This is a genomic window from Variovorax brevis, from assembly GCF_030317105.1.
GTDB classification, from domain to species: domain Bacteria; phylum Pseudomonadota; class Gammaproteobacteria; order Burkholderiales; family Burkholderiaceae_C; genus Variovorax; species Variovorax brevis.
Genome location: NZ_JASZYG010000002.1, coordinates 453525 through 510053, shown reverse-complemented (window position 1 = coordinate 510053; position 56529 = coordinate 453525). Strand labels below are relative to the sequence as shown.

Annotated in this window: 52 protein-coding genes and 4 tRNA genes (2 of these 56 running past the window's edge); 28 read left to right on the top strand and 28 right to left on the bottom strand. The window is 65.0% G+C overall.

Features of this window, described 5'->3' with window-relative positions; all coding sequences use genetic code 11:
• The 4 genes from QTI66_RS07045 to QTI66_RS07030 all read right to left on the bottom strand — a co-directional run.
• Window positions 1–109, bottom strand: the 5' end (the start) of a protein-coding gene (locus QTI66_RS07045; protein WP_286558449.1) for a TetR/AcrR family transcriptional regulator. 524 nt of this gene lie to the left of the window's left edge; 109 of the gene's 633 nt are visible here — the first part of the coding sequence; it begins with the start codon at window positions 107–109; the stop codon falls past the left edge of the window.
• Window positions 110–138: 29 nt separating this feature from the next.
• Entirely contained in the window at window positions 139–654 is a 516-nt protein-coding gene (locus QTI66_RS07040; RefSeq protein WP_286558448.1) for a poly granule associated family protein, read from the bottom strand.
• A gap of 52 nt (window positions 655–706) precedes the next feature.
• Window positions 707–1246, bottom strand: a complete 540-nt coding sequence (locus QTI66_RS07035; RefSeq protein ID WP_286558447.1) for a hypothetical protein — start codon at window positions 1244–1246, stop codon at window positions 707–709.
• 128 nt (window positions 1247–1374) lie between these two features.
• Window positions 1375–2322 carry an AEC family transporter gene (locus tag QTI66_RS07030; RefSeq protein WP_286558446.1) on the bottom strand — a complete coding sequence of 316 codons (948 nt, stop codon included), beginning with the start codon at window positions 2320–2322 and terminating at the stop codon, window positions 1375–1377.
• 78 nt (window positions 2323–2400) lie between these two features.
• Here QTI66_RS07030 and QTI66_RS07025 point away from each other — a divergent pair, with 78 nt between their 5' ends.
• From QTI66_RS07025 to QTI66_RS06990, 8 genes are all read left to right on the top strand, one after another.
• The gene (locus tag QTI66_RS07025) at window positions 2401–3075 is read left to right on the top strand and encodes a TetR/AcrR family transcriptional regulator (protein WP_286558445.1); all 675 of its coding nucleotides are present in this window, start codon (window positions 2401–2403) and stop codon (window positions 3073–3075) included.
• Window positions 3072–4253: an efflux RND transporter periplasmic adaptor subunit gene (locus tag QTI66_RS07020; protein WP_286558444.1), complete on the top strand. Its 1182-nt coding sequence runs from the start codon at window positions 3072–3074 to the stop codon at window positions 4251–4253. The genes QTI66_RS07025 and QTI66_RS07020 overlap by 4 nt, the downstream gene beginning before the upstream one ends.
• Window positions 4254–4266: 13 nt before the next feature.
• Window positions 4267–7464, top strand: coding sequence for an efflux RND transporter permease subunit (locus QTI66_RS07015; RefSeq protein WP_286558443.1), 3198 nt, complete (start codon window positions 4267–4269; stop codon window positions 7462–7464).
• A gap of 25 nt (window positions 7465–7489) precedes the next feature.
• On the top strand, window positions 7490–8167 hold the full coding sequence (locus QTI66_RS07010) for a protein-L-isoaspartate O-methyltransferase family protein (RefSeq protein WP_286558441.1): 678 nt from the start codon (window positions 7490–7492) through the stop codon (window positions 8165–8167).
• Window positions 8168–8177: 10 nt separating this feature from the next.
• A complete protein-coding gene (locus QTI66_RS07005; RefSeq protein ID WP_286558440.1) occupies window positions 8178–8516 on the top strand; it encodes a rhodanese-like domain-containing protein in 339 nt (112 codons plus the stop codon).
• Between the two features lie 26 nt (window positions 8517–8542).
• A complete protein-coding gene (locus QTI66_RS07000) occupies window positions 8543–10021 on the top strand; it encodes a TolC family outer membrane protein (RefSeq protein ID WP_286558438.1) in 1479 nt (492 codons plus the stop codon).
• Between the two features lie 141 nt (window positions 10022–10162).
• Complete coding sequence (locus tag QTI66_RS06995; protein WP_286558436.1) at window positions 10163–12076, top strand: YhgE/Pip domain-containing protein; 1914 nt, start codon at window positions 10163–10165, stop codon at window positions 12074–12076.
• Window positions 12077–12129: 53 nt separating this feature from the next.
• On the top strand, window positions 12130–12423 hold the full coding sequence (locus QTI66_RS06990) for a Dabb family protein (protein WP_286558435.1): 294 nt from the start codon (window positions 12130–12132) through the stop codon (window positions 12421–12423).
• A 6-nt stretch (window positions 12424–12429) separates the two neighbouring features.
• Here the strand turns inward: QTI66_RS06990 and QTI66_RS06985 are convergent, their stop codons facing one another.
• Window positions 12430–13749: a 3-deoxy-D-manno-octulosonic acid transferase gene (locus tag QTI66_RS06985; protein WP_286558433.1), complete on the bottom strand. Its 1320-nt coding sequence runs from the start codon at window positions 13747–13749 to the stop codon at window positions 12430–12432.
• 5 nt (window positions 13750–13754) lie between these two features.
• Complete coding sequence (locus tag QTI66_RS06980) at window positions 13755–15137, bottom strand: phosphomannomutase/phosphoglucomutase (RefSeq protein WP_286558432.1); 1383 nt, start codon at window positions 15135–15137, stop codon at window positions 13755–13757.
• Between the two features lie 111 nt (window positions 15138–15248).
• Between QTI66_RS06980 and QTI66_RS06975 the strand changes: the two genes are divergently transcribed.
• The 3 genes from QTI66_RS06975 to QTI66_RS06965 are packed head-to-tail and all read left to right on the top strand — an operon-like array spanning window position 15249 to window position 18289.
• Window positions 15249–16802, top strand: a complete 1554-nt coding sequence (locus QTI66_RS06975; protein WP_286558430.1) for an AlkA N-terminal domain-containing protein — start codon at window positions 15249–15251, stop codon at window positions 16800–16802.
• A 15-nt stretch (window positions 16803–16817) separates the two neighbouring features.
• Entirely contained in the window at window positions 16818–17315 is a 498-nt protein-coding gene (locus QTI66_RS06970) for a methylated-DNA--[protein]-cysteine S-methyltransferase (protein ID WP_286558429.1), read from the top strand.
• Entirely contained in the window at window positions 17312–18289 is a 978-nt protein-coding gene (locus QTI66_RS06965) for a DMT family transporter (RefSeq protein ID WP_444814957.1), read from the top strand. Before QTI66_RS06970 ends, QTI66_RS06965 begins: the two co-directional genes overlap by 4 nt.
• Here the strand turns inward: QTI66_RS06965 and QTI66_RS06960 are convergent.
• Window positions 18282–18938, bottom strand: a complete 657-nt coding sequence (locus QTI66_RS06960; protein WP_286558428.1) for a DUF1345 domain-containing protein — start codon at window positions 18936–18938, stop codon at window positions 18282–18284. The two genes, QTI66_RS06965 and QTI66_RS06960, sit on opposite strands and share 8 nt — an antisense overlap.
• 88 nt (window positions 18939–19026) lie before the next feature.
• Here QTI66_RS06960 and QTI66_RS06955 point away from each other — a divergent pair, with 88 nt between their 5' ends.
• Both QTI66_RS06955 and QTI66_RS06950 read left to right on the top strand, forming a co-directional pair.
• Complete coding sequence (locus QTI66_RS06955) at window positions 19027–19749, top strand: c-type cytochrome (RefSeq protein ID WP_444814956.1); 723 nt, start codon at window positions 19027–19029, stop codon at window positions 19747–19749.
• A gap of 11 nt (window positions 19750–19760) precedes the next feature.
• Window positions 19761–21035 (top strand): c-type cytochrome, encoded by a 1275-nt coding sequence (locus QTI66_RS06950; protein ID WP_286558427.1) that lies wholly within the window; start codon window positions 19761–19763, stop codon window positions 21033–21035.
• A gap of 13 nt (window positions 21036–21048) precedes the next feature.
• On the opposite strand, the gene QTI66_RS06945 is transcribed toward QTI66_RS06950, so the two are convergent.
• The 10 genes from QTI66_RS06945 to folC all read right to left on the bottom strand — a co-directional run bounded on the left by QTI66_RS06945 (window position 21049) and on the right by folC (window position 29415).
• Window positions 21049–21975 carry a cupin gene (locus QTI66_RS06945; protein WP_286558426.1) on the bottom strand — a complete coding sequence of 309 codons (927 nt, stop codon included), beginning with the start codon at window positions 21973–21975 and terminating at the stop codon, window positions 21049–21051.
• A 163-nt stretch (window positions 21976–22138) separates the two neighbouring features.
• Window positions 22139–22215, bottom strand: a tRNA-Asp gene (locus QTI66_RS06940).
• Between the two features lie 73 nt (window positions 22216–22288).
• Window positions 22289–22364, bottom strand: a tRNA-Glu gene (locus QTI66_RS06935).
• A gap of 50 nt (window positions 22365–22414) precedes the next feature.
• Window positions 22415–22490 (bottom strand) — tRNA-Ala (locus tag QTI66_RS06930).
• Between the two features lie 34 nt (window positions 22491–22524).
• The gene (gltX, locus tag QTI66_RS06925; RefSeq protein WP_286558424.1) at window positions 22525–23913 is read right to left on the bottom strand and encodes a glutamate--tRNA ligase; all 1389 of its coding nucleotides are present in this window, start codon (window positions 23911–23913) and stop codon (window positions 22525–22527) included.
• Complete coding sequence (locus QTI66_RS06920; RefSeq protein WP_286558422.1) at window positions 23910–25124, bottom strand: O-succinylhomoserine sulfhydrylase; 1215 nt, start codon at window positions 25122–25124, stop codon at window positions 23910–23912. The genes gltX and QTI66_RS06920 overlap by 4 nt, the downstream gene beginning before the upstream one ends.
• Before the next feature lies 1 nt (window position 25125).
• Entirely contained in the window at window positions 25126–26655 is a 1530-nt protein-coding gene (purF, locus tag QTI66_RS06915) for an amidophosphoribosyltransferase (protein ID WP_286558420.1), read from the bottom strand.
• Between the two features lie 12 nt (window positions 26656–26667).
• A complete protein-coding gene (locus tag QTI66_RS06910) occupies window positions 26668–27153 on the bottom strand; it encodes a CvpA family protein (RefSeq protein WP_286558418.1) in 486 nt (161 codons plus the stop codon).
• A 15-nt stretch (window positions 27154–27168) separates the two neighbouring features.
• Complete coding sequence (locus QTI66_RS06905; protein ID WP_286558416.1) at window positions 27169–28050, bottom strand: SPOR domain-containing protein; 882 nt, start codon at window positions 28048–28050, stop codon at window positions 27169–27171.
• A gap of 57 nt (window positions 28051–28107) precedes the next feature.
• Window positions 28108–29415: a bifunctional tetrahydrofolate synthase/dihydrofolate synthase gene (folC, locus tag QTI66_RS06900; RefSeq protein ID WP_286559038.1), complete on the bottom strand. Its 1308-nt coding sequence runs from the start codon at window positions 29413–29415 to the stop codon at window positions 28108–28110.
• A gap of 35 nt (window positions 29416–29450) precedes the next feature.
• Here folC and QTI66_RS06895 point away from each other — a divergent pair, with 35 nt between their 5' ends.
• From QTI66_RS06895 to ppnP, 3 genes are all read left to right on the top strand, one after another.
• Window positions 29451–29807: an ArsC family reductase gene (locus QTI66_RS06895; RefSeq protein ID WP_286558414.1), complete on the top strand. Its 357-nt coding sequence runs from the start codon at window positions 29451–29453 to the stop codon at window positions 29805–29807.
• A 74-nt stretch (window positions 29808–29881) separates the two neighbouring features.
• Window positions 29882–30463, top strand: coding sequence for a hypothetical protein (locus QTI66_RS06890; RefSeq protein ID WP_286558412.1), 582 nt, complete (start codon window positions 29882–29884; stop codon window positions 30461–30463).
• Window positions 30464–30514: 51 nt separating this feature from the next.
• Entirely contained in the window at window positions 30515–30844 is a 330-nt protein-coding gene (gene ppnP, locus QTI66_RS06885) for a pyrimidine/purine nucleoside phosphorylase (RefSeq protein ID WP_286558411.1), read from the top strand.
• 55 nt (window positions 30845–30899) lie between these two features.
• Here ppnP and QTI66_RS06880 read toward each other — a convergent pair whose 3' ends face one another.
• Complete coding sequence (locus QTI66_RS06880; protein ID WP_286558409.1) at window positions 30900–31697, bottom strand: glycine-rich domain-containing protein; 798 nt, start codon at window positions 31695–31697, stop codon at window positions 30900–30902.
• 8 nt (window positions 31698–31705) lie between these two features.
• The gene (murB, locus tag QTI66_RS06875; protein ID WP_286558408.1) at window positions 31706–32758 is read right to left on the bottom strand and encodes a UDP-N-acetylmuramate dehydrogenase; all 1053 of its coding nucleotides are present in this window, start codon (window positions 32756–32758) and stop codon (window positions 31706–31708) included.
• 48 nt (window positions 32759–32806) lie between these two features.
• Here murB and QTI66_RS06870 point away from each other — a divergent pair, with 48 nt between their 5' ends.
• Both QTI66_RS06870 and QTI66_RS06865 read left to right on the top strand, forming a co-directional pair.
• Window positions 32807–33292, top strand: coding sequence for a YajQ family cyclic di-GMP-binding protein (locus QTI66_RS06870; RefSeq protein WP_286558406.1), 486 nt, complete (start codon window positions 32807–32809; stop codon window positions 33290–33292).
• A 9-nt stretch (window positions 33293–33301) separates the two neighbouring features.
• Window positions 33302–33952 (top strand): retropepsin-like aspartic protease family protein, encoded by a 651-nt coding sequence (locus tag QTI66_RS06865; protein ID WP_286558405.1) that lies wholly within the window; start codon window positions 33302–33304, stop codon window positions 33950–33952.
• 7 nt (window positions 33953–33959) lie between these two features.
• Here QTI66_RS06865 and QTI66_RS06860 read toward each other — a convergent pair whose 3' ends face one another.
• The 4 genes from QTI66_RS06860 to QTI66_RS06845 are packed head-to-tail and all read right to left on the bottom strand — an operon-like array spanning window position 33960 to window position 36558.
• Window positions 33960–34316: a RidA family protein gene (locus QTI66_RS06860; protein ID WP_286558403.1), complete on the bottom strand. Its 357-nt coding sequence runs from the start codon at window positions 34314–34316 to the stop codon at window positions 33960–33962.
• Between the two features lie 4 nt (window positions 34317–34320).
• Window positions 34321–34965, bottom strand: coding sequence for a glycerol-3-phosphate 1-O-acyltransferase PlsY (plsY, locus tag QTI66_RS06855; protein ID WP_286558401.1), 645 nt, complete (start codon window positions 34963–34965; stop codon window positions 34321–34323).
• Window positions 34966–34996: 31 nt separating this feature from the next.
• Window positions 34997–35488: an aminoacyl-tRNA deacylase gene (locus tag QTI66_RS06850; RefSeq protein ID WP_286558399.1), complete on the bottom strand. Its 492-nt coding sequence runs from the start codon at window positions 35486–35488 to the stop codon at window positions 34997–34999.
• Entirely contained in the window at window positions 35485–36558 is a 1074-nt protein-coding gene (locus QTI66_RS06845; RefSeq protein WP_286558398.1) for an aldo/keto reductase, read from the bottom strand. The genes QTI66_RS06850 and QTI66_RS06845 overlap by 4 nt, the downstream gene beginning before the upstream one ends.
• Before the next feature lie 81 nt (window positions 36559–36639).
• Between QTI66_RS06845 and QTI66_RS06840 the strand changes: the two genes are divergently transcribed.
• From QTI66_RS06840 to QTI66_RS06815, 6 genes are all read left to right on the top strand, one after another.
• Window positions 36640–37557: an alpha/beta fold hydrolase gene (locus tag QTI66_RS06840; protein ID WP_286558397.1), complete on the top strand. Its 918-nt coding sequence runs from the start codon at window positions 36640–36642 to the stop codon at window positions 37555–37557.
• Window positions 37558–37613: 56 nt separating this feature from the next.
• Window positions 37614–38120 carry a hypothetical protein gene (locus QTI66_RS06835; RefSeq protein ID WP_286558395.1) on the top strand — a complete coding sequence of 169 codons (507 nt, stop codon included), beginning with the start codon at window positions 37614–37616 and terminating at the stop codon, window positions 38118–38120.
• A 94-nt stretch (window positions 38121–38214) separates the two neighbouring features.
• Window positions 38215–39319, top strand: a protein-coding gene (gene prfB / locus QTI66_RS06830; RefSeq protein WP_286558393.1) for a peptide chain release factor 2 whose coding sequence is annotated in 2 segments (ribosomal slippage) — window positions 38215–38295 and window positions 38297–39319 — 1104 coding nt in all. Because the reading frame shifts where the segments join, the coding sequence is not laid out codon by codon here.
• A 48-nt stretch (window positions 39320–39367) separates the two neighbouring features.
• The gene (gene pepN / locus QTI66_RS06825) at window positions 39368–42031 is read left to right on the top strand and encodes an aminopeptidase N (protein WP_286558391.1); all 2664 of its coding nucleotides are present in this window, start codon (window positions 39368–39370) and stop codon (window positions 42029–42031) included.
• A 35-nt stretch (window positions 42032–42066) separates the two neighbouring features.
• The gene (locus tag QTI66_RS06820; RefSeq protein WP_286558389.1) at window positions 42067–43074 is read left to right on the top strand and encodes a class 1 fructose-bisphosphatase; all 1008 of its coding nucleotides are present in this window, start codon (window positions 42067–42069) and stop codon (window positions 43072–43074) included.
• Window positions 43075–43101: 27 nt separating this feature from the next.
• A tRNA-Thr gene (locus QTI66_RS06815) sits at window positions 43102–43177 on the top strand.
• A 308-nt stretch (window positions 43178–43485) separates the two neighbouring features.
• Here the strand turns inward: QTI66_RS06815 and QTI66_RS06810 are convergent.
• Complete coding sequence (locus tag QTI66_RS06810) at window positions 43486–44235, bottom strand: SDR family NAD(P)-dependent oxidoreductase (protein ID WP_286558386.1); 750 nt, start codon at window positions 44233–44235, stop codon at window positions 43486–43488.
• A gap of 104 nt (window positions 44236–44339) precedes the next feature.
• Window positions 44340–44858 carry an Ohr family peroxiredoxin gene (locus QTI66_RS06805; RefSeq protein ID WP_286558384.1) on the bottom strand — a complete coding sequence of 173 codons (519 nt, stop codon included), beginning with the start codon at window positions 44856–44858 and terminating at the stop codon, window positions 44340–44342.
• A gap of 177 nt (window positions 44859–45035) precedes the next feature.
• Between QTI66_RS06805 and QTI66_RS06800 the strand changes: the two genes are divergently transcribed.
• Window positions 45036–45950 (top strand): LysR family transcriptional regulator, encoded by a 915-nt coding sequence (locus QTI66_RS06800; RefSeq protein WP_286558382.1) that lies wholly within the window; start codon window positions 45036–45038, stop codon window positions 45948–45950.
• 20 nt (window positions 45951–45970) lie between these two features.
• On the opposite strand, the gene QTI66_RS06795 is transcribed toward QTI66_RS06800, so the two are convergent.
• Window positions 45971–47656 (bottom strand): SulP family inorganic anion transporter, encoded by a 1686-nt coding sequence (locus QTI66_RS06795; RefSeq protein WP_286558380.1) that lies wholly within the window; start codon window positions 47654–47656, stop codon window positions 45971–45973.
• Between the two features lie 369 nt (window positions 47657–48025).
• Between QTI66_RS06795 and QTI66_RS06790 the strand changes: the two genes are divergently transcribed.
• Window positions 48026–49567: an arylsulfatase gene (locus QTI66_RS06790; protein WP_286558378.1), complete on the top strand. Its 1542-nt coding sequence runs from the start codon at window positions 48026–48028 to the stop codon at window positions 49565–49567.
• A 118-nt stretch (window positions 49568–49685) separates the two neighbouring features.
• On the opposite strand, the gene QTI66_RS06785 is transcribed toward QTI66_RS06790, so the two are convergent.
• Entirely contained in the window at window positions 49686–52073 is a 2388-nt protein-coding gene (locus tag QTI66_RS06785; protein ID WP_286558376.1) for a DNA polymerase II, read from the bottom strand.
• A 185-nt stretch (window positions 52074–52258) separates the two neighbouring features.
• On the opposite strand from QTI66_RS06785, the gene QTI66_RS06780 reads away from it, so the two are divergent.
• Window positions 52259–54475, top strand: coding sequence for a DUF6351 family protein (locus QTI66_RS06780; protein WP_286558374.1), 2217 nt, complete (start codon window positions 52259–52261; stop codon window positions 54473–54475).
• A gap of 8 nt (window positions 54476–54483) precedes the next feature.
• On the opposite strand, the gene QTI66_RS06775 is transcribed toward QTI66_RS06780, so the two are convergent.
• Window positions 54484–55482, bottom strand: coding sequence for an AraC family transcriptional regulator (locus QTI66_RS06775; protein ID WP_286558372.1), 999 nt, complete (start codon window positions 55480–55482; stop codon window positions 54484–54486).
• A gap of 134 nt (window positions 55483–55616) precedes the next feature.
• On the opposite strand from QTI66_RS06775, the gene QTI66_RS06770 reads away from it, so the two are divergent.
• Window positions 55617–56529, top strand: the 5' portion of a protein-coding gene (locus QTI66_RS06770) for a long-chain-fatty-acid--CoA ligase (protein WP_286558370.1). It continues 644 nt past the right edge of the window; only the first 913 of its 1557 coding nucleotides appear in the window; it begins with the start codon at window positions 55617–55619; its stop codon lies off the right edge, out of view.

The following is a 56529-nucleotide window of genomic DNA, read 5'->3' as shown; positions in this document are numbered from 1 at the left end:
TCTCGAGTTCGGCGGCGATGCGGTGCGTGGAGACGGCCGCCAATCCCTGCTCATTGAACAGCGCCAGGCTGGTCAGCAGGATGCGTTCACGCGTGTTGGAACTGGCCACGGATTGCGAGGAATCGAACCGTGGAGGCCTCAGCGCTTGCGGCGGGACGCTTCGTCACGCTGCAGGAGTTCGAGCAGAAGCTTCATCTGCTCGCGAAGCTCCTCGAACTCCTTCGCGCCCGGCATGCCCAGGCGCTGCAGGGCGCTGGCCACGCGTTGGTCGAACACGTCCTCGAACTTGCGGATTCCAAAAGGCTCCAGGCCCGGAAAGCGCGGCGGCTCACCCTTTTTGCCCTGCGTGATGCCGAGCAGGCTCTCGATCACGTTGCCCTGGCGCAGCACGACGTCATCGCGCACGCTGCCCAACGCCTTCAGGCCTGCATGCAGCAGGCCCTTGTTGGCGGGTTTGGTGTCGGGTTTGGTGTCGGGCACCGCGTCCGGCAGTGCGCTGGGCACGGCGTCGGGCGCGGGGGCCTTGCGCGGCGCCTGTGCCTTTTTGGCAGCAGGCCCCTGGGCCGGCAGCGTCGCCTTGCGCGCCGCTGCCTTCTTGGCCGGAGCCGCCTTCTTCTTGTTCACGTTGTCGGTTTCATTGCGACGAGTCGCCATGCATTGCTCCAATTTGCCGTGAACGAAGAATAGCGGTTTCCCGCCCGGCGAATTACGCCGACTTCTTGGCAGCGCGGATGCGGCGAACCGGCTTGGCGGCTTCTTCAGCGACTTCGACGGCAGCGTCCGTGGCGGCAGCCAGGCGCGTTTCGATTTGCTTGGCACCAGCGGCAACCTTGTCGGCGATCTTCACCGAGATGTTGGCGATGGGCATGTTCAGTTCGTTGAACTTGCTGATGACCGAAGCGACGCGAGCCGATTCGATGGCAGCTGCCTTGGTGGCGACGGTTTCGATGCCGGTGGTGGCTGCCGTGGCAACGCGGTCCATGGCGCGCACGACGCGGCCGGTGTCGATGTCCAGGCGGCCGGCCAGGAAGCCGTTGGCCTTTTGTTCGGCTTCGATCAGGCGAGCCTTGATCGATTCGCTCACCAGGGGCAGCTTGGCGTCGGTCACGAAGGCGCTGTAACGCGTCGTCGCGGTGCTCAGCACGCGTTGCACGCCGCTGCGGTAGGCGCTGACGAGCGTCTTGGCGGCGTCGTTGTACTGGCCGACAACGTGGACTGCGGCGGTCGAGATCGTTTGGGTGGTCATTTGTTTTTTCCTTTGCGTTGAGTTGATGGGTGAATCATCTCCCGCAGGCCCCAGGCAGAAAAAGCTAGATACGTTCGAAAATTAGGGCAGATGCTCCAATTCGGGAGCTTCCCCTAAATCCGCAGCCCTCAAAGATGGCCTGCGAGAGCCATCGCCACCGTGACCGTCACGAGCGCCAGCACCGTCGACACCGCCACGCTCGCCGTGACCGCTTCTTCCGCGGTGCGATAGCGTTGGGAAAACAGGAAGACATTGGCCCCGATGGGCAAGGACGCCGCCACCACCATGATGGTGAGCGGCAAGCCGTGTACCCCCAGCGCCCAGCCGATGGCCGCGACCAGCACCGGGTGCAACAGGTTCTTGAGCAAGGCCTGAGTGAGCGCGGCGCGCCAGTGATCGCCGATGGGCGTGAAAGCCAGCGTGATGCCGACCATGACCAGCGCAATCGGGCCGAATGCGTTGCCCAGGAAGGCGATCGGCTTGTCGATCCACTCGGGCATCGTGAGGCCCGTCTGCGCGAACAGCAGGCCCGCGATGATGGGCAGCGGCACCGGATGAATGATCGCGTTGCGCAGCGCCCCGAGCACCGTCTTGAACATGGGTGGCCGCTCCTCGCCGGCAATGGCGGCGTGCTCATGCGCCACCGCCAACTCCAGCACCACGGTGGCACTGGTCAAGAGCACCAGCGAATGCAGCGAGATGAGCGTGAGCAGCACCACCATGCCTTCGCCGCCGTAGGCCAGTCCGATCAGCGGAATGCCGATCATCACGGTGTTGCTGTAGGTGTTGGCCAGTCCCAGCACGGCCGCGTTGCGGTTGAAGCCCCGAACCGCCATGGTCAAGCCAAAGAGCAGCCACGAAGCGATGAAATACGCCGCCACCGGCCTGAAGCGAAGCTGCGACACATCCACGGTGCTCATGGCGCGAAACAGCAGCGCCGGCGCCAGCAGCAGGAAGATCAGGTTCGAAAGATCCTTGACCGAGCCGGGCTTGATCCATCCCCGTTTGCCTGCAAGAAAGCCTGCCGCGATGAGCACCACCACCGGGAGCAGCGAGGAAACGACGGATTCATTCACAGGAGGCGATCATTGTGGCGGCTTGACGCTTTTGGCGTCTCTCACTACATTAATAACCAGTCAGTCAGTAAAAATACCATGCCTTCCCAATTCATCAGCGACAAGCTCTGTGCCGTGCGCGCCAAGCGCGAGCGGCGAAAGGAAGCGCGCCCGGGCGAACTGCTGGAAGCCGCGCTCGACCTGTTCGTCGAAAAAGGCTTTGCCGCCACCAAATCGGAGGAAGTCGCCGCGCGCGCCGGCGTCTCCAAGGGCACGCTGTTCCTGTACTTCCCCAGCAAGGAAGAACTGTTCAAGGCCGTCATCCGCGAAAACCTCTCGGGTCACTTCAGGGCGTGGAACGAGGAGTTCGAATCCTTCACGGGCAGCACGCCAGACATGCTGCGCTACTGCATGCGCGTCTGGTGGGAGCGCGTGGGCATGACGCGAATTTCCGGCATCACCAAGCTCATGATGAGCGAGGGCAGCAACTTTCCCGAACTGGCCGCTTTCTACCAGCAGGAGGTGGTCCGCCCCGGCCATTCGCTTCTGCGACGCATCCTGCAACGCGGCATCGACCGCGGCGAATTCGCGCCGGTCGATATCGACCACGCCATCTATACCGTGATAGCCCCCATGATTTTTCTCATGCTGTGGAAGCATTCAGCGCGCATCTGCGTGGACAACGACGTCGAACTCGACCCTGACAAGTACATCGCGCTGCAAGCCGAAACGGTGCTCAACGGATTGTGCGCAACACGCGGGGGCAAGTCATGAAGCGCTGGATCCCATGGACGGTCGCCGTGGTGGCCGTCGCCGTCGTCGCGGGCGGCGCGCTGCGTGCAGTCAAGGCGCGCAAGGCACAACAGGTCGTGGCAACGGCGCCGGCTGAAATGCCGGTCACGCTCTTGCCGGCCGATGTGCTCCGCGCTGAATCGCGCGACATGGCGCAGACCTTGCCGGTCTCGGGCACGCTGCGCGCCGTGGACTGGGCCGTCGTCAAGGCGCGTGTCGCGGGCGAGTTGAGCGGCCTCACGGTGCGCGAAGGCGACCCGGTGCGTGCGGGACAGGTCATCGCGCGCATCGACTCCGCCGAATACGAATCGCGCGTTCGCCAGGCGCAGGAACAGGCCGACTCGGCCCGCGCGCAGGCCGACGTGGCCCAGCGCAACTACGACAACAACAAGGCGCTGGTGGACCAGGGCTTCATCTCGCGTACGGCACTGGAAACCTCGCAGTCGAACCTCAACTCCGCCCGCGCGACGCACCGCGCCGCGCTGGCCGGCGTCGAAGTGGCACGCAAGGCGTTGAACGACACGGTGCTGCGCAGCCCCATCGACGGGCAGGTGGCGGCGAGGCTTGCGCAGCCGGGCGAGCGCATGGCCATCGACGGCAAGGTGATCGAGGTGGTGGACCTGAGCCACGTCGAGGTCGAGGCGACCTTGTCCGCGGCCGACTCGGTCGCGGTGCGGGTGGGCCAGCGTGCCTCGCTCGAAATCGAGGGCAGCGGCACTGCGGACCCGCAAAAGAGCCAACGCCAGGTGGGCGCCACCGTCGTGCGCGTGAACCCGAGCGCGCAGGCCGGCAGCCGCAGCGTGCTGGTCTATTTGCGGCTGGACCGCAACGAAGGCTTACGCCAGGGGCTGTTTGCGCAAGGCTCGATCGAGATCGGTCGCACCAAGGCCATCGCCCTGCCCTTGTCGGCCGTGCGTGTCGACAAGCCTGCGCCGTATGTGCAGGTCATCGTCGAAGGCCGCGTCGTTCATCGTCCGGTGCAAACGGGCCAGCGCGGCAAGGTCGATGGCCAACCTTTCGTGAGCGTCACGGGCATCGACGACGGCGCCATGGTCGTGGCGGGCACCATCGGGCAGTTGCGCGAAGGCACGCCTGTGCGGCTGGCGACGGCACCGAATGCTTCGGCTGTTGCGTCCAGCGCAACGCGTTCGACCCCCTGACCGGGCGCGCCCCATGTGGTTTACCCGCGTCAGCCTCAAGAACCCTGTCTTCGCCACGATGGTGATGCTCGCCCTGGTGGTGCTGGGCATCTTTTCGTACCAGCGACTGCAGGTCGACCAGTTTCCGAACATCGACTTTCCGGTGGTCGTGGTCATTACCGATTACCCCGGCGCGTCGCCCGAGATCGTCGAGAGCGAAGTCACCAAGAAGGTCGAGGAAGGCGTCAACTCAATCGCCGGCATCAATGCGCTCACGTCGCGCAGCTATGAAGGCCAGTCGGTCGTCATCATCGAATTCCAGCTGTATGTCGACGGGCGCAAGGCGGCCGACGACGTGCGCGAAAAGGTCGCCGCGGTGCGGCCGCTGTTCCGCGACGAGGTGAAAGACCCGCGCGTGCTGCGCTTCGATCCGGCGTCGCGGCCGGTGTGGTCGGTGGCCGTCCTGCCCGATGCGACGCAAAAAGGCGTCACCCCACCCAACGCGGTGGAGCTGACGAACTGGGCCGACCAGGTGTTCAAGAAGCGCCTGGAGAACGTGCGCGGCGTGGGCTCCGTCACCCTGGTGGGCGGCACCAAGCGCGAGATCAACATCTACCTCAACCCGCAGGCGATGGAGGCCTTCGGCATCAGCGCCGACCAGGTCGTGACGGCGGTTCGCAACGAGAATCAGGCCTTGCCCGTGGGCTCGGTGCGCTCGCTCGAACAGGAGCGCGTCGTCCAGATCGACGCGCGCATGGAGCGGCCCGAAGACTTCGGCAAGATCATCGTGGCACGCAAGGCCGGTGCGCCCATCCGTGTCGACCAGATCGCCCGCGTGAGCGACGGCGCGCAGGAAATCGACAGCCTCGCGCTCTACAACGGCCAGCGCACCCTGCTGCTGTCGGTGCAGAAGGCGCAGGACGAAAACACCATCCAGGTCGTCGACGGACTCGTCGGCGCGCTGAAGGACATCAAGGCGCAGCTGCCGCCGGGCGTCAAGCTGGAACCCATTGGCGATGCGTCCCGTGCCATTCGCGTGGCCGTGCAGAACGTGCGGCACACGCTGCTCGAAGGCGCGCTGCTGACGGTGCTCATCGTCTTCCTGTTCCTGAACTCCTGGCGCTCGACGGTCATCACCGGCCTGACGCTGCCCATCGCGCTGATCGGCACCTTCTGGTTCATGGCGATGTTCGGCTTCACCATCAACATGATCACGCTGATGGCGTTGTCGTTGTGCGTGGGCCTGCTCATCGACGACGCGATCGTGGTGCGCGAGAACATCGTGCGCCACGTGCAGATGGGCAAGTCGCCCTTTGCGGCGGCGATGGAAGGCACGCAGGAAATCGGGCTCGCGGTGCTGGCCACCACGCTGTCGATCGTGGCGGTGTTCCTGCCCATCGGCTTCATGGGCGGGATCATCGGCAAGTTCTTCCACGAGTTCGGCATCACCATCGTGGCGGCCGTGCTGATCTCGATGTTCGTGAGCTTCACGCTCGATCCGATGCTCTCCAGCATCTGGCATGACCCGGCCATCGACAAGCACGGCAAGCGCGGCCCGCCCGTGACCTTCTACGACCGGACGATCGGCCGCGTCACCGGCTGGTTCGACGATGCGACCGGGAAGCTCGCCGATGGCTACCAGGCGATCCTGCGCTGGTCGCTGGCGCACAAGGCGCTCACCCTTCTGGCGGCGCTGGGCATCTTCATTGGCAGCATCTTCATGGTGCCGCTGCTGGGCACCGAGTTCGTGCCCAAGGCCGACTATTCGGAAACCGCGCTCAACTTTTACACGCCGGTCGGCTCGTCGCTCGAAGTGACGGAAGCCAAGGCGCGTCAGGTCGAGGGGTTGCTGCGCGAGATGCCGGAGGTGCGCTACACGCTCACCACCATCAACAGTGGCGATGCGCAAGGCAAGATCTACGCGAGCATGTACGTGCGGCTGGTCGACCGCAAGGACCGCAGCCGCAGCGTGGACCAGATGTCGGCCGTGCTGCGCGAGCGCCTGAAGTCAGTGCCCGGCATCACGGTGACGCACGTCGGCCTGCGCGACTCGGTCGGCGGCAACAAGCCGGTCGAGTTCTCGCTGCAGGGCCCGGACCTGAAGGAGCTGGAACGGCTCACGGTGCTGGTCAAGGACAAGATCCAGGCGATTCCCGGGCTGGTGGACCTCGATTCCAGCCTCAAGCCCGACAAGCCGACGGTGAGCGTCGTGATGCGCCGCGATGCGGCCTCCGACCTCGGCCTGAGCGTGGCGCCGGTCGCGAATGCCCTGCGCACGCTGGTGGCAGGCACCACCGTGGGTAACTGGCGCGCGCCGGACGACCAGACCTACGACGTCAACGTGCGCCTCGCGCCCGAAGTGCGCAACTCGCCCACAGACCTTGCGCGCCTGCCATTCATCAGCACGGCGATGGGCGCCAACGCCGACGGCAGCAGCCGCATCGTGCGCTTGCAACAGGTGGCCGACGTGCGCGAGTCGACCGGGCCGAACCAGATCAACCGCCGCTCGCTGGCGCGTGAAGTCGCCATCAACGCCAACGTGGACCGGCGCTCGGCCGGCGAGGTGTCGGGCGACATCCGCAAGGTGCTCGACGGCATCGCCTTTCCGCCGGGCTACGGCTACCAGTTCAGCGGCTCGACCAAGAACATGCAGGAGTCCTTCGGCTATGCCGTGTCGGCGCTGGCGCTGGCGATCATCTTCATCTACATGATCCTGGCGAGCCAGTTCAAGAGCTTCCTGCAGCCGATGGCGCTCATGACGGCCCTGCCGCTCACGCTCATCGGCGTGGTGCTTGCGCTGCTGGGCTTTGGCTCGACGCTGTCGATGTTCTCGATCATCGGCATCGTGATGCTGATGGGCCTGGTGACCAAGAACGCCATCCTGCTGGTGGACTTTGCCATTCGCGCCCGTGAAGGCGAGGACCCGCTTCCGCGCGAGCAAGCCCTGCTGATGGCGGCCCGCGTGCGTCTTCGCCCCATCCTGATGACCACGCTGGCCATGATTTTCGGCATGGTGCCGCTGGCCTTTGCCCTGAGCGAAGGCGCGGAACAGCGGGCGCCCATGGGTCAAGCCGTGATCGGCGGCGTGATTACCTCATCCCTGCTCACTTTGGTCGTCGTTCCGGTCGTCTATTGCTACATGGACGATCTCGCACACTGGTTCAAACACCAATTTGCGAGAAAGAAAGCAAATGCAACAGTCGGGGTGCATAAAATTGAAGGTTTGCCTTGAGGCCCGTCTGTAAGGAAGCCACATCATGAACCCGACCCCTGACCTGGAGCGCCTGCGCTTCAACATGATCGAGCAGCAAATCCGTCCCTGGGACGTGCTCGACTTCGACATCCTCGACCTGCTCGCCGCCATCCGCCGCGAGGACTACGTGCCGCCGGCACACCGCGGGCTTGCCTTCTTCGACATGGAAATCCCATTGACCGACGGCTCGGTGTCCGGCCAGACCATGCTCTCGCCCAAGGTCGAGGCACGCATGCTGCAAGACCTGAAGATCCAGAAGCACGAAAACGTCCTGGAAATCGGGACAGGCTCCGGCTTCATGGCCGCACTCCTGGCCCATCGCGCCGCACAGGTGCTCAGCCTTGAAATCGACCCGGCCCTGGCCGCCACCGCGACCGCCAGCCTGCGCCGCAACGGCGTCTCGAATGTGGAAGTGCGCGTGGCAGATGGCGCCAAGCCGCTGCCCAGCGGCCCGAGCTTCGACGTGATCGTGCTCAGCGGCTCCGTGGCCAAGGTGCCGCAGGGCCTGCTCGGCTCGCTCAAGATCGGCGGCCGTCTTGCAGCCATCGTGGGCGACGAACCCATGATGCGCGCCCACTTCATCACGCGCACCAGCGAAGGCCAGTGGTCGACGGTCCAGCCCTGGGACACCGTGGCACCGCGCCTGCTGAATTTCCCCGAACCCTCGCGTTTCAACTTCTGAGCGGCCATTCATGATCGAGCAAATTCTTCCTGCCGATCTCGCCGCATGGTTCGGGCGCGACGCAACGGCCACAGCCGTCTTGCTGGACGTGCGCGAGCCCTGGGAGGTGCAGGCCGCCAGCGTGACGCCGCGCGGCTTCACGCTGCTGGCCATTCCCATGAACGAGATTCCATCGCGCATTGCCGAACTGGACACCGCCAGCCGCATCGCGTGCCTGTGCCATCACGGTGCGCGCAGCCAGCATGTCGCCAACTTCCTGGGCCAGCGCGGCTTCAGCAGTTTGGCGAACGTGGCGGGCGGCATCGACGGATGGGCGCGCCAACACGACCCCGCGGTTCCGCGCTACTGATTTCTTCACTCAGGAAAAGCTCACATATGTTGCTCAGGCCCCGGCTAGCCACCCTCACCAGCGCGTTGACCGCAACCCTCGCAGCCATCGCCCTGCCGGCACACGGCCAGAGCCTCATAGAACTTTACGACGCTGCAAGAGCCTTCGACGCGACCTACCAGGGGGCGCGCTCGCAGTACGACGCCAGCCTCGCCCGCGCCGCGCAGGCCAAGGCCGGGCTGCTGCCTTCGGTGGGCCTGTCGGGCAATGCCAACTACACGAACCAGGAAGTCCGCACGGATTTCGGGTCAGGCAGCCGCAACATTCCGCAGGAAAGTGCCGGCATCAACGCCACGCAGCCCTTGTACCGCCCGGCCAACTGGGCGACGTATGAGCAAAGCAAGCGACAGGTCGACATTGCGCAGGCGCAACTGAGCATCGCGGAGCAAGACCTCGTGGTGCGCGTGAGCCAGGCGTTTTTCGACGTGCTCGCCAGCCAGGATTCGCTGGCGCTGGTGCGTGCACAAAAGGCCGCGACGGCCGAGCAGCTGGCCGCCGCCAAGCGCAACTTCGAAGTCGGCACCACGACCATCACCGACACGCGCGAAGCACAGGCGCGCTACGACCTCGTCGTGGCGCAGGAAATCGCGGCGGAAAACGACCTGCAGGTCAAGAAGATCGCGCTCGACCAATTGGTGGGTCGGGTCAACGCCAATCCCACGCCGCTGGCCGCGCCGGTAACGCTGCCACCACTGGTGCCCGCCGACGTCAACCAGTGGGTCAAGCAGGCCGAGGACACGCATCCGGCCATTGCCCAAGCACGCCTGGGGCTGGATGTCGCAAAACTTGAAGTCGACAAGGCCCGCGCAGGCCACAAGCCAACGCTCGACGCGCAGGCTGGCTACAACGTCACGAACAATCCGCAAGGCACCTCCACCAGCACCTCGCTGGCGGGCGTGCGCGTCAACGCGGCGACGATCGGCGTGGTGTTCAACATGCCCCTGTTCGCGGGTTACGCGGTCGAGAACCGCATCAAGGAAACGCTGGCCCTGGAAGACGTGGCGCGCTCCACGCTCGACTCGACCAGCCGCAGTGTCACGCAAGCCACCCGCGCCGCTTATCTCGGCGTGGTGGCCGGTGGCAGCCAAGTCAAGGCGCTGGAAGCGGCCGAAGCCTCGAGCCAGAGCGCACTGGATGCCAACCGGTTGGGCTACCAGGTGGGCGTGCGCATCAACATCGACGTGCTGAATTCGCAGAGCCAGCTCTTCCAGACCCGACGCGATCTCTCGCAGGCGCGCTACAACGTGCTGTTGGGCAACCTCAAGCTGCGCCAAGCCAACGGTTCGCTCACCGCGAACGACCTGCAGCCCATCAACGCAACGCTGGCCCCTCCGGGCAGCAGCGGCGCCAATGCGTCGCCCGACCAGCCGTCGGCCGCGACGGTGAGCCCGATTGCGCCGCCACCGGCGCAGGTCACGCGGCCCGGCACCACGACGACGCCGCCGGTACGCCCGCCAACGCGGTAAGCGAAACGTATCGGCGCCGGCGGCATGTCCGTTTGCGCGCCGGACCGATGGGGCTGATTTGTCTGGGGTGGGTGTCATTACACCAGCGCCACAATGCAGGGCGCCCCGCTCATCCGGGGCCTGGCATCAAAGGAACAGCCTATGCGCCACGTGCTGAACTACCTCCACCGGCTCCTGCGCGGCACCGTCGCCATCGGCCGCGCCGAGCTCTCGCTGTTGCGGCGATTTCCGCGGATCGTGCTGGCCATGCTTGCCGTGGGCGTGGTGCCTGCCATCTATGCGCTGATCTATCTGACCAGCGTCTGGGATCCTGCGGGCCACACGGGCGATCTGCCGGCGGCCATCGTGAATGAGGACGAGGGCGTGACCTATCTGGGCCACAGCGCCAACGTCGGCAACGAGCTGACGCGCACGCTCCTGGAAAAGCAGGCCTTCGGTTTTCGCAAGATGCCCGACACGGAAGCCGCACGCGCCGCGGTGCGCCGGGGCCAGCTCGCTTTCGCGCTGCTCATTCCGAAAGACTTCAGCGCACAGGCCCTGCCCGGCGCCACGCGTGGCGCCGGGCAGCTCGTGGTCTACACGTCGGAGGGCAACAACTACAGCTCGGCCGGCTTCGCGCGCCGCTTCGCCGGCGAACTCGGGCACCAGGTCAACGAAATGCTCAACGAACAGCGCTGGGCGCTCGTGCTCGACATCGCGGCCGGCTCGCAGGAAAAGCTCACGCGGCTCAAGCAGGGCCTGGCGCAATTGCGCGATGGCAGCGAGGCGCTGGCGACCGGCACGGCGCAGTACCGCAATGCGGCACAAAAGCTGGCGGGCGGCTTCAAGCAGGTGGACGCGGGCATTCGTACCATGCACGCACGCTTGCCGGCTGAGGCCGACCTGCGTGCGCTGCGTGCCGGATCGCAGCAACTGGTATCGGGCCAGCAAGCGCTCGGCAGCGGCCTGGCGCAACTGGACGCGGGACTCGAACAGCTCGATGGCGGTGCCGTGCAGCTCGCCGATGGTGCTCGGCGCATGCAGAAGGAAACGGCCGGCATCCTCATCGTGGGCGAGCGCATCGCCAGCGGGGCGGGTGAGCTGGCCACCGGCGCGGACCGGCTTCGCACGGGCATCGGACAGGCACGCACCGGCCTCACGCAGGCTCGCGCCGGCAACCAGCAACTGACCAGCGGCTCGCAGGCGCTCGACGAAGGCGTGGGCAAGTTGACCGATGGCATGTCGGCGCTTGGCGAAGGCATCCGCACGATGGCGTCCCGGCTGCCCGAAGACAGGCAACTGGACGAGTTCGCGCGTGGCGGCGATCAACTCGCACAGGGCGCGCAAAAACTGGTGTCCGGGCTGCAAGTCATCGAAGCCGCCCTGCCCGCGTCGATCACCCGCGTGGAAGGCAGCGCGTCGGGGCTCGCCGGCTCGGTCGAACCCCACGTCGAGGTCGTCGCGCCCGTGATGAACAACGGCGAGGCCTTCATTCCCAACATGGTGTCGGTGGCGCTCTGGATCGGCGCGGTGATGGCCGGCTTCCTGTTCAACCAACGGATCGTGCTGCACGTGCATGGTGACTTTCCGCGCCTGTCCAAAACGCTCGGCAAGATGGCCGTGCCGGTGATCGTGGTGCTGCTGCAGGTCTCGCTGGTGCTCGCGACGCTGCTGGGCGTGCTGCACGTGCGAACGCCCAACGTCCTGGAGCTCGGCGTCACCATGGCGCTGGCGTCGATCGTGTTCCTGGCGATGCTCGCGGCGATGCTGCACGTGTTCGGTGATTTCGGCCGCATCCTGACGGTGCTGCTGCTCACGCTGCAGTTGTCCGCGGGCGGTGGCGTGCTGCCGGTGGAACTGTCCGCGGGCTTCTTCCGTGCGGTGCACGCATGGCTGCCCTTCAGCTGGGTCGTGCAGGCCTTCCGTGCGGTGCTCTTCGGTGCGTTCGACGATGGCTGGGCCCATGCCTGCCTGATCGTGATGCTGTCCGGCGCGATCGCCATCGCCTTGATGGCGATATTCGGGCGCTGGGAAAAGGTCACGCACGAGGCCTACCGCCCGACGCTCAACGTTTGATACGCCCACCGCGCGCTCTTGTGGACGCCAGGCGATTGCGTTAGCTTCGCGCCATGATCAAGCACACCGTCTTTTTCAGGCTCAAGCATCCGCACGGCTCCGATGCGGAAGCGAGATTCATCGAGCTGGCGCACACGCTCACGCGCATTCCCGGCGTGAACGACTTCGAATGCGTTCGGCAGGTCGGCAAGAAGTGCGAGTTCGATTGGGGCCTGCTGATGGCCTTCGACGACCAGGGCGCCTACGACGCTTACAACAGCCATCCGGACCATCAGGCCTTCGTGGCCGAACACTGGATGTCGGAAGTCGAGGAATTCCTGGAGATCGACTACGTGCCGTATCGATAGCGTCGGCTATCGACGCGCAAGCAAGGCCAGCACCGCCGCCGCCGTGCGCGCCGCGGCGCCCCGATTCGACGACGAGAATGCCAACGCCGCCTGCACCATGCCTTCATGGCGCACCGGGTCGGCCGCCAGTGACAGCGCCGCGACAACGGCCTGCTCCATGTCCTCGGTGCGCAGCGCCGCGCCCGCGGCCACCGAGAGCTCTGCTGCCTCTGCAAAGTTGAAGGTCGAGGGCCCCATGATCACCGGGCATCCGCACGCAGCCGCCTCGATGAGGTTTTGCCCGCCCAGCGCCTCGAAGCTGCCACCGAGCAGGGCTGCATCGGCCAGCCCGTAGTACAGCGCCATCTCGCCCAGCGAATCGCCGAGCCAGATTTCAGCGTCATCGGTGGCGGCGGCGGCGGCGCTGCGGCGTGCCACGATGAATCCGCTGGCTTCGACCAGCGCGGCGACTTCGTCGAAACGCTGCGGATGACGCGGCACGATCATCCACTGCACGTCCTGCACCGGCATGCGCACCTTCTTGCCGGCCGTGGGCGAATAGCCGACCGGCGGCGCATTGCGAAAGCGCTTGAGCACGTCGAGAAACATTTGCTCCTCGCCATCGCGCGAGCTGGCAAACACGATCACCGGCTTGGGCAGCTTCTCGCGGAAGGTGGCGGCGCGTGCGAGTTGCAGCGAATCGGGCGTGGCGTCGAACTTGAGATTGCCGAACACGCCATCGACCTTGGCGCCGGCTGACACCAAACGATGCGCGTCCGCCTCGGTCTGCGCCCATACGGCCGCGAGCGATGCATAGGTCGGCCGCGCAATCCACGCCAGCCGTTTGGCGGATGCCAGGGACTTCTCGTTCAGCCGCGCATTGGCCAGCGCCAGCGGGATGCCGCGCTCGGCGCAGGCGGCGGTGAGCACGGGCCAGATCTCCGTTTCCATCAGCACGCCGACACGCGGCCTGAAGCGGTCGAGAAAGCGCTCCACGGCGGCGGGTGTGTCCCAAGGCTGCCACACCTGCAGGTCGTTCGGACCCAGCAGCTTGGCGCCCTCCTCGCGGCCTGTGGCCGTGCCATTGGTGAGCAGCAGTCGAATGCCGGGTTGCTGGCGCCGCAGCACTTCGATGAGGATGGCCGCCGCGCGCGCCTCGCCGAGCGAGACGGCGTGGATCCACACCCAGCCGTGCCCGGCCTTGGATTCTTCGTAATGGCCAAAGCGCTCCTCGACGGCCACGGCATAGCCGGGTTCGGCGACCGCGCGGCGGCGCAGCTTGCGTCGCAGCAGGGGCTGGAGCATCCAGGTGGCCGCGCCATACAGGCGCATCAACACGGCGCGCACGGAATTCAGTGCGCAGCTTCCGCGAGCGTCGCGTCGGGTTTGACCGATTTGAGCAGCGCCAGCATGTCGTGCTGGATGCGCTCGAGCGCGGACGGCGATTGCCCTTCGAAGCGCAGCACCAGCACCGGCGTGGTGTTCGACGCGCGGATGAGACCGAAACCGTCGGGCCAATCGACGCGCAGGCCGTCGATGGACAACACCTTGGCGGGCGCAGCGAAGTTGGCCGCCTTCATGAGCTTCTCGACGACGGCATGCGGCTCGCCTTCGGCGCACGCAACGTTCAGTTCGGGCGTGGAGAAGCTGGTGGGCAAGGCGTTGAGCACGGCGCTCGCGTTGGGGCTCTTGCTCAGGATCTCGAGCAGACGGCACCCCGCGTAGGTGCCGTCGTCAAAACCGTACCAGCGCTCCTTGAAAAAGATGTGGCCGCTCATCTCGCCGCCCAGAGGCGAGGAGATTTCCTTCATCTTTGCCTTGATGAGCGAATGGCCCGTCTTGTAGATCACGGGGACGCCGCCTGCCGCTTCGATGGCGGGCGCCAGGCGCTGCGAGCACTTCACGTCGTAGATGATGCTGCCGCCCGGCACGCGCGAGAGCACGTCCTGCGCGAACAACTGCATCTGGCGATCGGGGTAGATGTTCTGACCGTCCTTGGTCACGATGCCCAGCCGGTCGCCGTCGCCGTCGAAGGCCAGGCCCAGTTCAGCATCGCCGCTTTGCAGCGCGGCAATGAGGTCCTTGAGGTTCTCGGGCTTGCTGGGGTCCGGATGGTGGTTGGGAAACTCGCCATCGACTTCGCTGAACAATTCGGTGACTTCGCAACCGAGCGCGCGGAAGATGGCAGGCGCCGACGCACCCGCAATGCCGTTGCCCGAATCGACCACGATCTTCATCGGGCGCGCGAGCTTGATGTCGCCCACGATACGCTGGATGTACTCGGGCAGCACGTCGACCTTGCGCACGCTGCCGCCGGGCGCAATGGTCGCGCTGTCGGCTTCCATCACGCGGCGCAGGCCCTGGATCTCGTCGCCATAAATGGCGCGGCCGCCCAGCACCATCTTGAAGCCGTTGTAGTCCTTGGGATTGTGGCTGCCAGTGACCTGGATGCCGCTCGTGCACAAGGTATTGGCCGCGAAGTACAGCATCGGCGTCGTCGCGGCACCGATGTCAATGACCTCGACACCGGTGGCCACCAGTCCGCGGATGAGTGCTTCGCTGATCGCGGGGCCCGAGAGGCGCCCGTCGCGGCCCACGGCCACGCTCTTTTCGCCGGCCGCGCGTGCTGCACTTCCGAATGCCTTGCCGAGCGCTTCGGCCACCGTTGTGTCGAGTGTGCTCGGCACCACGCCACGAATGTCGTAGGCCTTGAAGATGGAAGCGCTGAACTGCATGGATGCCTTTGTTTCCAAGTCGAGAAAGGAAAGTCATTGTAGGCGGGGCTTGCGCATGCCACATGTCCGGAAATGGCTAGTTTTGCCTTGCACGAGGCCTATCATTGCCCCATGTCCCACGCCGCCCCTTCTGTCGCCGAGCTCGAAAGCGATGCCTGCTATCTTGCGATGAAAGCACATGACGCGCGTTTCGACGGGACGTTTTTCACGGCGGTCACGTCCACTGGCATCTATTGCCGGCCCGTGTGCCGCGTGAAAACACCGCGCCGAGAAAATTGCCGCTTCTTTCGACATGCAGCGCAGGCGGAGGCGGAAGGCTTTCGGCCCTGCCTGCGGTGCCGGCCCGAGTTGGCGCCCCGCGCGGCGAGCTGGTCCACCGAAGATGCCTCGCGCATCCTGGCCTTGCAGGCCGCGCGTCTCATCGACGAGCCTGACGCATGGCCCCAGGACGAGGAAGGCACCGCACCGGGTGCTGCGCGCATCGCCGAACGCCTGGGCGTGAGCGACCGGCACTTGCGCCGCATTTTCGAGCACCAGTTCGGCGTGTCGCCCCTGCAATACCTGCAGACGCGCCGCCTGCTGGCCGCCAAGCAGCTCATCGCCGACACGCGATTGCCCATGACACAAGTGGCACTTGCCAGTGGATTCGCGAGCGTGCGGCGATTCAACGCGGCTTTCGTGGAGCACTACGGGCTCAATCCCAGCGAATTGCGCCGTGCGGGCGAAGTGAAAGGCGCGGCGCGGGGCGGCCAGCCCATCGAAGTGCGCATCGGCTACCGGCCGCCCTACGATCACGCAGCGATGTTCGCCTTCTTTGCACGACGCGCCTTGCGTGGCGCGGAAGTCGTCATGGAAGACGGCACGCGCTACGCCCGCACCTTGCGCGTGGCGCACGGCGGCACGCATCACGCCGGATGGCTTTCGGTTCGCATCGACGACGCGCGCAAGCAGGCCCTGCTGCAAGTGAGCGAATCGTTGGCGGGCGTGCTGCCCATCGTCATCAGCCGCGTGCGCGCCATGCTCGACCTCGATGCCGAGCCGATGGCCATCAACACGGCCTTGCATGAAAGCTTTCCGGCTGGCGACGGCGTTCGCGTGCCCGGCACGGTGGACGGCTTCGAATTGGCGGTGCGTGCCGTGCTCGGCCAGCAGATCACCGTTGCGGCCGCGCGCACGATGGGCTGCAGGCTTGTCGAGGCATTTGGAGAGGCGATCGAAACGCCTTTCGAAGGCCTGGACCGCCTGTTTCCCACGCCTTCGGCGCTCGCAGCCGTCGATGGCGATGCGCTCGGACGCCTCGGCATCGTGCGCCAACGCCAGGCCGCCCTGCACGCCCTGTCGCGCGAAGTGGATACAGGCAGGCTGGTGCTGCATGGCGGGGCCGATGTGCCGTCGACGCTGGTCGCGCTGCAAGCCCTTCCCGGCATCGGCGACTGGACGGCGCAATACATCGCCATGCGCGCACTGCGCTGGCCCGACGCATTCCCCTCGGGCGACATCGCGCTGCAAAAGGCGCTGGGCGTGACGGGCGCACGCGCTGCCGCGCAGGCTTCGCAAGCGTGGCGGCCGTGGCGTAGCTACGCGGTGCTGCGGGCCTGGCATTCGCCGACGCCGCCCGCCCATCCGACAAGCCCCGGCGCCGTTGCGACGGCTGCCCTGTCCTGACGCGAGACTCTCATCATGAAATTCAAGTCTTCTTCCATCTACACGACGCAAGTCGACACCTCGCTGGGCGGTGTGACCCTCGCGGCAACGGACCTGGGCCTGGCAGGCGTGTGGTTCGATGCGCAGCGGCACTTTCCCGACACGACCGGCTGGATTGGCGCGCCTGACCATCCTGTGCTGCGCGAAGCTGCATCGCAATTGCAGGCCTACTTCGCCGGCGAGCGCGATGGCTTCGACATGCCGCTGGACTTGTCGCACGGCACGCAGTTCCAGCAAGCGGTGTGGAACGCCCTGCTGCGCATCCCGCATGGCAACACGACCAGCTATGGCCAACTGAGTGCGCTGGTGGGCAACCCCGCCGCGGTGCGCGCCGTGGGCGCGGCTGTCGGACGCAACCCGATCAGCGTCGTCGTGCCCTGCCACCGCGTGCTCGGCGCCGATGGGTCGCTCACCGGCTATGCAGGCGGGATCGAGCGAAAAGCGCGCCTGCTGCAACTGGAGCGCGCTTCGTGAGCGAAGGCGAGTGCGTGGCCGAAGCCGCAACGGTCCCTGCGGCGGCCGTGGCACCGCCTGCGCCGGCCAAGGCGCGCAGCTGGCTACCGGACCTGCTGTTGCTGGGCGCGCTGTGGGGTGCGTCGTTTCTGTTCATGCGCATCGGCGCCGCGGAGTTCGGTGCGGTGCCCACCGCTGGCGTGCGCGTGGGCATCGCCATGGTGGCGCTGATTCCCATCATGCTCGTGCGCGGCCAAGGGCCTGACCTGGCAAGGCACTGGAAGGCCACGCTCACCGTCGGCTTCTTCAACTCCGGACTTCCCTTTGCATTGTTCGCCTTTGCGCTGCTCACCATCAACAGCGGACTGGCCGCCGTGCTGAACGCCACGGTGCCCATGTTCGGCGCACTGGTCGCATGGGCGTGGTTTCGCGAACGGCCTGATGGGTCGCGCCTGGTGGGGCTTGCGCTCGGTTTCGTGGGTGTCGCGCTGCTGGCGGGTCACAGTGCCGGCTTCAAGACCGGTGTCGACGGGCACTCGCCCCTATGGGCGGTGCTGGCTTGCCTCGGCGCTTGCCTGAGCTACGGCCTCTCCGCGAGTGCCACGCGCCGCTATCTCACGGGCGTGCCCACGCTGGCCACGGCCACGGGCAGCCAGATCGGCGCTTCACTCGCGCTGGCCTTGCCCAGCATCTGGCTGTGGCCGGCGCAGCCGCCGAGCCTGCGTGCATGGCTGGCGCTGCTATTCGTCGGCATCATGTGCACGGCGCTGGCGTACATCCTGTTCTTCCGCCTGATCGCGACTGCGGGGCCCGCGCGCGCTCTTACCGTGACCTTCATCGTGCCGGTGTTTGCCGTGATGTATGGCGCACTCTTCCTCGATGAGGAAATCACGCAGTGGATGCTGATGTGCGCGTTCATCATCGTGTGCGGCGTGGCGCTTGCCACGGGGCTCGTCAAGCTGGGGCGCAAGCGCCCGGCGGCGTCCCTCAAATGATGCTGGCGACCACGTTGATCGACAGGGCCAGCACGAGCATGTTGAACGCAAAAGAGAGCACCCCATGCACGAGCGTGATGCGCCGCATCTCGCGCGAGCACACGGACACGTCGGACACCTGCGACGTCATTCCCACCACGAAGGAGTAATAGAGAAAGTCGAAGTAGTCCGGGTCCTGATGGCCCGGAAAAGTCAGCTCCTGCTCGTCGCCGACGTTGTTCAACTCTTCCTGGTAATAGCGATGGGCGTAGTGAAAGGCGTAGATCGTGTGGATCGTGAGCCATGAACTCGCCAGCGAGACAAGTCCCAGCGCGATGTGCAGGGCACGCGCCGCGCCGCCCATCGACTTGACCTGCTGCAGCAGCATGCCGATCACGGTGACGCTCACGGCAATGACCACCAGCATGGAGACGAGGATCAGCAGGCTGGGCTGGTCCAGCGATTGCGCACGCCGCCGGGTGTCGTCCGCCTTGAAGGTCACGGCAAGCCACCACGCCAGGCCCAAGTAGACCGAGGCGCCGATGCACCAGCCGATCAGGCCGCGCGCGAGCAGGTCCACCGGCCAGGGGGCGAAGCCCGCCGCGATACCGATGACGGCCGCATAGCCAATGCGTTGCAGACCCGTGGTGGTCGAAAGATGTCGGCTCATGGGGTGGACTCTAGCGTGATGCTCCCCACGATGTGTTCGAATGCTGCATCCGCGCCGACGACAGGTGCGGGCTGCACCATCGAGCACCATGCGAACGTTGAATCAACTGCTGCGGGACTGTGGCGCCGGGCCGTTTGTACTGGCGCTCGGGGCCCTGCTCGCACCGGCGGCGATGGCCGCCAGCGTGCCGGACACCATCGAGCAGCGCGCGGCCGCATGCATTGCATGCCATGGCCGCGAAGGCTCCAGCACCAACGCGGGCTATTACCCCCGCCTCTCGGGCAAACCGGCGGGCTACCTCTTCAATCAGCTGGTGAGTTTCAGGGACGGCCGCCGCTTCAACGCCGACATGTCGTACATGGTGCGCCACCTCTCCGACGCCTACCTGCGCGAGATGGCCGAGTACTTTGCCGGCCTCGACCTGCCCTACGCACCCGTGTCCGCCGGCTCGGACGCCAGCGAAGAAGCATTGCAGCGCGGCAAGCGGCTGGCACGTGAAGGCGACGCGTCGCGCGACATTCCCGCCTGCGCGGCGTGCCACGGCAGCGCGCTCACCGGCGTGCAACCCGCGATTCCGGGCCTGCTGGGATTGCCGCGCCTCTATATTGCGTCGCAGCTGGGTTCGTGGCTGACGAATGACCGGCACGCGCTGGCGCCCGACTGCATGGCCGACGTGGGCCGCAAGCTCACCACGGCCGACATCAATGCGGTGGCCAGTTGGCTGGCCACGCAGCCCATGCCCCCGAATCCGAAGCCTGCCGCATCGTTGCCTGCGCCCCTGCCGCTGGCCTGCAGCGCGATGCCGAAGTAGCAAGGACGAACATGCTGCGCCGCATCGTTTTTCTGTTGATCGGGCTGCTGATCTTGGTCGTGCTCGCCGGCGTGGTTCTTGTGGGCCTGAACCTTCGCGGCGAAGACAAGTTGCCGCCCACCGCGACGGAGTTCAACCCGACCCCGGCGCAAATCGAACGCGGACGCTACCTCGCGCTGGCGGGCAATTGCGCGGGCTGCCACACGACGCGCGGCGGCAAACCCTATGCGGGTGGGCTGGGCATCAGCACGCCCTTCGGCACGATCTACTCCAGCAACCTCACGCCCGACGAAAAGAACGGCATCGGCGGCTGGAGCGTCGACTACTTCTGGCGCGCCATGCACAACGGCCGGTCCCGGGACGGCCACCTGCTCTACCCCGCCTTTCCGTACCCCAACTTCACCAAGGTGACGCGCGAGGACTCCGACGCCATCTACGCCTGGCTGCGCACATTGCCGAGCGACCCACGCCAGAACACACCCCATGCGCTGCGCTTTCCGTACAACACGCAACTGGCGCTGGCGGTCTGGCGCGCGTTGTCGTTCACGCCCGGTGCGTTCGAACCCGATGCTGGCCAAACGGCCGAGTGGAATCGCGGGGCCTACCTGGCGGGCGGATTGGGGCATTGCATTGCCTGTCACGGCGCACGCAATTCACTGGGCGCCACCGAGGAAACGCGCGGGCTCTCCGGCGGCCTGATTCCGATGGAGAACTGGTATGCACCTTCCCTCACCTCGCCGCGGGAGGCAGGCGTCGCCGACTGGCAAGTGGCGGACATCGTCGCCTTGCTGAAAACAGGCAGGTCGGTGCGCGGCTCGGTGATGGGGCCGATGGCCGACGTGGTGTTCGACAGCACGCAACACCTGAACGAAAGCGACCTGGCCGCGATCGCCGCTTACCTCAAGCATCTTCCGGAAACCACGGCGCAGGCCGCAGTGCCCGCGCAATCCATGCGGCGCGACAGCGTGACGATGGCGCGCGGTGCGTCGATCTTTGCCCAGCGCTGCGCCTATTGCCACGGCGACTCGGGTGAAGGTGCGCCCGGCGCCTATCCGCCGCTCGCAGGCAACCGCGCGGTGAACATGAATTCGCCCGCCAACCTGATCCAGGTCGTGCGCCACGGCGGCTTTCTTCCGGCGACCGCCGGCAATCCGCGGCCCTACGGCATGCCTCCCTTCGGCAACGTGCTGGACGACCAGGACATCGCCGCCGTGCTCACCTACGTTCGCGGATCCTGGGGCAACAACGCAGCGCCGGTCAGTGCCAGCGACACATTGCGCCGTTAGATCACCGATCAGATCAGTAGGCGCCAGGCGGCGGTGTCGCACCAATGCGGCGATAGCGCGACGCAGCGAGCAGATGGCCGATGGGCGACTTGATCGTGTCGCGCGCCGTCGATTCGCCCGGGTAGCTCGGACTCACGCCAAGGCGGCGCAGCACACGGTTGAATTGATGCACGCGGGCCGTGCGGCGCGTCACTTCGGTATAGAAATTCACGCCGAGCGACACCGAGATGCCATCGCCCGGCTTCACCCAACCCGTATTCGTCTCCGTCATGTGCGGCGAGGTGCTCGGCCAGTACACGCCATCGCCCGGCTGCACGTCGAACTGCTGGCCGCGCGCGCGGAACTCTTCCTTGAATGAGACACCCTCCTGCCCGCCGCCCGCAATGAAATCTTCAACCGCCCGTGCGGGTACGACCGTGCGATCCGTGTTCTCCCACACGTTCATCGTCTTGCGCCCGTGCAACTGGAGCCAGAAATTGTTCTCGCGATCGATGTGGAAAGGCGTCACCGACGGCGGCGCCGAAATGAAGATGAATCCAGTCACCAGGAAGATGCCAGGCTGCTCGCGCTCGATGAGCGGGCGCAGGCCATCCACGATGCTGCCAAGCAGCGCCTTGTAGGTGGGATCGGTCTGCACGTTGTAGAGCGCCAGCCACGAGCCCGGCTCTTCCATGCGCCTGAAGGTTTCCTCGATGGACAAGCCCTTCGGATGCGTCGGGTCGTGCGAAAAGGCCGAGCCTTGCGTCGTGCCCGGTCGCAGGAAACGGCATTGACCAGTCGGCATCAGCGACTTGGCGAGCGATTCGAGCGCCGGCAACTGAAACAGGGGATGTTCGTTGAAGTCATGCTTCAACTTGCTGATGCGACGCGTCGAGAAGCTGGCCGGATTGGCTGGCAAGACTTGATGCGGACGGGAGAGGTGTTCCGTTTCAGACTTCATGTGACCCTCTGATACCAATCGCAATAGATTGTGACCGGCGAAAGTAACACAAAGGCTCTAAATATCAACCCCTCCAAAAGGCAGAGGCGCCCACGAAGCTGGCCCGGAAATGAAAAAAGCCACCCGAAGGTGGCTTTTTTTGAACTGGGGAAACCCCAAATTCTGGCGGAGTGGACGGGACTCGAACCCGCGACCCCCGGCGTGACAGGCCGGTATTCTAACCAACTGAACTACCACTCCTGGTAGACAACGTTTTACTCTGTTGAACAGAGCCAAGTGTTGCCACTTGTGCCGCAATGACCGAAGTCAAATTTGGCGACCCTACGGGGATTCGAACCCCGGTAGCCACCGTGAAAGGGTGGTGTCCTAGGCCTCTAGACGATAGGGTCAAAACCTTGGACGCGCTGCGATCAGCGCACTAACCTACTCGACGCCCATTTGGTGGAGGTAAGCGGGATCGAACCGCTGACCTCTTGCATGCCATGCAAGCGCTCTCCCAGCTGAGCTATACCCCCTGTGGGTGTCGAGCCTCAAATTATAGCCTGAAAATTACGCTCTTCTCAACCTCTGCAAAACTTTCTCGCGAGAAAAAATTGCGAGCACTGCGTCGAGCGAAGGCGTCTGGGGAGTCCCCATCACCAACACGCGCACTGGCATGGCCAGGACGGGCATTTTCAGACCGTGTGCAGCGAGGACTTGCTTGATTGCTGCTGCAATCGATTGCTTGTCCCACGCGACAGACTCTAGTGTATCCGCAAGTGACGCGATTGCTGGACGAACGTCATCAAAAATGTACTGATTTCGATCGGCTTCGGTGGGTGTCACGTCTTCATAGAAAGCAGCAGCCCAGTTGCAAAGGGCAACTGTTGAGTCACAGCGGTCTTTGAACAAAGCACAGATCGCCGGCAGGCGCTCATCCGCTTCGATGCCACGCTTCTTCAGCTGCTCTGCAACGAGGGGCGCCAGCGCTTCGTCGGGCATTGCCTTGAGATGTTGCGCATTGACCCAGCGCAGCTTGGCTTCATCGAATTGCGCCGCGCTGCGACCGAGGTGGTCGAGGTTGAACCACTCGAGAAACTGGGCTCGCGAGAAGATCTCGTCGTCGCCGTGGCTCCAGCCCAGGCGCGCAAGGTAGTTGACCATCGCATCGGGCAGGAAGCCCTCGTCGCGGAACTGCGTGACGGGCTTGGCGCCGTTGCGCTTGCTCATCTTTTCGCCCTGCTCGTTCAGCACGGTGGGCAGGTGCGCGTACACCGGCGGCTCCTTGCCGAGCGCACGAAAGATGTTGATCTGGCGCGGCGTGTTGTTGACGTGGTCATCGCCACGAATGACGTGCGTGATGGCCATGTCGACGTCATCGACCACGACGCAGAAGTTGTAGGTCGGTGTGCCGTCGGGACGCGCGATCACGAGGTCGTCGAGTTCGTCGTTGCTGATCTCGATGCGGCCTTTGACCTTGTCGTCCCACGCGACGATGCCGTCTTGCGGATTGCGGAAACGCAGCACCGGCTTGACGCCTTCGGGCACGGGCGGCAACACCTTGCCGGGCTCGGGGCGCCAGGTGCCGTCGTAGCGCGGCTTTTCCTTGGCGGCCATCTGCTTTTCGCGCAGTGCGTCGAGTTCGGCCACGCTCATGTAGCAGGGATAGACCAGGCCGTCCTGCTGCATCTGCGCAAGGACTTCCTTGTAGCGGTCCATGCGCTGCATTTGATAGAACGGACCTTCGTCGTGGTCGAGGCCGAGCCAGCTCATGCCTTCGAGGATGACGTCGACGGCTGCCTGCGTTGAACGCTCGACGTCGGTGTCTTCGATGCGAAGGATGAAGTCGCCGCCCGTGGAGCGCGCAAACGCCCACGGATAGAGCGCCGAGCGGATGTTGCCCAGATGAATGAAGCCGGTAGGCGAAGGCGCGAAGCGCGTGCGTGTTTTTTGCGTCATGCGAGTGTCGAGAGGCCGCGTGACAGATCGGCCTGGATGTCTTCAAAGTAGTCGAGTCCCACCGCGAGGCGCACGAGGCCCTGGCCGATGCCGGCAGCCTGCCGCTGCGCTTCGGTGAGGCGTCCGTGCGAGGTCGTCGCGGGGTGCGAAATGATGGTCTTGGTGTCGCCCAGGTTGGTGGCGATGCTCACGACGCGCGTGCTGTCGATGACGTGGAATGCGTTGGCGCGCGCGCTGTCAGGGTCGTCGCCGCGCACGTCGAAGGACAGCACCGCACCGCCCTGCCCCGACTGCTGGCGCATCGCGAGTTCATGCTGCGGATGCGATTCGAGGCCGGGGTAGTACACGCGCGAAACCTGCGGCTGCTTTTCGAGCCAGCGCGCCACCTTGAGGGCGTTCTCCGACTGCGCATCCACGCGCAGGCTCAGCGTTTCCATGCCCTTGAGCACGACCCACGCGTTGAACGGCGCGAGCACCATGCCAGCCGTGCGCACGATGGGGCCGAACACATCGACGATGAGTCTGGACGGGCCGCAAATGGCGCCCGCCATCACGCGTCCCTGGCCGTCGAGAAACTTCGTTCCCGAATGAATGATCAGGTCGGCACCCAACTCGGCTGGGCGCTGCAGCGCAGGCGAACAGAAGCAGTTGTCCACGGCCAGCAACGCGCCGCCGCCGTGCGCAAGATCGGCCAGCGCGCGGATGTCGCAGACGTCGGTGAGCGGATTGGTCGGCGTTTCGGCAAACAGCAGCTTCGTCGTCGGGCGCATCGCCTCGCGCCATTCGGCCACGTCGGTCTGCGAGACGAAGCTCGTCTCGACGCCGAACTTCGAGAACTCCTTGGCGAACAGGTTGATGGTCGAGCCGAACATCGAGCGCGAGCAGATGACATGGTCACCCGACTTCAGCAGGCCCATGCACATCATGAGGATCGCGCCCATGCCGCTGGAGGCGCCGATGGCAGCCTCGGTGCCTTCGAGGGCGGCAAGGCGGCGCTCGAAGCTGGTGACCGTCGGGTTGGAGGTGCGCGCGTAGGTGTAGCCATCTTCGGTGCCGGCAAAGCGGCGCGCGGAAGTCGCGGCGTCGGTCTGCACGAAACCGGTGGTGAGGAAGAGCGCTTCGGAGTTTTCGCCGTACTGGCTACGGTCGAGCGCGGTGCGCACCGCGAGCGTGTCGCGGTGCAGGCCGGGCGGCAAGGATCGATCGGTCACGTCAGCTTTCCACGGGGTTGGGCAAGGCGAGGCGGGACGAATCCTCCTCGGTTTCTTCGATGCGCGGACGGTTGCCGTTCATGCGCGAGATCGCCTCGGTGTCGATGTCGCCCGTGACGTACACGCCGTCGAAGCAGGAGGCATCGAAGCCATCGAGTTTCGGGCGCGCATATTCGGCCGTCGCGGACGATGCCTTCATGACGGCGCGCTTCATGGCGTCGACGTCCTGGTAGATCAGCGCATCGCAGCCGATGAGCTCGCGAATCTCGTCGATGGTGCGGTCGTGCGCCACCAGTTCGTCCTTGGTCGGCATGTCGATGCCGTACACGTTGGGGTAGCGCACCGGCGGCGCGGCGCTGGCGAGGTACACCTTGCGGGCACCGGCCTCGCGCGCCATCTGCACGATCTCGCGGCTGGTCGTGCCGCGCACGATCGAGTCGTCCACCAGCAGCACGTTGCGGCCCTTGAACTCGCTCGCGATCACGTTCAGCTTCTGGCGCACCGACTTCTTGCGAACGCCCTGCCCCGGCATGATGAAGGTGCGACCCACATAGCGGTTCTTGACGAAGCCTTCCCGGTACGGAACGCCCAGCAGGTGAGCCAGTTGCGTCGCGCTCGGCCGGCTCGATTCGGGGATCGGGATGATCACGTCGATCTCGCTCGGCGGCACCGTCGACACCACGCGCTTGGCCAGCGTTTCGCCAAGGTTCAATCGCGCCTGGTACACCGAGATGCCGTCCATCGTCGAGTCGGGACGGGCGAGGTACACGAACTCGAAGATGCAGGGGTTGAGCGTCGGCGCGTCGGCGCATTGCTGCGTGTGCACTTGGCCCTTCAGGTCGATGAAGACCGCTTCACCCGGTGCGATGTTTCGCTCGAACACGAAACCCGAGCCTTCCAGCGCCACAGACTCGCTCGCCACCATGATGGTGCCATCGGCATTGCGCCCCAGGCACAGCGGACGAATGCCGTACGGGTCGCGGAACGCCAGCAATCCGTGGCCGGCGATGAGCGAGACGACGGCGTACGAACCGCGCAGCCGCTTGTGCATGTTGCGCACCGATTCGAACACCTCGTGCGAACTCAGTTGCACACCGCGCGTGGAGCGCTCCAGTTCATGCGCCAGCACGTTGAGCAGCACTTCCGAATCGCTCTCGGTGTTGGTATGGCGGTGGTCGGTCGAAAACAGCTCCGCCCGCAGCGCATGCGCGTTGGTCAGGTTGCCGTTGTGCACCAGCACGAGGCCGAAGGGCGCGTTCACGTAGAAGGGCTGTGCCTCTTCCTCGCTGTAGGCGTTGCCGGCCGTGGGGTAGCGGACCTGCCCCAAGCCGATGCTGCCGGGCAGCGCACGCATGTTGCGCGTGCGAAACACGTCTCGCACCATGCCTTTGGCCTTGTGCATGAAGAACTTGCGCTCGAGCAAGGTCACGATGCCGGCGGCATCCTGACCGCGGTGCTGCAGGAGCAGCATCGCGTCATAAAGCAATTGGTTCACAGGGGCGTTGCTGACAACGCCGACGATTCCACACATGAAGAGATCCTCTCAGGGCAGGAAGCTTGCCAGTTTCTCGGGCAATACAGGTTTCAGGTTCTTCAAGGCCGTGTCCAGAACAGTGGCGCTATAAGCCTCGCGCCACCAGATGCGGTCGCTGAGCGAGAACAGGTGGATGACCACCGCCACCACCAGCACCGCCAGCGCGCCGCGCGCCAGACCGAACACCGCACCGAGCACGCGATCCACCGGGCGCAAACCGACCACGGTGACCAGCTTGCGCACCAGCGACGCGACGAGCCCGATGCCAAACGCCACCAATACAAAAATCAGCACAAAAGCCACGGCATAGCGCCATATGGCGTCGGATTCACCAAAAGGCAACCACGCCGCCAAATCCTGCGCAAACAACTGGGCGCAAACAAAGGCCGCCACCCAGCCCGCCAGCGAAATCACCTCGAACAACAGTCCGCGCCACAGGCCGACCAGCATCGACAACCCGAGCACGATGACGACAAACCAGTCCAGCGGCGCCACGAATGCAGTCGTCCGCTACAGCGAAATCACGGCCGCCGGCAGCGCCAAATCCTTGATCTTGCCTGCCGCCTTGTCTGCATCGGCGCGCGATGCGAAGGGGCCGACGCGCACACGGGTGCGCTCGCCGTCGGCCGTCTTCGCCACGTTGGTATAGGTCTTCAGGCCGGCTTTTTCCAGCTTCTGGCGCACTTCGCGGGCCTTGGCCGCATCGGCGAAGGCGCCCACCTGGACGATGAAGCGGCCCGCATCGTCGGCAGTCGCAGCGGCTGCGGGCTTGGCTGCAACCTGTGACGCACTGCCTTCCAGCAAGGCGCGCGCACGGGCGCCGTCGTCGTTGGCCGGCGGCTTGGGCGCAGCGGGCTTGACTTCCACCTTGGGCTCCGGCTTCGGCTCGGGTTTTGCTTCGGGCTTGTGTTCTGGCTTGGCCTCGGCCTTGACCTCAGGCTTGGGCTCCGGCCTGGGTTCGGGCTTCGGCGCCTCGACCCTGGCCTCAGGCTTGGGCGCGGACTGCGGCTTGGCGGGTGTCACCACTTCAGAGCCATCGGCGTTCTCGGTGATGATGCCGTCGGAGCCCGACGTGGAGGCTTGGGCCATCCGCTTGTCGGGGTCGACCTTGGGCGCCGCGCTGGGCGCGGGCGTTGCGGGAATGCCCAGCGGCTTGGCCTTGGCGCGGTCCGGAATCTCGATGGGAATATCAGACGCCACAGGACGTGGCTGGGTGTCGAACAGCAGCGGGAAACCGATCACGCCCAGCAACACCAGCACAGCCGCGCCGAGGAGGCGGTGGCGGGCGCGGCGGCGCATGGCTTCCACGCTTTCCGCTGGCGGGGCAGACGCAGGCACATTGCGTCCTTCGTTGCCCGGTTGGCCATTGGTACGGAACTTGAAAAACGCCATGAACTTCGATCCTGAGGGTGCAGCGTGATGTGAAAGCGGAGCCGGAAATCAGGCCGATCAGGCATCTGGCAGCAGGTGTCTGGCTTGCAGACGGGGCGTTCCGTGCTCGAGCACGCCACCCACCGTGAAGAACGATCCGAAGACAATGATTCTATCAGTGGCCTCTGCGCGATCGATCGCGGCTTGAAGGGCCTCCATCGGCGAGGCGTGCGTACTTTCCGCTACGTCCGACCGCGTGTTTTGCGCCTTCCACTGCGCCGCCAGGTCGATGGCATGCGCGGCCCGCGGCGTGGGCAGATCGGTGAAGTACCAGCGGTCGATCAGCGGCGAGATGCGCGCAAAGATGGGTGCCAGGTCCTTGTCCGCCATGACGCCGAACACCGCGTGCGTGGTCGGAAAGAAGCCCATCGCGTCCAGGTTCTCGGCCAGCGCCGCGACGGCGTGTGCGTTGTGCGCCACATCCAGCACCAGCGTGGGTTGGCCCGGCACGATCTGGAAGCGGCCCGGCAATTCGACCATCGCCAGGCCCACGCGAATGGCCTGCGCCGTCACCGGCAGGCGCTGGCGCAGCGACTCCAGCGCGGCCAGCACGCCCGCAGCGTTGATGAGCTGGTTGGCGCCACGCAACGAGGGGTAGGCCAGGCCGCTGTAGCGCCGGCCGCGGCCGCTCCAGCCCCATTGCTGCTTGTCGCCCGCGACGTTGAAGTCGTGGCCGAATCGCCAGAGATCGGCGCCAATCTCGCGTGCGCGTTCCAACACGCTTGCCGGCGGCATGGGGTCGCTCACGATGGCCGGCTTGCCGCCGCGCAGGATGCCCGCCTTCTCGAAGCCGATGCTCTCCCGATCGGGCCCCAGGAAATCCATGTGGTCCAGGTCGATGCTGGTGATGACGGCGCAGTCCGGGTCGATGATGTTGACGGCATCCAGCCGGCCGCCGAGCCCGACCTCGAGGATCGCGGCGTCCACGCCCTCCGAAGCCATGCACCGCAAGATCGCCAGCGTGGTGAACTCGAAGTAGGTGAGCGACACCTCACTGCGCGCCGCCTCCACCGCCTGGAAGTGCGGCACGAGCTTGTCGCCCTCCACCATCTGCCCCGACAGGCGCAGGCGCTCCTCGAAGTGCACCAGGTGCGGCGAGGTGTACACGCCCGTGCGATAGCCGGCATTCAGCAGGATCGATTCCAGCATGGCGCAGGTCGAACCCTTGCCGTTGGTGCCCGCCACGGTGATGACGGGGCAAGTGAAAGCGAGCCCGAGGCGCTGCGCAACGACGCGCACGCGGTCCAGCCCGAGCTCGATGTTCTTGGAGTGCAGTTGCTCGGCGTGTGCGAGCCAGTCGGCAAGGGTATTCATGGAGGCCAGAATTGTCGCCGACCCGACGCGGCGGCATGATTGGCCCCATGACCAAAGTTTTCGGCATCCCCAATTGCGACACCGTCAAGCGCGCCCGCGCATGGCTCGACGAACATGGCGTCGCCTACACCTTTCACGACTTCAAGAAGCAAGGCGTCCCCGAGGCGCAACTCGACCGCTGGCTGCGTTCACCCGGATGGGAGTCGCTGGTCAACCGCCGCGGCACCACATGGCGACGGCTGGACGACGAAACGCGCGCGGCCGTCGTCGATTCGGCCTCGGCGCGCCAGGCGCTGCTGGCCAACCCGAGCCTGATCAAGCGGCCGGTCGTCGAATGGTCCGCTGGCGCCGACGCCACGGTCGGATTTGACGCTGACGAATGGCAAGGCCGCGTAAAGGGCTGAACCTCGGCCACGAAACTGCGTCAAATCGGCCATGAGGCGGGCCAGTCCTGCGGACCTGACGTGAGGAAATTCATATGAAAACAGCATTGCGCGCCCTTCTGGGCACATCACTCCTGGCGGCGCTGGCCGCTGCCAATCCGGCGTTTGCCCAGCTGGAACAGGGACGGGTGATCTCCAGCACCCCCATCCGCACCCCCGACGGCGTCGCGGGTTACTCGGTGACTTACGAATACGCCGGCCGCCAGTACACGACCCGCACCGATTCGCCGCCCGGCAAGAGCATTCCGCTGCAGGTGACGCCCATGGGCGTGGCCACCTCGTCGCCGGGGCAAGACGCGCAGCAGTACGCTGACGACGCTGGCGACCAGCAGCAAGCCCCGATGGCCGACAACGGTGACGCGCCATGGCGCACCGCGGTTCCGGAGCCCGGCGTCGTGGTGTCCGGCACCGGTGCGCCTGCGGTCTATCCGGGCGCCGCATACCCCTACCCCGCCCCGGCGTATGGCTACCCGGCGCCGGTGTACGCACCCGCGCCGGTCTACGGCTATGGCTACGGGTACGGCTACCCCTATGCCTATCCCCCGATCGGTGTTTCGCTGAACCTGGGCTACTCGCGCGGCTGGGGCGGTGGCTACTACCGCCGCGGCTGGCGCTGATCCCGGCCAGTCCGCGCGCCTAAAATCGCCTTTGAAAGGCGATATGACGACATGACCACCAACACCTCCGCATCCATGAGCAACGTGAGCGTTGCCACCAAGGCCAACGTCTACTTCGACGGCAAGTGCGTGAGCCACAGCCTGACACTGCCGGACGGCACCAAGAAGTCCGTCGGCGTCGTGCTGCCCTCGACCCTGACCTTCAACACCGGCGCGCCGGAAGTCATGGAAGGCACGGGCGGCAGCTGCGAATACCTGCTGGCGGGCAGCAAGGAATGGGTGCGTTCCGGCGCGGGCGAAAAGTTCAGCGTGCCGGGCGACTCCAGCTTCCAGATCCGCGTGACGGGCGAGCCCTACAGCTACATCTGCCACTTCGGCTGAACCGGCAACACATTCCAAAAAAATCGCCACCCCCGGGTGGCTTTTTCTTGCCCGTTCAGTCGCCACCGCCTCCGCAGCCACCACCGCATCCACTGCCGCCGTCACCACCGCCGTCGCCGCCGCCAGATGAGGACTCGCTCCCGCCAAAGCCGCCCGCATCGCCAGACCCGGAATCCGAGTCGCTGAAGCTGGTGCCGCAGTAGGCATCGGAACCGCTGGCGCGGTCGATGGCGCGGCAGTCCGGCGTGTACTTGAAGCCGCCCTCGACGTCGAACTTGGCGTCGAGCGCAAACAGCAATGGCAGGCGCGCCGGCTTGCGCGGATCAATGCTTTCTTCCTTGCAGGCCCAATACCACGTGCGGCGCAGACCATCGTTGCGCCGGGCATCGCGGCCCAGCACCTCCGCCGGCGTGTGGTGCAGCATTCCACCGAAGGCGGCCGCGCACCAGCTCTGGTAGCCCTGCGTGTGCAGGATGTAGGCGTGCCAGGCCTCGTCGACCAGTTTCGACGGCATGGCTACGAACTTGCGACCCGAACGCAGGTGCGCCAGGAAGAATTGGCGCAGGCCATGCAGCACCAGGTCGGTGTCGCGGGGACGCAATTGCGGATACGCGGCGACGAGCTTGCCGGCCAGAAAGGGCGGAAACCTGGCCTCGCGGATGAAGCGCCGGCGCAGGCTGCCTTCCAGTGCCTTGAGCGCGCCCGAAAGCAGCACCGAGAACACAACGACAAGCCAGAACGCAAAACTCGTTCGCCACAAGGCAAATGCCGCAATGCCCGGCAGCCACAGCCCTCGGCGCGCCCACACGAGCAGGTTGATGCGGCGGCGAAAGTTGAGTTCGGGCAGCAACATCCGGTGCGCTACACCACCACCGGCTCGGGCTCCAGCCGGATGCCGAACCGCTCATAGACGCTGGTCTGGATCGCCTTGGCAAGCGTCATGACCTCGCCACCGGTCACGGGGTTCTTCGAGCCGCCCCGGTTGACCAGCACGAGCGCCTGCTTTTCATAGACGCCCGCATTGCCGACGGACTTGCCTTTCCAGCCGCAGGCGTCGATGAGCCAACCGGCCGCCAGCTTGATGCTGCCGTCGTGCATCGGGTAGTGAACGATCCTGGGTTCGCGCGCAATGATGTCGGCGCATTGCTCGGCCGTGACGGTCGGGTTCTTGAAGAAGCTGCCTGCGTTGCCCAGCACGCGCCAGTCGGGCAGTTTGGCGCGGCGGATCGCGCAGATCCAGTCGAAGATTTCCATGGCGCTGGGCGCAGCGTTGCCGGTCTCGGCCATCTTGCGTTCGAGGTCGAGGTAGCCCAGCACCGGCTTCCAGGGCTTGGGCAGCCGAAAGCGCACCTTGGTGATGATCGACCGGCCCGCGAGCCCGAAATCATTGGCGCCGTCGCCGACGTGCTTGAACACCGAATCGCGGTAGCCGAACGCGCACTGCGCGGCGTTCAGCGTGAACGTCTTGCCGGTGTGCAGGTCGATGCCGTCCAGCGACTCGAAACGGTCTTGCAGTTCGACACCGTAGGCGCCGATGTTTTGCACGGGCGATCCGCCGACGGTGCCGGGAATCAGCGCAAGATTTTCAAGGCCCGGGTAGCCCTGCTCCAGCATCCACTGCACCGTGTCGTGCCAGACCTCGCCGGCACCGACTTCGACGATCCACGCGCGGGGGCCGTTCTCCACCAGTTCGCGCCCCTTGATTTCCACTTTGAGAACCAAAGACTTCACATCCCCGGTGAGCACGATGTTGCTGCCGCCGCCCAGCACGAATTTAGGCGCGCCGCGCCACTGTGCATCGGCCAGCACCTGCAACACGTCGGCCGTATTGCACACGCGCACCAGATTTTGCGCACGGGCCACGATGCCGAAGCTGTTGTACGGTTGCAGCGGGACGTTTTGTTCCACGATCATGGGAGAATTGTCGCATTCACTCACAAATGCTCCGCGTCAGGAGATCTCATGCCTTCCTTTGATACCGTCTGCGAACCCAACCTGCCTGAAGTGAAAAACGCCGTGGAGAACACGGCCAAGGAAATCGCAACGCGCTTTGACTTCAAGGGAACTGCGGCGGCCGTCGAACTGAAGGACAAGGAGATCACCCTCACCGGGGACGCGGAATTCCAGCTGGTGCAGGTGGAAGACATCTTGCGCAGCAAACTCACCAAGCGCAACGTCGACGTGCGTTTTCTTGACAAGGGCGCCGTGCAGAAAATCGGCGGCGACAAGGTCAAGCAGGTCATCAAGGTCAAGAGCGGCATCGAGTCGGAGCAGGCCAAGAAGATCACCCGCATCATCAAGGACAGCAAGATGAAGGTGCAGGCCGCCATCCAGGGCGACGCCGTGCGCATCACCGGCGCCAAGCGCGACGATCTGCAAGCCGCCATGGCGCTCATCAAGAAGGACGTGCCGGACATGCCGCTGTCTTTCAACAACTTTCGCGACTGATCTTTCAACATGAATCCGATCCGGGCAGCGGTCGTCGCGCTGGCGACGGTGGGAATCTGGGCGACTGCGGCCCAGGCTGCTTCCGTCACCCTTACCGGCACCATTGGCGGCCGCGCCATCCTCATCGTCGATGGGGCCGCGCCTCGTACCGTGGCGCCGGGTGAAAAGCTCGGCAATGTCCGGCTCGTTTCGGTGCAAGGCGACCAGGCGGTGGTCGAGGTGGATGGGCAGCGCATTCCCTTGCGCATGGATTCGCCGGTGAGCGTGGGCGCAAGCGCACCGCGTGCCAGCGGCACCCGCATCGTCCTGCCGGCCAACAGCGGCGGGCATTTCCTGACGCAGGGCACCATCAATGGCCGCTCGGTCAACTTCATGCTGGACACGGGCGCAACGGTGGTGGCCATTTCCGCCGCCGACGCGGTGCGCATCGGACTGGACTACAAGAAGGGCCAGCCGGTGCGCATCAACACCGCCAACGGCGACTCCTCCGGCTACCGGCTCAAGCTCGGCTCGATACGCGTCGGCGACGTCGAGGTGTATGACGTCGATGCCATCGTGTCCGAACAACCCATGCCCTATGTCCTGCTGGGCAACAGCTTCATCGGCCGCTTCTCGATGCAGCGCGACGCCGACCAGATGGTGCTCGAAAAGCGCTATTGAATCCGCGCTACGCGGTTTGCGCCGCGGTCACCACGATCTCGATCCTGTACTCGGCCTTGGCCATCAGCGCCTGAACCGTCGCACGCGGCGGCGTGTTGCCGGCGGGAATCCACGCGTCCCAAACGGTGTTCATGTCGCCGATCTCGCTGATGTCCTTCAGGAAGATCTGCGCCATCAGGATGCGCGACTTGTCGCTGCCGGCCTCCAGCAGCAGGCGCTCCACCATGCCGAGCACCTCGGCCGTCTGGCCCTTGATGTCCTTGCTGAGGTCGTCCGGCACCTGTCCGGCGAGGTACACGGTGCCGTTGTGCACCGCGGTTTCGCTCAGTCGCGCGCCGACGTGAAAGCGTTGGATGTTGGCCATGTCGTCAGTTCCCTTCGGTTTTCTTTTTCGAACCCAGTTTCGATTCCGTGCCGGCGGCCAGGCGACGGATGTTTTCGCGATGCCGCCAGAACAGCAGCAGGCTCATGACCACCAGCGCGACCAGCGTCGTACCGTCCAGCGGCCAGACGATACGCCCACCCAGCAGGTAGTAGGCCGGCGCAAAGAATGCCGCCGCCAGCGAGGCGAGCGAGGAATAGCGAAAAAAGAAGGCCACGATCAGCCAGGTGGCGCCGGTCGACAGGCCCAGCAGCCAGTCCAGGCCGAACAGCACGCCCGCCGCCGTGGCAACGCCCTTGCCACCCTGAAACCCGAAGAACACCGGGTACAGGTGCCCCAGGAACGCGGCCAGGCCCGCCAATGCAGCCGTCCCCATGCCCAGGCCATAGGGCGCGCCGAAATGCTGGATCAGGAAAACCGGCAACCACCCTTTCAACGCGTCGAGCACGAGGGTGGCGAGTGCGGCGCTCTTTCGTCCCGAACGCAGCACGTTGGTCGCGCCGGGGTTCTTGCTGCCGTAGCTGCGCGGGTCGTCCATGCCCATCACCTTGCTGACGATCACCGCAAAGGAAAGCGAACCCAGCAGATAGGACGCGACGATCGCGAGCAGGGAAGGAAGATCAAAACTCAAGACGCGCGCTCCAGCCGACAAATGAAGCGCGCTATTCTGCCAGCGCGCACTGCACCGGCTTCGCGCCGAGCAGCGCCACGCAAACCTGCGGCTCGATGCCCACCAGGTAACCGCGCCGTCCGCCATTGATGGCGATGCGCGGCAAATCGAGAATCGTCGACTCGATATAGACCGGCATGTCGCGCCGCGTGCCGAAGGGCGAGGTGCCGCCCACGAGGTAGCCGCTGTGCCGGTTGGCCACCTCCGGCTTGCACGGCTCGACCGACTTGGCGCCGATCTGGCGCGCAAGGTTCTTGGTCGACACCGTGCGGTTGCCGTGCATCAGCACCAGCAAGGGCTTGGCGTCCTGATCCTGCATGACGAGCGTCTTCACCACCGTGAAGGGGTCGAGCCCGAGCACCTGCGCACTGTGCTGCGCCCCGCCGTGCTCCAGGTACTCGTAGGGATGCTCGGTGAACGCGACCTTGTTGGCGCGCAGCATCTGCGTGGCCGGCGTTTCCGAGACGTGCGCCTTCTTGCTCACACTGCAGGATCCCGGATTTCCCAGCGGATCTTGTCAATTTCGCCCAGGATTTCGGTCGAGAGCGTGGTGCCCCAGGCGTCGAGGTCTTCGTCGAGTTGCGCCACGGTGGTCACGCCAATGATGGTGCTGGCCACCTTGGCATTCTGGTAGCAGAACGCCAGTGCCATCTGCGTGGGCGTGAGGCCGTTGTCGCGTGCCAGCGCGTTGTAGCGGCGAGCGGCTTTCAGCGCGTCGGCGCGGCCCCAGCGCTGCTTGCGCACCGATTCGAATTTCGCAATGCGTGCATCCTTGGGGGCTTCCGGGCCATCCGTGCCGCTCTGGTCGTACTTGCCCGTCAGCAGGCCGAAGGCCAGCGGCGAATAGGCCAGCAGCGAGACGCCCAGTCGATGCATCGTTTCGTCGAGGCCGTTTTCGGGGATGCGGTTCACAAGGCAATAGGCGTTCTGCACGGTGGCGACGCGCGGCAGGCCATGCTGCTCGGCCAGGCGAACGAACTCGTGCACGCCATAAGGCGTCTCGTTCGACAGGCCGATGGTGCGCACCTTGCCTTCCTTCACCAGGCCGGCAAAGGCGTCGAGTTGCTCGTGGATCGACGTGACGGAGCGCTCCAGCTTGGGGTCGTACACCATTGAGCCGAAGGCGGGCGTGTGGCGCTCGGGCCAGTGGATCTGGTAGAGGTCGATCACGTCCGTTTTCAGGCGCTTGAGGCTCGCGTTGCACGAGGCGACGATGTCGGCAGCCGTCATGCCGCCTCCTTCGCGTACCCACGGCATGCCGCGCGAGGGGCCTGCCACCTTGGTGGCCAGCACGAGCTTCTGGCGCGCGCCGGGGTTGCTGGCGAACCAGTTGCCAATGATCGTCTCGGTGGCGCCAAAGGTCTCCTTGCGCGCCGGCACGGCGTACATCTCGGCCGTGTCGATGAAATTCACACCGCGTTCCAGCGAACGGTCGAGCACGGCGTGAGCGACCTGCTCGCTCACCTGCTCCCCGAAAGTCATCGTGCCAAGGCAGATGGGGGTGACTTGAAGATCGCTCTGGCCGAGCCGGACGTTGGATGTGAGGGATGTCATGCGCCCGATTCTAGAAAGACGCAACGCTTTGTGTCTTGCACAGGACTTGGACAAGTCGGCGGTCTGCTTATCATCGTTTGCATGTACACCCCACGCCGCGTTTCCCGAAGCGAATTCATTCCCCTGCGCGGGCTCGACCACCACGTTCGCATCTGGGGCGAGTTGTCGCCTGGGCGTCCGCCCATCGTCATGCTGCATGGCTGGATGGACGTGGGCGCTTCGTTCCAGTTCGTAGTGGATGCCCTCGCCAGCGAGCGCCCGGTGATCGCGCCGGACTGGCGCGGCTTCGGCCTGACGGACGCGCGCGGCACCGACAACTTCTGGTTTCCCGACTACCTGGCCGACCTGGACGGCCTGCTCGACCACTACCTGCCCGACCAGGCGGTCGACATCGTCGGGCACAGCATGGGCGGCAACGTCTCGATGTTCTACGCCGGTGCCCGCCCACAGCGCGTCCGGCGCATGGTCAACCTCGAAGGCTTCGGCATGCCGCAGACGCGGCCCGAACAGGCACCCGCGCGCTACGCCAGGTGGATGGACGAACTCAAGCAGTGGAAGCGCGGCGAACTGGACCTGCAAACCTACCCCGAACCCGGCGGCGTCGCGCGACGCCTGATGCGCACCAATCCACGCCTGTCGAAGGACAAGGCCGACTGGCTGGCCTCGCACTGGGCCGGCCCCACCACGCGCGCCGACGGCTCGACGGGCTGGGGCATCCTGGGCGATGCCGCGCACAAGATCGTCAATGCCAACCTGTACCGCGTGGACGAGGCCATCGAGATCTACAAGAACATCACGGCCCCCGTGCTGGCCGTCGATGCGGTGGACGGCATCGTCAAGACGTGGAAATCGCGAGGCATCGACGAAGACATGCTGGCGCGGCTGCACGCCGTGCCGGGCCTCACGCGCCTGACGCTGCAGGATGCCGGCCACATGCTGCATCACGACCAGCCCGGGCAGGTCGCCGCCGTCATCGAGGCGCACCTCAACGGGCCCTGAAAACGCATCTGCGAGAATCGTCCCAACCAAATCGCAGTTCCGCGAGGACCAAACAGATGAAATTTACAGCGACCGCTCGCGTCGCCAGCTTGGCCATTGCCATGCTGGGCGCCGCACATGCACCGGCCCTGCATGCCCAGGAAACCAGCGTCATTCCCAAGGAAACGGCGTGGGAAGTCACGATTTCGCCCTATGCGTATCACTTCAGCAAGGACGACACCCACAAAGCGGTGTGGCTCATCGGCCTTGAAAGGCAATACGACGACGGCTGGCTCTGGGGTGGCGCCTACTTCAGCAATTCCTTCGGTCAGAAATCCGGAACTGCGTACTTCGGCTACATCTGGAACAACTTGTTCGACGTGCCTGCCCTCTACGTCAAGCTGACCGCCGGCATCATGTACGGCTACGTCGAGCCCTACGAGGACAAGGTTCCGTTCAACCACAACGGCTGGTCGCCGACCGTCGTGCCGGCGGTGGGTTACCGCCTGACCTCCAAGGATGCCCTGCAAGTCGCCCTGCTCGGCACGGCCGGCCTGCTCTTCTCCTACAACCGCCGGTTCTGATCGCCTACAACAGGCCATCCGGCACCAGCCGCATGGCCTTTGCGCACCGTGAGAAAATGCCGGGTTTCTCCCAAACACCGCCAAGGACACTCTCATGGATGCAGAACAAATCAACCAAATCGGCGCCACCCTTGCGGACCTGAGCCAGCGCACGGTGGATCTCCGGAGGTATCTTTGACGCCGATGCCAAAGCTGAACGTCTGCGCACGGTAAACGCGTCGCTCGAAGACCCCACGGTCTGGAACGACCCCAAGAAGGCCCAGGAGCTGGGCAAGGAAAAGAAGGCGCTCGACGGCGTCGTGCTCACGCTCGACAAGCTGACCAGCGGCCTGTCCGACAACACCGAGCTTTTCGAGATGTCGAAGGCTGACGGCGACATGGACGGCCTGCAGGCCATCGCCGACGACGCGGCCGGCCTGCAAAAGGAAATCGAGCAGCTTGAATTCCGCCGGATGTTCAACAACCCGGCCGACCCGCTCAACGCCTTCATCGACATCCAGGCCGGCGCCGGCGGCACGGAGGCCTGCGACTGGGCCAGCATGCTGCTGCGCCAGTACCTGAAGTACGCCGAGCGCAAGGGCTTCAAGACGCAGATCGAAGACGAAACCCCGGGCGACACCGCCGGCATCAAGGGCGCGACCATCAAGGTCGACGGCGACTACGCCTTCGGCCTGCTGCGCACCGAAACCGGCGTGCACCGCCTGGTGCGCAAGTCGCCCTTCGATTCGTCGGGCGGGCGTCACACGAGCTTTGCCAGCATCTTCGTGTACCCGGAAATCGATGATTCGATCGAAATCGAGATCAATCCTTCGGACGTGCGCACCGACACCTTCCGTGCCAGCGGCGCGGGCGGCCAGCACATCAACAAGACCGACTCGGCCGTGCGCCTGACGCACATTCCGACCGGCATCGTCGTGCAGTGCCAGGACGGCCGCAGCCAGCACAGCAACCGCGACGTGGCGTGGAAGCGCCTGCGTTCGCGCCTGTACGACCACGAGATGCGCAAGCGCCAGGAAGAGCAGCAGAAGCTGGAAGACTCCAAGACCGACGTGGGCTGGGGCCACCAGATTCGCAGCTACGTGCTGGACAACAGCCGCATCAAGGACCTGCGCACCAACGTCGAAGTCTCGGCGACGCAGAAGGTGCTGGACGGCGACCTTGACGTTTTCATCGAGGCCTCGCTCAAGCAGGGCGTGTAAGGTCGCGCTTTTTGGACAACCAGAAAAAAAATTCGCTGGAGACACCCGATGCAATTTCGTGACGCCCAAGGGCACCCCGTGGCCATCCGCCGCGAGGACTACGCCGCCCCGGCCTACTGGATCGACACGGTCGAGCTGACCTTTGACCTCGACCCCGCCAAGACGCGCGTGCTCAACCGCATGCAGATGCGCCGCAACCCCGAGGTGCCGGTGCAGCCGCTGCGCCTGGATGGCGACGAGCTGAATCTGGCGCGCGTGCTGGTCAACGGCCAGGGCGCGTCCTTCCGCGTTGAAGCCGAGCAACTGGTGCTCGACAACCTGCCCGATGCTTTCGAGCTGGAGGTCTTCACCACCTGCGCGCCGATCAAGAACACCAAGTTGATGGGCCTGTTCGTCAGCGAGGACACCTTCTTCACGCAATGCGAGGCCGAGGGCTTCCGACGCATCACCTACTTCCTGGACCGCCCGGACGTGATGGCGAGCTATTCGGTGCTGCTGCGTGCCAACAAGGCGGCGTACCCGGTGCTGTTGTCCAACGGCAACCTGGTCGAGCAAGGCGACTTGCCTGAAGGCCGCCACTTTGCGAAGTGGGTCGACCCGTTCCGCAAGCCGAGCTATCTCTTCGCGCTGGTCGCCGGCAAGCTGGTGGCGCGCGAACAACGCATCACGGCACGCAACGGCAAGGAGCACTTGCTGCAGGTGTTCGTTCGCGCGGGCGATCTCGACAAGACCGAGCACGCGATGAACTCGCTGATGCACTCCATCGCCTGGGACGAGGCGCGCTTCGGCCTGCCATTGGACCTGGACCGCTTCATGATCGTCGCGACCAGCGACTTCAACATGGGCGCCATGGAGAACAAGGGCCTGAACATCTTCAACACGAAGTACGTCCTGGCCAACCAGGCGACCGCGACCGATGCGGACTACAGCAACATCGAAAGCGTCGTCGGCCACGAGTACTTCCACAACTGGACCGGCGACCGCGTGACCTGCCGCGACTGGTTCCAGCTCTCGCTCAAGGAAGGCCTCACGGTGTTCCGCGACCAGGAGTTCTCGCAGGACCTGTGCGCGGATGCGTCGGCACGCGCCGTCAAGCGCATCGAAGACGTTCGTGTCTTGCGCACCGCGCAGTTCCCCGAAGACGCCGGCCCGATGGCGCACCCGGTGCGTCCGGACAGCTACATCGAGATCAGCAACTTCTACACCGTCACCATCTACGAAAAGGGTGCCGAGGTCGTTCGCATGATGCAGACGCTGGTGGGCCGCGAAGGTTTCGCGCTTGGCATGAAGCTCTACTTCGAGCGTCATGACGGCCAAGCCGTGACCTGCGATGAATTTGCGCAGGCCATTGCCGATGCGAACCCGCACTCGGATCTTGCGCGACTGTTGCCGCAATTCAAGCGCTGGTACAGCCAGGCCGGCACGCCACGCCTGTCTGCACGCGGCAGCTACGACCCTGACGAACGCACCTACACGCTGCACATCGACCAAAGCTGCGCGCCGACGCCGGGCCAGGCCGACAAGGAGCCCTTCGTCATCCCCGTCAACGTCGGCCTCATCGGCCAGGACGGGCGCGAGCTCGCCCCGACGCAGACGCTGGTTGTCACGCAGGTGGGCGAGACCTTCACCTTCACCGACGTCGACAGCAAGCCGGTGCCCTCCATCCTGCGCGGCTTCAGCGCGCCGGTAATCCTGGACTTCGACTATTCGGACGCGCAGCTGCTGATGCTGCTCGAACACGACACCGACCCGTTCAACCGTTGGGAAGCCAGCCAGCGCCTGGCGCTGCGCGCGGCGATCGCCTCGATCACCAGCCCCGTCGGCGTCAACGCCGAGGCGGCCACTTTGGGCGATGCGTTCCTCGACGCGATGCGCAAGGTCCTGCGTGACCCGAAGCTCGATTCCGCCTTCAAGGAACTTGTGCTCACGCTGCCCTCGGAAACCTACATCGCCGAACAGCTCGAAGTGGTCGATCCGCAGCGCGTGCACGTCGTGCGCGAAGCCATGCGGGCGCGACTCGCGACTGCCCTCTCCGCCGAATGGGAACTGGTCTACGAACAGAACCAGGACACCGGCGCCTACAGCCCCGATCCGCGGTCGTCCGGCCGCCGTGCGTTGGCCGGCATGGCCTTGACCAACCTCTGCCTGGCCGCACGCGAGTCGGGCGACACCGTCTGGCCGGGCAAGACGTTGCAGCGCTTCAAGGACGCGGGCAACATGACCGACCGCTTCAACGCGCTCAACGCGCTTGTGGCTTCCGGCCATGCCCTGGCCGCCTCGGCGCTGGCCCGCTTCCACACCATCTTCAAGGACGAAGCGCTGGTGATCGACAAGTGGTTCTCGCTGCAAGCCGGCGCGCCGGACCGCGGCGGAGACATCCTGCCGTTGGTGCGCCAGTTGATGAAGCACCCGGACTTCTCGATCAAGAACCCGAACCGCGCGCGCAGCGTGATCTTCAGCTACTGCAGCGCCAACCCCGGCGCGTTCCACCGCCCCGACGCCGCGGGCTACGTGTTCTGGAGCGACCGCGTGATCGAGCTGGACGCGATCAACCCGCAAGTGGCCGCCCGCCTCGCGCGTGCACTCGACCGCTGGAGCAAGCTGGCCGAACCGTATCGCAGCGCGGCGCGCGAAGCCATTGCGCGCGTTGCGGCCAAGCCGGACCTGAGCAAGGACACGCAGGAAGTCGTGACGCGCGCCCTGGGTGGCTGACCCTCAGGCCCCGAATAACTTTTGATATCCACTACATGGCCCACAAGATCTCCCTCACCCGATACCTCGTCGAGCAGCAGCGCGTCGATGGATCGATTCCTTCGCAGCTGCGGCTTCTGCTTGAAGTCGTGGCACGTGCCTGCAAGAGCATCAGCCAGGCCGTCAACAAGGGCGCGCTCGGCGGCGTGCTCGGCTCGGCCGAGTCCGAGAACGTGCAAGGCGAAATCCAGAAGAAGCTGGACATCATCGCCAACGAAGTGCTGATCGAGGCCAACGAATGGGGCGGTCATCTGGCAGCCATGGCCAGCGAGGAAATGGACACCATCCACCTGGTGCCCAACCGCTATCCGCAAGGTGAATACCTGCTGCTGTTCGATCCGCTCGACGGCTCGTCGAACATCGACGTGAACGTGAGCATCGGCACCATCTTCAGCGTGCTGAAAAAGCCCGAAGGCCAGCAGGGCGTGCAGGAATCGGACTTCCTGCAGGCGGGTGCCAAACAGGTGGCCGCGGGCTACTGCATCTACGGCCCGCAAACGACACTGGTGCTCACCGTCGGCGACGGCGTCGCGATGTTCACGCTCGACCGCGAACAGGGTTCCTTCATGCTCACGCAGGAGAACATCCAGATTCCGGCCGACACCAAGGAATTCGCGATCAACATGAGCAACATGCGCCACTGGGACGAACCGGTGAAGCGCTACATCGACGAATGCCTTGCCGGCAAGGAAGGTCCGCGCGGCAAGGACTTCAACATGCGCTGGATCGCCAGCATGGTGACCGACGTGCATCGCATCCTGATGCGCGGCGGCATCTTCATGTATCCATGGGACAAGCGCGAACCCGAAAAGGCCGGCAAGCTGCGCCTGATGTATGAAGCCAACCCCATGAGCTGGATCGTTGAACAGGCCGGCGGCATGGCCACCAACGGACGCCAGCGCATCCTCGACCTGGAGCCCACCAAGCTCCACGAACGCGTTTCTGTGTTGTTGGGATCAAAAAATGAAGTTGAGCGCGTGACTCGGTATCACGACGCGCTATAATAGAAAGCTAGCCTAATCATAGGCAATGCCGGTGTAGCTCAGTCGGTAGAGCAGCTCATTCGTAATGAGAAGGTCGGGTGTTCGATTCATCTCTCCGGCACCAATAAAAACGGGAAAGCCCGCTATCGAAAAGATAGCGGGCTTTTTCATTTTGGGGTCGTGTCGACACCATGTCGCCGTTGTCGCAACGTCATGCATTGGCGCGATGATGCACCGATGGATCTTGTTGCCACCGTGGCTGGGTCGATCGCGGAGGCAGCCCCACGGCGCCCGAAAGGACCAGAAGAGCAGTCATGAGATCGGTCTATCGGCGCGCGCGGGAAAAAGTCGATCCCGGCGTGCCGCTCATGCTTGAATGAGTTGTGTGCCCCACGCCTTGGGCATCGCCCCTGCTGTTCCCAAGTTCGGCGATCACGCCCCCGCGCCTCCATCGACGTCGAGCGATACGCCCGTGATGAAGCTGGCGTCGGGGCTCGCGAGGAATGCCACCGCCGCCGCGACATCTTCGGGCCGGCCGTAGCGGCCCAGCGGAATGGCGGCCTTCTGCACGGCGGCGAAGTCGCCGTCCTGCGGGTTCATCTCGGTATCGACCGAGCCCGGCTGCACGGTGTTGACGGTGATGCCGCGCGGGGCAAGGTCGCGCGCCCAGCCGCGTGTGTAGGCGGACACCGCCGCCTTCGTCGCCGAATAGTCGGCCACACCCGGCCACGGCGTGCGATCGGCGGCACCGGAGCCGATCGAGATGATGCGACCCTGGTCGCTGATGAGCGGCACTGCCGCGCGCACGGCAGCGGCCACGCCGCCAACGTTGATGGCGAACTGCCGGTCGAAGGCCGCGACGTCGCTGTCGGGCGCACCGACCTGACCGACCACGAACACGCCAGCGTTGTTCACAAGAATGTCGAGCCTGCCGAAGTGCCGCGCGGCATGGTTCACCAGCGCTTCGACCTGCAGCGGGTCTGCCTGGTCGGCCTGGAAAGCCACGGCGCGCACGCCTGTTTCCTGCAGTTCCTTCGCCAGTGCTTCGGCGCGGTCGGCTGAGGCCGAATAGCTGATGGCGACATCGGCGCCGTCGCGCGCCAGGCGGCGTGCGATGGCGGCACCGATGCCGCGTGACCCGCCCGTGACGAGGGCGACTTTGTTGGCGAGGGGCTTGGACATGCTGATCTCCGGGAAAGGTGATGGGTGACGAAAACAAGAGAGGGGTATCGGCTTGCACTCGCTGTCAAGTGACAGCGAGGCTTGTTCTTGATGAGGCTGCGGGACTACGCTGCCAGGGCGTCCGCGGCAACGATGTTCGTGGCGACGTCGATGTTGCCGTGAACCGCCTTCGAGTAAGGGCACATGGCATGCGCCGCATGCGCGATGTCTTGTGCCACGTCGAGCGCGACGCCCGGCATGTGCACATCGATCCGGGCCTGGATGAAGTACGCGGCGCCGGTCTGGCCGAGGTCCACTTCGATGTCGACTGACATGTCGGCCGGCAGCGCCACTTTTTTCGCCTTGGCTGCGAAGCCGAGTGCGCCGGTGTAGCAGGCCGACCAGGCCCCGGCGAACAGTTGCTCCGCGGTCGGATGCAACGGGATCGCCTTGAGCGCGATTTCATTGCCGGTCTTGCCGGGGATCGACATCTGGATGTCGACGCGCTCATCGCCGCGCGGGGCGCCCTCACGGCGGCTGGCCGTCGTATGGGTCTTGCCAGTCATCAGCACGGTCTGGATTTTGGTGGTCATTTCGGATTCCTTTTCAGTTGGGTTAGCCCTGTGAACGGAGCGCAGACGCATGTTTGCGCCTTGCGCCATTGGCATCGCGATAGGGCGTGGATCGCTTGCCGGGAAAGGATGAAAGAAGCTGGAAAGTCAGGGGGTCAGTGGCGATGGCATGAAGTGTCGGAGCGGACCCTGCGCCAACAAAGATGGTGGGCGGGACTTGTTTATTTCCAGTTCGCCAATAATCCGGCGATGGACCAGATCACCGCCATGCGCGTGTTCGCCCGTGTCGTCGAGGCCGGCACCTTCACGCGCGCGGCAGACCTGCTGCAGATGCCAAAGCCCAGCGTGACCAAGCAAGTGCAGCAACTGGAGAATCAATTGCGCGTGAAGCTGCTGCAACGCACGACGCGGCGCGTCACCGTGACGCCGGAGGGCGCCGCCTACTACGAGCGCATCTCGCGGGTGCTGGCCGAGATCGACGACATCGAGGCCGACGTGACGAACGCGCAGGCCAGCCCCAGAGGCCGCCTGCGCGTGGACATCGGCTCATCGCTGGCCAACCGGATCCTGATCCCCAAGCTTCCGGCGTTCCACGCGCGCTACCCGGACATCCTGCTCGAGCTTGGCGTGAGCGACCGGTCGGTCCACCTGATCGGCGAAGGGGTGGATTGCGTGCTGCGCGGCGGCGTGCTGAGCGACCCGTCACTGGTGGCACGGCGCGTCGCGCAGATGCACTACATGACCTGCGCGACACCCGACTACCTGAAGCGCCACGGTACGCCCGCGACGCCAGCCGACCTGCTCGACGGGCACCGGGTGGTGAGCTATTTCTCTTCCCGCACGGGGCGCTACGTTCCGCCGCGCTACGAGCGCGGCGACGAGCGCATCGAGATCAACGGGCATGCCGTCATCGCGGTCAACGAAAGCACGGCCCACCTGACGGCGCTGCTGACCGGACTCGGCGTGGCGCAGACCTATGCCTTCATGGCGCAGCCGTACGTCGACAGCGGGGCGTTGGTCGAACTGCTGGCCGACTGGGAACCGCCACCCATGCCCGTGTCTGTCGCCTACCCGTCCAGCCGGCACATGAGCGCCAAGCTCCGCGCCTTCATCGATTGGACGGTGGAGGTCTTCGCGCCGCATGAATCCGTCCGTCGACGGTGAGAAAAGGCTGAGACGGTGCCTTACCTCCTGTGCTGGCTTTGCACGCGGCTACCCAGCTTGAGCACTGCCTCCTGGACCGTCATGAAAACACGGTCCTGACCGATCGCTTCTATCAAGCCGGTACGTTGAGCCTGTGCCCGCGCTCGCCCGCCCGACAACCTGGCGATGGCGACGACAACGTCGCCGGCCGCGAGTTCGGTGATGGCGCGAAGCAGGACCTGCGACCCGGTGTAGTCGATGTCGATGATTCCGTTGGCCTCGATGATCAGCAACTTCACGGGCAGGCGCTGCCTGGCGATGGCCGCCCTGAGTTCGGCGCAGATGCGCTCGGCGTTGCTGAAGTTGAGCGGCGCGCCGGGGGCGAATACAAGAACTCCGGCCTCATGCTCGAATGGCGCACCCGGGGACGGAGGCCACCACACGGTGCTTCCCGGCACCCGGGCCAATTCGACGCAGTAGGGCCGAGCGACGATGTACAGGCTGTGCACGAAGGACATCACGATCGCGAGCAACATGCCGGTCTCGATCGGCAGGGCAATGACGAGTGCGGCGCTGGTTGCCACCAGCAGGATCTCGAGTCCGCCGCGGCGATAGATCCGGATCATCTGGTCGACGCGGAAAATGCGCACGGCGATGTAGACCAGGATGCCTGAGAGCGCAGCGTGAGGCACATAGGCCATCAGTCCAGACGCCAGCGCCGCAAGCGCGACCATCAGGCTGACGGCCGTGATCGATGCGATCTGCGATCGCCCGCCGGACTCACGCACGATCGCGGTGCTGGGTGGGCTCGCATTGACGGCGAATGCGCCGATCAGCCCGGCCAGGATACTGCCCGCGCCAACCGCGCCGAAGTCGCGGCTGACGTTGTCCGGCTTCCCCTCATCGGACGGGAATGTGCTGGCCACCGCCGCCGTCTGCATGATGCAGACCACCGCCACCACCAGCGCCAGTTGCACCATGCGGCTGAACGCCTCCACGTCGGGCAGCGCCGGCAACGCGACGTGCGGCAGCGGCACAGACAAGGCGCCGAGCAGGCTCACGCCGTGGGCACCCAGCTGGAATTGGGCCACGGCGACGCCCGCCGCGACCAGGCCGATGAGCGCTCCCGGTATACGGGGGCTGATGCGCGCGGCGACCAGCGTTGCGACCAGGACGCCGGCGCCCAATCCAAGCGCATAGGGATTGGCCTCCCCGATCCGCCCGAGGACTCCGACGAGCCGCGCGAGCAGATGCCCCTGCTCGCCGGGGACTCCCAACAGCGTGGGCAACTCGCCGACGACGATGTGGACCGAGATACCAGCAAGGAAGCCCGTTGTCACCGGAATCGACAGCAGCGTCGCAAGCCAGCCCGCCCTGAGCAGGCCGACGACGACAAGCACGACGCCAACCATCAGGGCGAGCAGCGCGGCCAGCTGCGGATAGGCGACGGCGCTGACAGCAGCGATAGGGGCCAAGCCGCCCGCAAAGATGGGCGCAATCGTCGAGTCGGCTGCGACCGACATGAAGCGGTTGGCGCCGAATGCGGCGAACGCAATGGAGCCGGCGGCAAACGCGTAGAGCCCCGTCTCCGGCGGCATCCCCGCGAGCCGGGCCGTGGCGAGTTGGCCGGGAATGGCGATCGCTGCCAGCATCAGTCCGGCCACGAGATCGCGCGGCAACCCTTCGATCCTGTAGCTGCGCAGCGACGTAAAAAGCCAGGCTCGCATGGCGCCAACGCTAGAACGGTCTCTGGCCGAGCCGGTGCAAGTCAGCGTGCCAGGCCGGGCGAAGCATGCCAGTCACTGCGCAGTTACGCGCGTGCCCTCACCGGAGCCCTGGACATGGACGCTCAGCGCATGGCCGGGATAGATCCAGTGCAACTCGAGTGAGCGCAGGGGAACTGGGCGCGAGGATGGGTGCAGCGGGGGTGTTCATGGCACGCTTGAACGCGACTATGCATGTCGAGATACAGCCCGTCTACCCCTTGGCCGTCGTTTGCCCTTCAGGGCAAATCGCTTGCCCCTTGCCCCCATGTTCATGGGGTGCCGCTGATGGCACCATGCGCGGGCGAAGGCATGAACACCGTGGAGAGCTGCATGGCCACCAAGCCCCCGAACATCATCATGATCATGGCCGACGACGTCGGCATCTGGAACCTCAGTTGCTACCACCGCGGGATGATGGGGGGCAGCACGCCCAACATCGATCGCATCGCCAGGGAGGGCGCGCTGTTCACCGACTATTACGGGCAGCAGTCGTGCACCGCGGGGCGCGCCGCATTCATCCTGGGCCAGACGCCGTTTCGCACCGGCCTGCTGAAGGTGGGCATGCCGGCTGCCAAACAGGGCCTGCAGGACAAGGACCCCACCATCGCCGAACTGCTCAAACCGCAGGGTTATGCCACGGCGCAGATCGGCAAGAACCATCTGGGCGACCGCAACGAATACCTGCCCACGGTGCACGGCTTCGACGAGTTCTACGGCATCCTTTATCACCTCAACGCGATGGAAGAACCGTACGACGGTGAATACCCGAAGATGGCCGGCTTCCACGAGCAGTTTGGCCCGCGCAACGTCATCGAGACTTTCGCCACCGATGTCGATGACGCGACGGAAGAGCCGCGCTGGGGTCGCGTCGGCAAGCAGAAGATCATCGACGGCGGGCCCTTGCCTCCCGGTCCCGGCATGGACCCGGACGCAAAGTTCAACATGGAAGACGTGGATGCCGAACTGCTGCGGCGATCCATCGACTTCATCGACCGCTCGGTGAAGGCGGACAAGTCTTTCTTCCTGTGGCACAACACCACCCGCTGCCATGTGTGGACCCACCTGTCGGAGCGGTGGAAGGACAAGAGCGGCTTCGGCCTGTACGCCGACGCCATGATGGAACTGGACTGGATCGTCGGCGAGCTCCTGCAAAAGCTCGACGACGCGGGCATTGCGGACAACACCATCGTGATGTTCACCAGCGACAACGGCGCCGAGATCTTCAGCTGGCCCGATGGTGGCAACCATCCGTTTCGCGGCGAAAAGGGCACCGTGTACGAAGGCGGTTTTCGCGTGCCGATGGTGGCCAAGTGGCCCGGCGTGATCAAGCCCGGCACCATCGTCAACGACATCATGGCGGCGGAGGACTGGATGCCGACACTGGTGGCCGCCGCCGGTGAACCCGCGGTGAAGGAAAAACTCCTGACCGGCTACAAGGCCGGCGAGAAGACCTTCAAGAACCACCTGGACGGCTACAACTTCATGCCCTACTTCAAGGGTGAAGCGCCAGCGCCGCGCCACGAGTTCTACTACTTCAGCGACAACGCAGACCTGATGGCCATCCGCTACAACGCGTGGAAGGTCAGCTTCAAGACCATCGAGGGCAACCTCTTCAACGGCAAGCCCGACACGACCAACGTGCCGCTGGTGACCAACCTTCGGCAAGACCCGTGGGAGCGTTACCAGAGCGAGAGCCTGCTGTACGGCCGCTGGTGGGGCGAGAAGCTCTGGACCATGATCCCCGCGGTGGGCATCGTCGGGCGCTTTCTTGCCACCTTCAAGGACTATCCACCGAGTCAGGTGTCGGGTTCGCTGAGCGTGGAGAAGGCGCTGGCGATGCTGCAGTCCGGGAGTCGCGGCAGCGGGACCTGAGCATGGACAACGCAGGCAAGCCGCCCGAACAGGTCATCGGGTAAGCCGCCAATGCGGTATCTCCAGGGATTCCTTGCCTCATGCAGTTTTTTTGCCTGCGAATTAACGGGGCAGGACACTAAAAGAGGCCTTGCTGCGATGTCGTCAGCGCCATGAAGCTCTCCCCCATGGGCTGGAGGATGGCGTCCGCAATGGGCTGCAACTGCCTCATCAGGTAGTGTTCGTAGTCGATGCGGGAACGGCGAAACTCCATCGGCTCGGGGCCGTTGCGGGTCATGACATATCGTATCCAGCCGCCGTTCTGATACTGCCTGGGCCGGTTGATTCGACCGTTGTAATCGTCAGCGATGCGTGCGGCGCGTACTTGCGGCGGCACGTTGACCAGGTAGGCATCGAGACGATGGCGCAGGCGCTTCCTGTAGACGAGCAGGTCGTCCTTGCTGCCTGCCAGCGTGGACTGCACATAGTCGCTCACGAAGTCCCTGTAAGGCTCGCCGCGGAAGATGCGCGACAGCAGGCCCTCCTGGAACTGGCGCGCCAAAGGGGTCCAGTCGCTGCGGGCCATCTCCAGGCCGCGGTAGACCATTTCTTCCTTGCCTGTGGCATCCGTGCTCAGGCCGGCGTAGCGCTTCTTGCTGCCCACATCCGAGCCGCGAATGGTGGGCATGAAAAACTTGCTGTAGTGGGTGTCCAACTCGATCTCCAGGAAGCTCTCCAGGCCTTGCGCCTCGCGAAGGGTGCGGGTCCACCAGTCGTTGATGTCCTTCACCAGACTTGCCGCTACGGCGTACGCTTCCTCGTTGGTATGGATGCGCCCGAGCCAAATGAAAATGGAGTCGGTATCGCCATAGATGGCCTCGTAGCCCCGGCTCTCCACGAACTCGCGCGTGAGTTTCATCATCTCGTGCCCTCGCAGGGTCACGGCGGACACCAGCCTGGGATTGAAGAAACGGCATTCGGCCGCACCCAGCACGCCTGCAAACGAGTTCATGAGCAGCTTCAATGCCTGAGACAAGGGTTCGTTCTTGACGCGCTTGGCCTCGTCGCGAGCATGCCAGAGCGTGGTCACGATCTGCGGCAGGCAATGCTTCGCGCGCGAGAACGTGGTCCCCTGCGGCCCCTTGACGACCATCGCAGGGTCGTCGCCGACGTTCGAACCCTCCACGAAACCCACCGGATCGACGAGAAAGGTCCGGATGATCGAGGGGTAGAGGCTCTTGTAGTCCAGGACCACGACCGAGTCATAGAACCCGGGCTTCGAATCCATGACGTAACCACCGGGGAAGGCTTCGCCCGGAATCTCGCCCACGCTCGGGGCCACGTAACCCATGCGGTGCATCCGCGGCAGATAGTGGTGGCTGAACGCGGCAATCGAGCCCCCAAAGTGATCGGCCTGCAGGCCTGTGACCTGCGCCCGCTCCATCACGAATTGCAGCAGCTTCGCCTTTTCGAAGATGCGCAGGACGAGTTCGCAGTCCCGGATGTTGTAGAGCGCGAGCGCTGGCTTGTCTTGCTGATACCGGCGTTCGATCTCCGCCATCTTGTCGTACTCGTCACCGATGGCCTTGCCCTCGCCCAGCAACGCTTGCGACACGGTCTCGAGGCTGAAGGAAGGAAAACTCCACACGGCAGCCTTGAGTGCGTCGATGCCGTCGATGACCAGCCGCCCGGGCGTGGGCGCGAACAGGTAGCCCTGTTTGCCGGGATGGGTCCGCCAATCAATGGGCCGGCGCTCTCGCCCGGGAAGAAACTGCGCCCCGCAATCGTCGGCAGTCTTTTGCAGCACGCGCAGGTCGAACTGAATGATGTTCCAGCCGATGATGACGTCGGGGTCGTTCCGCTCGAACCAATCGTTGAGCAGTTCGAGCATGCTCCTGCGGGTCGGGCAATAGATGAGCGAGAAGCCCGAGGTGTCATCGGCCTGCGATGACGGTTCGGATGGGGGCTCGCCCAGCATGAAGACGACTCGCTCTTGCATGCCGTCCAGCGCAATGGAATAAAGCGCTTCGTCCTGGCTCGTCTCGATGTCGAGTGAGACCACTTTCAGTACCGGCCGGAATTCGGGCGCAGGCTTGAGCCTGCAGTCGACGATGCGGGCGTTGTCTGCCCTGCCCCCTTCTACCAGGACGCCAGCAGTGATGAAGCGTTCCATCAGGTAGCGATCGTGCGGGCGCACGTCCGCTTCGAGAAGAGGGATGCCATGCGCGTGGAGGGCGCGCGCGATTCGACCGAGCTGGCGAAAGTGCCTGGCATAGACACCGATGACGGGCATCTGCTGAAACGATTTCAGCGCCAGTTCACGCAGTTGCAGTCCCGCCTCGGCTGCGAGGTGCGGCTCTACCTGGGCGCGGTGGCGGGCTTCAAGGAACGCAACAGATACCTGAGAAGTCAGGACCACTTTCATGGGACCTGCGTCTGTTGCCAACCAGTACTCGATCTCCGTGCCAGCCGAGGCATCGCGCCAATGACGAGTGAGGATGAAGCCCTTGAGTTCGGAGGATGCCACGAGAGCTGGAAGTCGGATGATGAAGTCGCCGTTCAGTTGCCGCGAAAGATGACATCGGCCTGTTGATGTCTTTGGGCATCAGATCAGCACATTGTGCAATTGAGAGCGGGCCCACTTGACGTGAGCATCGAGTCTCCTCGAAGCAGGCCGTCATGGCTACCAGAGGGCTAAAAAAAGGAGACTCCATGAATCTTTCGATCAAGGCCAGCCGGGCCTTTGCACGGCTGTTTTTCGGGGCGGTGGCGCTCATTGCATTGACAGCCTGCGGTTCGGGTGATGGACCGTCCCAAGGTGCAGCGCAGCCATCCACGATCCGCCTGTCCACCGTATCCGCGAAGGCCATGATGGTGAGTGGCGACGACGTCGTGGTGGAGGCCAGCCTGCCACCTGGAACAGCGGACTCCACTGTCGCGTTCAAGCTCAACGACCTCGACGTCACGGACAGCTTTATCACCGATTCGACGACGGGAAAACGGCGCGGCCTGCTGACGGGCCTGAAGCCCGGCGCCAACACGCTCACGGCCGTCGCCGCAGGGCAAGCGGTGGCCAGGCTTGAACTGAAGAACTTTCCGGCTTTCGGCCCCATCTTCTCCGGGGCGCGGCAAAGCCCCTGGATCTGCGAGACAGCAGCTTCCGGCCTCGGCGCTGCGCCCGCATCCGGGCCCTGCGTCGCCGCCACCCGCTACGACTGGTTCTACCGCACCACCGGCGGAACGTTTGCGCCACTGCCATCGCTCACGGGCCCCTACCCGCCCGACCTTGCAAAAACGGTGACGACGGAAGGCAACGCGGTCGACTACATCGTTCGGGTGGAATCCGGCACCATCAACGAATCCATCTACCGCGTCGCGGTGCTCGACAACCCGGCCAATGCCATCCACGATCCGTGGAGCAAGACCGGAAAGAAGCCGGGGACCGGATGGAACGGAAAGCTGTACTACCCCTTCGGTGGCGGGGCAGCCCCCGGCTTCAGGTCCGGCAGCAACGAGGTGACGTCTGCGTTGCTGGACCTCCCCCTGAGCCTTGGATTCGCGGTGGCTTTCGGCACCCGGAACACCTACGGCAACGGTTTCGACGACGTGCTTTCTGCCGAGACCTTGATGATGATCAAGGAGCGCTTCATCGAGCACTACGGCCTGCCCAGGTTCACCATCGGATCAGGCGGATCCGGCGGATCGCTGCAGCAGCACTTGATCGCGCAGAACTATCCGGGCCTGCTCGACGGCATCATTCCGAGTGCCTCGTTCGCAGAATTGGCGGGTCCGCTCATCAGCAGTGTGAGCGACTGCGGTCCACTCAATAACTACTTCAACAAGCTCGCCGCGGATCCTTCCTCGTGGACCGGCATCCGTCGATCGGCGGTTGACGGCGGTGCCGTCGCAGACGTCGGCCCGGCGCAAGGCATGACGGTCTGCCAGAACAACTGGCTGGGCTTCGTGCCGGCCATCTACGCAGTGAACCCGGTGACCTTCTCCCCGGTCGTTCCGGTCTCGCTCCGATATGACCCCGTCAACAACCCGACAGGGGCGCGCGGGACATTCTGGGACGGCAACGTCAACAGCTTCGGACGCGACAGTCGGACCGGGTTTGCCCGTTCAGCCTATGACAACGTCGGCGTGCAATACGGTCTGCTCGCAGTGAACGCAGGCGCGATCACGCCGGAAGAATTCGTCGACCTGAACGAGAAAGTCGGCGGCATCGACATCGACGGCAAGCTGACGCCGAACCGGTCGACCGGTGACCCGCTCGCCGTGAAGCGTGGGTATGCCAGCGGCCGTGTGGTGACCAGCTTCGTCAACATGACGCTGCCGATCATCGAGTTCCGCAATTACTCGGACAACCTGGGAGACATCCACACGCGAGAGCGCACCTTGACCTTTCTCGAGCGCCTGAAGAAGGCCAACGGCACCGCCGCCAACCAGGTCACCTGGCTGGCGGGGCTGACCGGCGCGCCGGACTTCGACCGGATGGCACTGCTGGGCATGAACGACTGGCTGGAGCGGCTCGCCGCCGACACATCGGACTTGTCCTATCCCGCCAGGGTGATCAACAGCAAGCCGCCCGGGTTGAAGGACGCGTGCTGGATCGGCGGCGTGAAGACGGAGGAAGTGCCTTCATGGGATCCGGGCGCGGTGTGCAACCAGGCGATGCCGGTTCATTCGAATACGCGCCTGCAAGCGGGGGCCCCGCGCACGGACGACGTCGTCATGTGCAAGCTCAAGCCGATCGACTTCTCATCCTGGTCCGTCGCATTCACGGATGCGCAGAAGGCACGCCTCAGTGCTGCATTCCCTCGCGGTGTTTGCGACTGGCAGGTGCCCGGCGAAGGCCAGGTTCCACACGACGGCCCCTGGATCGACTTCAGCGCCGGCGCCTTCGGGCCCGCGAACATCTACAACTGACGCGCAGATCAGACTGCCCCGCGGCGATACGCGCCCGGAGGGCTGCCGGTCCACGACTTGAAGGCGCGCTGGAATGCAGCGCTGTCAGAGAAGCCGAGTTCCCCGGCCAGCGCGGCCAGCGACACCGTGCTGGTGTTCAGCCGGGAGATGGCAATGTCCCGCCGGAGTTCGTCCTTCAGGAGCTGGAAGGTGGTGCCCTCCGCAGCCAGGTGACGCTGCAGGGTGGAAGGCGACATGTGCAAGGCGTCGGCAATGGTGGCGAGGTCCGGCCACGCCGGGTTGGCACTGCGCAGCGAGAGCCGCACCCGCGTGCCGACGTTGTCGTCGCGGCGCGGCAGGATCACGTTGTTCGCAAAGTCGGCGAGATAGGCGCGCAGCGCGGGCTCGTCGCGCCGCACGGGCCTGTGCAGCGCATGCGCGTCGATCCAGAAGGCCGACCGCAACTGGCCGAAGCGCAGTTCGGCGGGCAGGACGGCGCCGTAGTCACCTGCATATGTGGGCGTCTCGAACGCCAGGTCGAAGCGCTCTGCCGGCAGCCGCACGGCGACCAGCCATGCGAGCAGCCGCCACAACACGCGCAGCAGCATCTCGTGCAGGAAGTTCGGATGCGGGCCGCTCCTGAAATCCAGCGCCCAGCCCGCCAGGCTGCCTTCCCGGATGCTGTCGAGCACCACGTCGTCTTGCAACAGTTGGAAGGTGCGCGCCACGCGTCGCATGGCGACTTCCAGCGTCGGTGCCCCGATGGCGCTGCGCATCACCAGCATGGCGCTGCCGGTATGCAGCGGACGCGAGAAGAACCCCAGGCCATCGTCCTGCAGGCGTTGCGCCACCACGCGAAACAGCGCGATGTACTGCTCTCCCGTCACGCGGGCACCGTCGTGGCCCACGAGTTCGGAAAGGATGCCCGCTTCTTCGAGGAAGGGTGTGGGATCCAGGCCGCGGCCGTACACGCCGGTGAGCAGGCCGCGAACGAACATGATGGGAACACTGACGGGAGGATGGGACATCGAGAGCATCGAAAGTCGACGCATTTCGTCATGTCGGCGACTGGAAAAGCAATTGTAGGAAGAAGAGCCGGAACCTAGGATCGACCCGCTGCGCTTCACTGGCAAGCGAGGCCTCATCAAAGAAACGAAGAGACATGTACCTGACGCAAACCCTGCATCGCGCCGCGCGCGTGCACCCCAAAAAGACAGCCACCATCTTCGGCAGCCGTCGCACGGACTACGCAACGATGCAGGAGCGCGTCGCCCGGCTGGCCGGCGCGTTCCGCACCGCCGGCGTCAACACGGGAGACCGCGTCGGCATCCTGTCGTTGAACTCCGATCGCTACCTGGAGTACTACTTCGGGACCTACTGGGCAGGCGGCGTGGTCAACCCCTGCAACATCCGCTGGAGCGCCAGCGAGATCGCCTACGCGCTGGCGGACTGCGACACGCGCGTGCTGCTCGTGGACGACCAGTTCCTGCCGGTGCTGGCGCAGATTCGGGGACTGGCACCGTGCATTTCGACGGTGATCCATTGTGGCGACGCAGAGACTCCGGACGGCCTGCTGGGCTACGAGAAGTTGATCGCCGCCAACGCGCCCGCCGAGGAATCCGTGCGCGGCGGCGAGGACCTCGCGGGCGTGTTCTACACCGGCGGCACGACGGGGTCTCCGAAAGGCGTGATGCTGCCGCACCGCGCGCTGTACGTGAACGCCCTGGCGCTGCAGGGGGCATGGGGTGAGATGGGCAACATGGTGGGTCTGCACGCCGCACCCATGTTCCACCTGGCCGACGGCGCCTTCACCAACGCGCTGGCGATGGCCGGCGGCACGCATGTGATGGTGCCGATGTTCCATCCCGGCTCCGTCGCGCAGGCCATCGAGCGCGAGCGTGTCACGGGCGCACTGCTCGTGCCCACGATGATCCAGATGCTGGCCGATGCGCCCGGCACGCGCGAGCACGACTTGTCGAGCCTCGAATTCGTTTTGTACGGCGGCTCACCCATCGCTGAAGCGGTCATCGACCGCGCGCTCGCCGTCATGCCCAAGGCCAGCTTGATGCAGGCCT

Coding starts and splice junctions, on each gene's coding strand:
- QTI66_RS06950 (WP_286558427.1), top strand. CDS start 19,761: ATGCTGCGCCGCATCGTTTTTCTGTTGATCGGGCTGCTGATCTTGGTC.
- QTI66_RS06805 (WP_286558384.1), bottom strand. CDS start 44,858: ATGCGTCTGCGCTCCGTTCACAGGGCTAACCCAACTGAAAAGGAATCC.
- murB (WP_286558408.1), bottom strand. CDS start 32,758: ATGATCGTGGAACAAAACGTCCCGCTGCAACCGTACAACAGCTTCGGC.
- QTI66_RS06810 (WP_286558386.1), bottom strand. CDS start 44,235: ATGTCCAAGCCCCTCGCCAACAAAGTCGCCCTCGTCACGGGCGGGTCA.
- QTI66_RS07035 (WP_286558447.1), bottom strand. CDS start 1,246: ATGACCACCCAAACGATCTCGACCGCCGCAGTCCACGTTGTCGGCCAG.
- QTI66_RS06835 (WP_286558395.1), top strand. CDS start 37,614: ATGAAATTTACAGCGACCGCTCGCGTCGCCAGCTTGGCCATTGCCATG.
- QTI66_RS07020 (WP_286558444.1), top strand. CDS start 3,072: ATGAAGCGCTGGATCCCATGGACGGTCGCCGTGGTGGCCGTCGCCGTC.
- QTI66_RS07010 (WP_286558441.1), top strand. CDS start 7,490: ATGAACCCGACCCCTGACCTGGAGCGCCTGCGCTTCAACATGATCGAG.
- QTI66_RS06890 (WP_286558412.1), top strand. CDS start 29,882: ATGAAAACAGCATTGCGCGCCCTTCTGGGCACATCACTCCTGGCGGCG.
- QTI66_RS06845 (WP_286558398.1), bottom strand. CDS start 36,558: ATGACATCCCTCACATCCAACGTCCGGCTCGGCCAGAGCGATCTTCAA.
- QTI66_RS06860 (WP_286558403.1), bottom strand. CDS start 34,316: ATGGCCAACATCCAACGCTTTCACGTCGGCGCGCGACTGAGCGAAACC.
- QTI66_RS07000 (WP_286558438.1), top strand. CDS start 8,543: ATGTTGCTCAGGCCCCGGCTAGCCACCCTCACCAGCGCGTTGACCGCA.
- QTI66_RS06995 (WP_286558436.1), top strand. CDS start 10,163: ATGCGCCACGTGCTGAACTACCTCCACCGGCTCCTGCGCGGCACCGTC.
- ppnP (WP_286558411.1), top strand. CDS start 30,515: ATGACCACCAACACCTCCGCATCCATGAGCAACGTGAGCGTTGCCACC.
- purF (WP_286558420.1), bottom strand. CDS start 26,655: ATGTGTGGAATCGTCGGCGTTGTCAGCAACGCCCCTGTGAACCAATTG.
- pepN (WP_286558391.1), top strand. CDS start 39,368: ATGCAATTTCGTGACGCCCAAGGGCACCCCGTGGCCATCCGCCGCGAG.
- QTI66_RS06975 (WP_286558430.1), top strand. CDS start 15,249: ATGTCCCACGCCGCCCCTTCTGTCGCCGAGCTCGAAAGCGATGCCTGC.
- QTI66_RS06840 (WP_286558397.1), top strand. CDS start 36,640: ATGTACACCCCACGCCGCGTTTCCCGAAGCGAATTCATTCCCCTGCGC.
- QTI66_RS07005 (WP_286558440.1), top strand. CDS start 8,178: ATGATCGAGCAAATTCTTCCTGCCGATCTCGCCGCATGGTTCGGGCGC.
- QTI66_RS06970 (WP_286558429.1), top strand. CDS start 16,818: ATGAAATTCAAGTCTTCTTCCATCTACACGACGCAAGTCGACACCTCG.
- QTI66_RS06780 (WP_286558374.1), top strand. CDS start 52,259: ATGAATCTTTCGATCAAGGCCAGCCGGGCCTTTGCACGGCTGTTTTTC.
- QTI66_RS06880 (WP_286558409.1), bottom strand. CDS start 31,697: ATGTTGCTGCCCGAACTCAACTTTCGCCGCCGCATCAACCTGCTCGTG.
- QTI66_RS06945 (WP_286558426.1), bottom strand. CDS start 21,975: ATGAAGTCTGAAACGGAACACCTCTCCCGTCCGCATCAAGTCTTGCCA.
- gltX (WP_286558424.1), bottom strand. CDS start 23,913: ATGACGCAAAAAACACGCACGCGCTTCGCGCCTTCGCCTACCGGCTTC.
- QTI66_RS07040 (WP_286558448.1), bottom strand. CDS start 654: ATGGCGACTCGTCGCAATGAAACCGACAACGTGAACAAGAAGAAGGCG.
- QTI66_RS06960 (WP_286558428.1), bottom strand. CDS start 18,938: ATGAGCCGACATCTTTCGACCACCACGGGTCTGCAACGCATTGGCTAT.
- QTI66_RS06790 (WP_286558378.1), top strand. CDS start 48,026: ATGGCCACCAAGCCCCCGAACATCATCATGATCATGGCCGACGACGTC.
- QTI66_RS06800 (WP_286558382.1), top strand. CDS start 45,036: ATGGACCAGATCACCGCCATGCGCGTGTTCGCCCGTGTCGTCGAGGCC.
- QTI66_RS06870 (WP_286558406.1), top strand. CDS start 32,807: ATGCCTTCCTTTGATACCGTCTGCGAACCCAACCTGCCTGAAGTGAAA.
- QTI66_RS06990 (WP_286558435.1), top strand. CDS start 12,130: ATGATCAAGCACACCGTCTTTTTCAGGCTCAAGCATCCGCACGGCTCC.
- QTI66_RS07015 (WP_286558443.1), top strand. CDS start 4,267: ATGTGGTTTACCCGCGTCAGCCTCAAGAACCCTGTCTTCGCCACGATG.
- QTI66_RS07025 (WP_286558445.1), top strand. CDS start 2,401: ATGCCTTCCCAATTCATCAGCGACAAGCTCTGTGCCGTGCGCGCCAAG.
- QTI66_RS06795 (WP_286558380.1), bottom strand. CDS start 47,656: ATGCGAGCCTGGCTTTTTACGTCGCTGCGCAGCTACAGGATCGAAGGG.
- QTI66_RS06820 (WP_286558389.1), top strand. CDS start 42,067: ATGGCCCACAAGATCTCCCTCACCCGATACCTCGTCGAGCAGCAGCGC.
- QTI66_RS06955 (WP_444814956.1), top strand. CDS start 19,027: ATGCGAACGTTGAATCAACTGCTGCGGGACTGTGGCGCCGGGCCGTTT.
- QTI66_RS06980 (WP_286558432.1), bottom strand. CDS start 15,137: ATGCAGTTCAGCGCTTCCATCTTCAAGGCCTACGACATTCGTGGCGTG.
- QTI66_RS06905 (WP_286558416.1), bottom strand. CDS start 28,050: ATGGCGTTTTTCAAGTTCCGTACCAATGGCCAACCGGGCAACGAAGGA.
- QTI66_RS06865 (WP_286558405.1), top strand. CDS start 33,302: ATGAATCCGATCCGGGCAGCGGTCGTCGCGCTGGCGACGGTGGGAATC.
- QTI66_RS06775 (WP_286558372.1), bottom strand. CDS start 55,482: ATGTCCCATCCTCCCGTCAGTGTTCCCATCATGTTCGTTCGCGGCCTG.
- QTI66_RS06895 (WP_286558414.1), top strand. CDS start 29,451: ATGACCAAAGTTTTCGGCATCCCCAATTGCGACACCGTCAAGCGCGCC.